The sequence below is a fragment of the Enterobacter cloacae complex sp. 2022EL-00981 genome, assembly GCF_028737495.1.
GTDB lineage: Bacteria > Pseudomonadota > Gammaproteobacteria > Enterobacterales > Enterobacteriaceae > Enterobacter > Enterobacter cloacae.
Genome location: NZ_JAQZRK010000024.1, coordinates 1 through 57,671 on the forward strand (window position 1 = coordinate 1; position 57,671 = coordinate 57,671).

51 protein-coding genes (1 of these 51 running past the window's edge) are annotated in these 57,671 nt (G+C 54.7%); 16 read left to right on the plus strand and 35 right to left on the minus strand.

Annotation, left to right across the window (positions count from 1 at the left end; all coding sequences use genetic code 11):
• Window positions 1-425 precede the first annotated feature (425 nt).
• Window positions 426-992 carry a D-glycero-beta-D-manno-heptose 1,7-bisphosphate 7-phosphatase gene (gmhB, locus tag PUZ33_RS18215; RefSeq protein ID WP_020688563.1) on the minus strand — a complete coding sequence of 189 codons (567 nt, stop codon included), beginning with the start codon at window positions 990-992 and terminating at the stop codon, window positions 426-428.
• A gap of 188 nt (window positions 993-1,180) precedes the next feature.
• Between gmhB and metN the strand changes: the two genes are divergently transcribed.
• The 6 genes from metN (at window position 1,181) to proS (ending at window position 6,761) form a co-directional block, all read left to right on the plus strand.
• Entirely contained in the window at window positions 1,181-2,212 is a 1,032-nt protein-coding gene (gene metN, locus PUZ33_RS18220) for a methionine ABC transporter ATP-binding protein MetN (RefSeq protein WP_023621751.1), read from the plus strand.
• Window positions 2,205-2,858: a methionine ABC transporter permease MetI gene (locus PUZ33_RS18225; RefSeq protein ID WP_003856130.1), complete on the plus strand. Its 654-nt coding sequence runs from the start codon at window positions 2,205-2,207 to the stop codon at window positions 2,856-2,858. Before metN ends, PUZ33_RS18225 begins: the two co-directional genes overlap by 8 nt.
• 41 nt (window positions 2,859-2,899) lie before the next feature.
• Window positions 2,900-3,715 carry a methionine ABC transporter substrate-binding lipoprotein MetQ gene (gene metQ / locus PUZ33_RS18230; RefSeq protein WP_013095678.1) on the plus strand — a complete coding sequence of 272 codons (816 nt, stop codon included), beginning with the start codon at window positions 2,900-2,902 and terminating at the stop codon, window positions 3,713-3,715.
• 106 nt (window positions 3,716-3,821) lie between these two features.
• Complete coding sequence (rcsF, locus tag PUZ33_RS18235; RefSeq protein ID WP_023621752.1) at window positions 3,822-4,226, plus strand: Rcs stress response system protein RcsF; 405 nt, start codon at window positions 3,822-3,824, stop codon at window positions 4,224-4,226.
• Window positions 4,223-4,930: a tRNA (N6-threonylcarbamoyladenosine(37)-N6)-methyltransferase TrmO gene (gene tsaA / locus PUZ33_RS18240; RefSeq protein ID WP_038418726.1), complete on the plus strand. Its 708-nt coding sequence runs from the start codon at window positions 4,223-4,225 to the stop codon at window positions 4,928-4,930. Before rcsF ends, tsaA begins: the two co-directional genes overlap by 4 nt.
• 112 nt (window positions 4,931-5,042) lie before the next feature.
• Window positions 5,043-6,761 (plus strand): proline--tRNA ligase, encoded by a 1,719-nt coding sequence (gene proS / locus PUZ33_RS18245; RefSeq protein ID WP_038418725.1) that lies wholly within the window; start codon window positions 5,043-5,045, stop codon window positions 6,759-6,761.
• 49 nt (window positions 6,762-6,810) lie between these two features.
• Here proS and nlpE read toward each other — a convergent pair whose 3' ends face one another.
• The 3 genes from nlpE to PUZ33_RS18260 are packed head-to-tail and all read right to left on the minus strand — an operon-like array spanning window position 6,811 to window position 8,507.
• The gene (gene nlpE, locus PUZ33_RS18250) at window positions 6,811-7,509 is read right to left on the minus strand and encodes an envelope stress response activation lipoprotein NlpE (protein ID WP_013095674.1); all 699 of its coding nucleotides are present in this window, start codon (window positions 7,507-7,509) and stop codon (window positions 6,811-6,813) included.
• Window positions 7,510-7,542: 33 nt separating this feature from the next.
• Window positions 7,543-7,965, minus strand: a complete 423-nt coding sequence (arfB, locus tag PUZ33_RS18255; protein WP_020688557.1) for an alternative ribosome rescue aminoacyl-tRNA hydrolase ArfB — start codon at window positions 7,963-7,965, stop codon at window positions 7,543-7,545.
• Complete coding sequence (locus tag PUZ33_RS18260; protein WP_058680738.1) at window positions 7,962-8,507, minus strand: YaeQ family protein; 546 nt, start codon at window positions 8,505-8,507, stop codon at window positions 7,962-7,964. The genes arfB and PUZ33_RS18260 overlap by 4 nt, the downstream gene beginning before the upstream one ends.
• 196 nt (window positions 8,508-8,703) lie before the next feature.
• Between PUZ33_RS18260 and PUZ33_RS18265 the strand changes: the two genes are divergently transcribed.
• Window positions 8,704-8,904 (plus strand): YaeP family protein, encoded by a 201-nt coding sequence (locus tag PUZ33_RS18265; protein ID WP_008501889.1) that lies wholly within the window; start codon window positions 8,704-8,706, stop codon window positions 8,902-8,904.
• The gene (gene rof, locus PUZ33_RS18270; protein ID WP_014830722.1) at window positions 8,891-9,151 is read left to right on the plus strand and encodes a Rho-binding antiterminator; all 261 of its coding nucleotides are present in this window, start codon (window positions 8,891-8,893) and stop codon (window positions 9,149-9,151) included. Before PUZ33_RS18265 ends, rof begins: the two co-directional genes overlap by 14 nt.
• Window positions 9,152-9,179: 28 nt before the next feature.
• Here rof and tilS read toward each other — a convergent pair whose 3' ends face one another.
• The 20 genes from tilS to rpsB all read right to left on the minus strand — a co-directional run bounded on the left by tilS (window position 9,180) and on the right by rpsB (window position 32,664).
• The gene (gene tilS, locus PUZ33_RS18275) at window positions 9,180-10,466 is read right to left on the minus strand and encodes a tRNA lysidine(34) synthetase TilS (RefSeq protein WP_058680737.1); all 1,287 of its coding nucleotides are present in this window, start codon (window positions 10,464-10,466) and stop codon (window positions 9,180-9,182) included.
• Between the two features lie 58 nt (window positions 10,467-10,524).
• Window positions 10,525-10,914 carry a VOC family protein gene (locus tag PUZ33_RS18280; RefSeq protein ID WP_013095668.1) on the minus strand — a complete coding sequence of 130 codons (390 nt, stop codon included), beginning with the start codon at window positions 10,912-10,914 and terminating at the stop codon, window positions 10,525-10,527.
• A gap of 65 nt (window positions 10,915-10,979) precedes the next feature.
• Entirely contained in the window at window positions 10,980-13,112 is a 2,133-nt protein-coding gene (locus PUZ33_RS18285) for a lysine decarboxylase LdcC (protein ID WP_062676727.1), read from the minus strand.
• Window positions 13,113-13,212: 100 nt separating this feature from the next.
• Window positions 13,213-14,172 (minus strand): acetyl-CoA carboxylase carboxyl transferase subunit alpha, encoded by a 960-nt coding sequence (accA, locus tag PUZ33_RS18290; RefSeq protein ID WP_013095666.1) that lies wholly within the window; start codon window positions 14,170-14,172, stop codon window positions 13,213-13,215.
• Window positions 14,173-14,184: 12 nt separating this feature from the next.
• Window positions 14,185-17,667, minus strand: coding sequence for a DNA polymerase III subunit alpha (dnaE, locus tag PUZ33_RS18295; RefSeq protein ID WP_013095665.1), 3,483 nt, complete (start codon window positions 17,665-17,667; stop codon window positions 14,185-14,187).
• Window positions 17,668-17,705: 38 nt separating this feature from the next.
• Entirely contained in the window at window positions 17,706-18,302 is a 597-nt protein-coding gene (gene rnhB, locus PUZ33_RS18300; protein ID WP_013095664.1) for a ribonuclease HII, read from the minus strand.
• Window positions 18,299-19,447, minus strand: a complete 1,149-nt coding sequence (lpxB, locus tag PUZ33_RS18305; RefSeq protein WP_013095663.1) for a lipid-A-disaccharide synthase — start codon at window positions 19,445-19,447, stop codon at window positions 18,299-18,301. Before lpxB ends, rnhB begins: the two co-directional genes overlap by 4 nt.
• Entirely contained in the window at window positions 19,447-20,235 is a 789-nt protein-coding gene (gene lpxA, locus PUZ33_RS18310; protein WP_013095662.1) for an acyl-ACP--UDP-N-acetylglucosamine O-acyltransferase, read from the minus strand. Before lpxA ends, lpxB begins: the two co-directional genes overlap by 1 nt.
• A gap of 3 nt (window positions 20,236-20,238) precedes the next feature.
• Window positions 20,239-20,694: a 3-hydroxyacyl-ACP dehydratase FabZ gene (gene fabZ, locus PUZ33_RS18315; protein ID WP_010426706.1), complete on the minus strand. Its 456-nt coding sequence runs from the start codon at window positions 20,692-20,694 to the stop codon at window positions 20,239-20,241.
• A gap of 104 nt (window positions 20,695-20,798) precedes the next feature.
• Complete coding sequence (lpxD, locus tag PUZ33_RS18320; RefSeq protein WP_013095661.1) at window positions 20,799-21,824, minus strand: UDP-3-O-(3-hydroxymyristoyl)glucosamine N-acyltransferase; 1,026 nt, start codon at window positions 21,822-21,824, stop codon at window positions 20,799-20,801.
• Window positions 21,825-21,827: 3 nt separating this feature from the next.
• On the minus strand, window positions 21,828-22,322 hold the full coding sequence (gene skp / locus PUZ33_RS18325) for a molecular chaperone Skp (RefSeq protein WP_013095660.1): 495 nt from the start codon (window positions 22,320-22,322) through the stop codon (window positions 21,828-21,830).
• Window positions 22,323-22,444: 122 nt separating this feature from the next.
• Window positions 22,445-24,862 (minus strand): outer membrane protein assembly factor BamA, encoded by a 2,418-nt coding sequence (gene bamA / locus PUZ33_RS18330; RefSeq protein WP_013095659.1) that lies wholly within the window; start codon window positions 24,860-24,862, stop codon window positions 22,445-22,447.
• Window positions 24,863-24,893: 31 nt separating this feature from the next.
• The gene (gene rseP / locus PUZ33_RS18335) at window positions 24,894-26,246 is read right to left on the minus strand and encodes a sigma E protease regulator RseP (RefSeq protein WP_014830712.1); all 1,353 of its coding nucleotides are present in this window, start codon (window positions 26,244-26,246) and stop codon (window positions 24,894-24,896) included.
• A gap of 11 nt (window positions 26,247-26,257) precedes the next feature.
• On the minus strand, window positions 26,258-27,115 hold the full coding sequence (gene cdsA / locus PUZ33_RS18340) for a phosphatidate cytidylyltransferase (RefSeq protein ID WP_013095657.1): 858 nt from the start codon (window positions 27,113-27,115) through the stop codon (window positions 26,258-26,260).
• A 12-nt stretch (window positions 27,116-27,127) separates the two neighbouring features.
• Window positions 27,128-27,886 carry a (2E,6E)-farnesyl-diphosphate-specific ditrans,polycis-undecaprenyl-diphosphate synthase gene (gene ispU, locus PUZ33_RS18345; RefSeq protein WP_028028110.1) on the minus strand — a complete coding sequence of 253 codons (759 nt, stop codon included), beginning with the start codon at window positions 27,884-27,886 and terminating at the stop codon, window positions 27,128-27,130.
• Window positions 27,887-28,072: 186 nt separating this feature from the next.
• Window positions 28,073-29,272: a 1-deoxy-D-xylulose-5-phosphate reductoisomerase gene (gene ispC / locus PUZ33_RS18350; RefSeq protein WP_058680735.1), complete on the minus strand. Its 1,200-nt coding sequence runs from the start codon at window positions 29,270-29,272 to the stop codon at window positions 28,073-28,075.
• 95 nt (window positions 29,273-29,367) lie between these two features.
• Window positions 29,368-29,925 carry a ribosome recycling factor gene (gene frr / locus PUZ33_RS18355; protein ID WP_008501909.1) on the minus strand — a complete coding sequence of 186 codons (558 nt, stop codon included), beginning with the start codon at window positions 29,923-29,925 and terminating at the stop codon, window positions 29,368-29,370.
• 167 nt (window positions 29,926-30,092) lie between these two features.
• Window positions 30,093-30,818, minus strand: a complete 726-nt coding sequence (gene pyrH / locus PUZ33_RS18360) for a UMP kinase (protein WP_003856194.1) — start codon at window positions 30,816-30,818, stop codon at window positions 30,093-30,095.
• Window positions 30,819-30,969: 151 nt separating this feature from the next.
• Window positions 30,970-31,821 (minus strand): translation elongation factor Ts, encoded by an 852-nt coding sequence (gene tsf, locus PUZ33_RS18365; RefSeq protein WP_014830708.1) that lies wholly within the window; start codon window positions 31,819-31,821, stop codon window positions 30,970-30,972.
• 117 nt (window positions 31,822-31,938) lie between these two features.
• Window positions 31,939-32,664 (minus strand): 30S ribosomal protein S2, encoded by a 726-nt coding sequence (rpsB, locus tag PUZ33_RS18370; RefSeq protein WP_013095653.1) that lies wholly within the window; start codon window positions 32,662-32,664, stop codon window positions 31,939-31,941.
• Window positions 32,665-32,985: 321 nt separating this feature from the next.
• Here rpsB and map point away from each other — a divergent pair, with 321 nt between their 5' ends.
• From map to PUZ33_RS18390, 4 genes are all read left to right on the plus strand, one after another.
• The gene (map, locus tag PUZ33_RS18375) at window positions 32,986-33,780 is read left to right on the plus strand and encodes a type I methionyl aminopeptidase (protein WP_013095652.1); all 795 of its coding nucleotides are present in this window, start codon (window positions 32,986-32,988) and stop codon (window positions 33,778-33,780) included.
• A gap of 63 nt (window positions 33,781-33,843) precedes the next feature.
• Complete coding sequence (glnD, locus tag PUZ33_RS18380) at window positions 33,844-36,519, plus strand: bifunctional uridylyltransferase/uridylyl-removing protein GlnD (protein ID WP_014830707.1); 2,676 nt, start codon at window positions 33,844-33,846, stop codon at window positions 36,517-36,519.
• A gap of 32 nt (window positions 36,520-36,551) precedes the next feature.
• The gene (gene dapD / locus PUZ33_RS18385) at window positions 36,552-37,376 is read left to right on the plus strand and encodes a 2,3,4,5-tetrahydropyridine-2,6-dicarboxylate N-succinyltransferase (protein WP_013095650.1); all 825 of its coding nucleotides are present in this window, start codon (window positions 36,552-36,554) and stop codon (window positions 37,374-37,376) included.
• A 111-nt stretch (window positions 37,377-37,487) separates the two neighbouring features.
• Window positions 37,488-37,877: a DUF3461 family protein gene (locus PUZ33_RS18390; protein ID WP_008501916.1), complete on the plus strand. Its 390-nt coding sequence runs from the start codon at window positions 37,488-37,490 to the stop codon at window positions 37,875-37,877.
• A 104-nt stretch (window positions 37,878-37,981) separates the two neighbouring features.
• On the opposite strand, the gene cdaR is transcribed toward PUZ33_RS18390, so the two are convergent.
• The 3 genes from cdaR to dgt form a co-directional block, all read right to left on the minus strand.
• A complete protein-coding gene (gene cdaR / locus PUZ33_RS18395; RefSeq protein WP_013095649.1) occupies window positions 37,982-39,139 on the minus strand; it encodes a DNA-binding transcriptional regulator CdaR in 1,158 nt (385 codons plus the stop codon).
• A gap of 153 nt (window positions 39,140-39,292) precedes the next feature.
• A complete protein-coding gene (gene degP, locus PUZ33_RS18400) occupies window positions 39,293-40,729 on the minus strand; it encodes a serine endoprotease DegP (RefSeq protein WP_013095648.1) in 1,437 nt (478 codons plus the stop codon).
• Window positions 40,730-40,860: 131 nt separating this feature from the next.
• Window positions 40,861-42,375 carry a dGTPase gene (gene dgt, locus PUZ33_RS18405; protein WP_058680733.1) on the minus strand — a complete coding sequence of 505 codons (1,515 nt, stop codon included), beginning with the start codon at window positions 42,373-42,375 and terminating at the stop codon, window positions 40,861-40,863.
• An 82-nt stretch (window positions 42,376-42,457) separates the two neighbouring features.
• Between dgt and mtnN the strand changes: the two genes are divergently transcribed.
• The 3 genes from mtnN to PUZ33_RS18420 are packed head-to-tail and all read left to right on the plus strand — an operon-like array spanning window position 42,458 to window position 44,600.
• Window positions 42,458-43,156 carry a 5'-methylthioadenosine/S-adenosylhomocysteine nucleosidase gene (mtnN, locus tag PUZ33_RS18410; protein ID WP_013095646.1) on the plus strand — a complete coding sequence of 233 codons (699 nt, stop codon included), beginning with the start codon at window positions 42,458-42,460 and terminating at the stop codon, window positions 43,154-43,156.
• A complete protein-coding gene (btuF, locus tag PUZ33_RS18415) occupies window positions 43,149-43,949 on the plus strand; it encodes a vitamin B12 ABC transporter substrate-binding protein BtuF (RefSeq protein ID WP_023620756.1) in 801 nt (266 codons plus the stop codon). The genes mtnN and btuF overlap by 8 nt, the downstream gene beginning before the upstream one ends.
• A 27-nt stretch (window positions 43,950-43,976) precedes the next feature.
• Window positions 43,977-44,600 carry a TRIC cation channel family protein gene (locus tag PUZ33_RS18420; RefSeq protein ID WP_013095644.1) on the plus strand — a complete coding sequence of 208 codons (624 nt, stop codon included), beginning with the start codon at window positions 43,977-43,979 and terminating at the stop codon, window positions 44,598-44,600.
• Window positions 44,601-44,906: 306 nt separating this feature from the next.
• On the opposite strand, the gene erpA is transcribed toward PUZ33_RS18420, so the two are convergent.
• Entirely contained in the window at window positions 44,907-45,251 is a 345-nt protein-coding gene (erpA, locus tag PUZ33_RS18425) for an iron-sulfur cluster insertion protein ErpA (RefSeq protein WP_013095643.1), read from the minus strand.
• Between the two features lie 85 nt (window positions 45,252-45,336).
• The gene (gene clcA, locus PUZ33_RS18430; RefSeq protein WP_038418710.1) at window positions 45,337-46,737 is read right to left on the minus strand and encodes a H(+)/Cl(-) exchange transporter ClcA; all 1,401 of its coding nucleotides are present in this window, start codon (window positions 46,735-46,737) and stop codon (window positions 45,337-45,339) included.
• Window positions 46,738-46,914: 177 nt separating this feature from the next.
• Between clcA and hemL the strand changes: the two genes are divergently transcribed.
• Complete coding sequence (gene hemL / locus PUZ33_RS18435; protein ID WP_058680732.1) at window positions 46,915-48,195, plus strand: glutamate-1-semialdehyde 2,1-aminomutase; 1,281 nt, start codon at window positions 46,915-46,917, stop codon at window positions 48,193-48,195.
• Window positions 48,196-48,289: 94 nt separating this feature from the next.
• Here the strand turns inward: hemL and fhuB are convergent, their stop codons facing one another.
• From fhuB to hrpB, 6 genes are all read right to left on the minus strand, one after another.
• A complete protein-coding gene (gene fhuB, locus PUZ33_RS18440; RefSeq protein WP_013095640.1) occupies window positions 48,290-50,272 on the minus strand; it encodes a Fe(3+)-hydroxamate ABC transporter permease FhuB in 1,983 nt (660 codons plus the stop codon).
• On the minus strand, window positions 50,269-51,159 hold the full coding sequence (gene fhuD / locus PUZ33_RS18445; RefSeq protein WP_058679361.1) for a Fe(3+)-hydroxamate ABC transporter substrate-binding protein FhuD: 891 nt from the start codon (window positions 51,157-51,159) through the stop codon (window positions 50,269-50,271). Before fhuD ends, fhuB begins: the two co-directional genes overlap by 4 nt.
• Window positions 51,159-51,956 carry a Fe3+-hydroxamate ABC transporter ATP-binding protein FhuC gene (gene fhuC, locus PUZ33_RS18450; RefSeq protein WP_023620747.1) on the minus strand — a complete coding sequence of 266 codons (798 nt, stop codon included), beginning with the start codon at window positions 51,954-51,956 and terminating at the stop codon, window positions 51,159-51,161. Before fhuC ends, fhuD begins: the two co-directional genes overlap by 1 nt.
• Before the next feature lie 50 nt (window positions 51,957-52,006).
• Entirely contained in the window at window positions 52,007-54,217 is a 2,211-nt protein-coding gene (gene fhuA, locus PUZ33_RS18455; RefSeq protein ID WP_252107847.1) for a ferrichrome porin FhuA, read from the minus strand.
• Between the two features lie 231 nt (window positions 54,218-54,448).
• Complete coding sequence (gene mrcB / locus PUZ33_RS18460) at window positions 54,449-56,977, minus strand: bifunctional glycosyl transferase/transpeptidase (RefSeq protein ID WP_274205356.1); 2,529 nt, start codon at window positions 56,975-56,977, stop codon at window positions 54,449-54,451.
• Window positions 56,978-57,121: 144 nt separating this feature from the next.
• On the minus strand, window positions 57,122-57,671 hold the 3' portion of the coding sequence (gene hrpB, locus PUZ33_RS18465; protein WP_058680730.1) for an ATP-dependent helicase HrpB. It continues 1,880 nt past the right edge of the window; only the last 550 of its 2,430 coding nucleotides appear in the window; its start codon lies off the right edge, out of view; it ends in the stop codon at window positions 57,122-57,124.

Consider the following 57,671-nt stretch of genomic DNA (forward strand, 5'->3'; position numbering starts at 1 on the left):
GTGTTAGGCCTGCCGCCAGCGTTCAATCTGAGCCATGATCAAACTCTTCAATTTAAAAGTTTGATGCTCAATGAATTAAACTTCGTAATGAATTACGTGTTCACTCGTTGAGACTTGGTATTCATTTTTCGTCCGAGGACGTTAAGAATCCATGTCACTTTGAGTGCCCACACAGATTGTCTGATAAATTGTTAAAGAGCAGTTGCGACGCGCTTCAGCGCTCTGTCGCGAGGTGGCGTATATTACGCTTTCCTCTTTCAGAGTCAACCCTGATTTTCAGGATTTTTTCTCTTCAACCGACCGGGCTGTTTGTGAAGTGATTCACATCCGCCGTGTCGATGGAGGCGCATTATAGGGGGCCTCCGGGGAATGACAAGCGGAAATATGCATTTTTATTTCAACCGCTCATCTTTTCGCCAAAAAGCCTATTTTTGGTGCTTTTTGATCGCTTCAGGCAGCTCGGCCAGGCTATTAATCACCCAATCCGCTGCAGTCTCAGCTTCTGGCGTCACGGGTTTGCCGGTGCGAACTAATACTTTGGTACCCACACCCGCCGCGGTTGCCGCCTGCATATCTTCCATTTTATCGCCCACCATATAAGAAGCGGCCATATCAATATGCAGAAATTCCTGCGCCGAGATAAACATCCCTGGGTGCGGCTTACGGCAATCACAGGTCTGGCGATACTCTTCTACCGTTCCCTGCGGGTGATGAGGACAATAATAGATGCCATCAAGATCAACACCGCGGTCGGCAAGAGACCAGTCCATCCATTCCGTCAGCGTTTCGAATTGCGCTTCGGTAAATTTGCCACGCGCGATACCAGACTGGTTGGTGACAACCACCAGCGCATAGCCCATCTCTTTTAGCTGGCGCATGGCATCGATAACGCCTTCGATAAATTCGAACTCGTCAATCTCGTGAACATAACCGTGATCCACATTAATAGTGCCATCACGATCGAGAAAAATTGCGGGTACTGATTTTGCCACCGGTTTGCTCCTGAAAAAGGCGTGTTCAGCTAGTATCTCATGAATCGCAGCGCAATAAAGTGCTCATCGCACAGAGTTGGATTGATTTAGACGTCTGGATGCCTTAACATCCGTTTTGTTTACGGGCATCACCCGTATCTGGCAGACGAAAATGCCACGGCTAACTTACATACGATAAAAATAATCTAATGATTAAACTTTCCAATATCACCAAAGTGTTCCAGCAGGGGAACCGAACCATTCAGGCGCTGAACAATGTCAGCCTGCATGTTCCTGCTGGTCAGATTTATGGCGTCATTGGCGCATCGGGTGCAGGTAAAAGTACACTGATCCGTTGTGTTAACCTGCTTGAGCGCCCAACCCAGGGCAGCGTAGAAGTTGGCGGACAAGAACTGACCGCGCTCTCAGAAAAAGAACTGACCAAAGCGCGTCGCCAGATTGGCATGATCTTCCAGCACTTTAACCTGCTGGCGTCACGCACGGTGTTCGGCAACGTCGCCTTACCGCTGGAGCTCGACAACACGCCTAAAGATGAGGTTAAGCGTCGCGTAACCGAGCTGCTGGATCTCGTGGGTCTGGGTGATAAACATGATAGCTACCCGGCCAATCTGTCTGGCGGACAAAAACAGCGTGTAGCCATTGCCCGTGCGCTGGCAAGCAATCCCAAAGTGCTGCTGTGCGATGAAGCCACCAGCGCATTAGACCCGGCCACCACCCGTTCTATTCTGGAACTGCTGAAAGACATTAACCGTCGTCTCGGCCTGACGATCCTCCTTATTACCCACGAGATGGATGTCGTAAAACGCATCTGTGACTGTGTTGCCGTGATCAGCAACGGTGAACTGATTGAGCAGGACACGGTAAGTGAAGTGTTTTCACATCCTAAGACCCCGCTGGCGCAGCAATTTATTCAGTCCACACTGCATCTGGATATTCCGGAAGATTATCTGGAGCGTTTGAAAACCGAACCCACGACGGACAGCGTCCCGATGCTGCGAATGGAGTTCACCGGTCAGTCCGTTGATGCCCCGCTGCTTTCCGAAACCGCGCGCCGCTTCAATGTGAACAACAATATCATCAGCGCGCAGATGGATTACGCCGGTGGCGTGAAGTTCGGCATCATGCTGACGGAAATGCACGGCACACAAGAAGAAACCCAGGCGGCAATTGCCTGGCTGCAAGAACATCACGTAAAAATAGAGGTACTGGGTTATGTCTGAGCCGATGATGTGGCTGCTGGTTCGCGGCGTTTGGGAAACGCTGGCAATGACCTTTGTATCCGGTTTCTTTGGTTTTGTGATTGGCCTGCCGGTCGGCGTACTGCTGTACGTGACGCGTCCGGGTCAAATCATTGAGAACGCGAAGTTGTACCGTACGCTCTCTGCGCTGGTGAATATCTTCCGTTCTATCCCGTTTATTATTCTGCTGGTATGGATGATTCCATTCACCCGCGTGATTGTCGGCACCTCTATTGGTCTGCAGGCGGCCATTGTTCCCCTGACGGTCGGCGCCGCGCCGTTTATCGCGCGTATGGTGGAAAACGCCCTGCTTGAAATTCCAACCGGGTTGATCGAAGCTTCCCGCGCAATGGGCGCCACACCGATGCAGATCGTGCGCAAGGTTCTGCTGCCGGAAGCACTGCCAGGCCTGGTGAATGCGGCAACCATTACGCTTATCACCTTGGTCGGTTATTCCGCGATGGGCGGTGCCGTTGGCGCTGGCGGTTTAGGCCAGATTGGTTACCAGTACGGCTATATTGGTTATAACGCTACCGTAATGAATACCGTTCTGGTATTGCTGGTTGTACTGGTTTATCTCATCCAGTTCTCTGGCGATCGCATCGTCCGGGCTGTTACGCACAAATAACGTTACACACAACACAAACTCGACGAGTTAAGGATAAAAACATGGCGTTTAAATTAAAGACCTTTGCTGCAGCAGGCGCGCTGATCGGCTCTCTGGCACTGGTGGGTTGTGGTCAGGACGAAAAAGATCCAAACCACATTAAAGTGGGCGTTATCGTGGGTGCAGAACAGCAGGTTGCTGAAACCGCTCAGAAAGTGGCAAAAGAGAAGTATGGCCTTGATGTTGAGCTCGTGACCTTCAACGATTACGTTCTGCCGAACGAAGCGCTGAGCAAAGGCGATATTGACGCCAACGCCTTCCAGCACAAACCGTATCTGGATCAGCAGATCAAGGATCGCGGCTACAAACTGGTTGCGGTGGGTAATACCTTCGTTTACCCAATCGCGGGCTACTCCAAGAAGATTAAATCGCTGGACGAACTGCAGCCAGGCTCTCAGGTTGCTGTGCCAAACGACCCAACTAACCTGGGCCGTTCCCTGCTGCTGCTGCAGAAAGTGGGCCTGATTAAACTGAAAGACGGCGTTGGCCTGCTGCCGACCGTTCTCGACGTGACCGAGAACCCGAAAAATCTGAAAATTGTTGAGCTGGAAGCGCCACAGCTGCCACGCTCTCTGGACGATGCGCAGATCGCCCTGGCTGTTATCAACACTACCTACGCCAGCCAGATTGGCCTGACCCCGGCAAAAGACGGCATCTTTGTGGAAGACAAAGATTCCCCGTACGTTAACCTGATCGTGACCCGTGAAGACAACAAAGACGCGGAAAACGTGAAGAAATTCGTTCAGGCTTATCAGTCTGAAGAAGTTTACCAGGAAGCCAACAAAGTGTTTAACGGCGGCGCGGTTAAAGGCTGGTAATCTGACCTCAGTGTAATATCATCAAGACGGGCTTCTGCCCGTCTTGTCATTTGTGCAGTCAACTGATTCAATATCTGACGTTTTGATTATCCACTGAGGAATTATTATGCGTGCTTTACCGATCTGTCTTTTAGCACTGATGCTGAGCGGCTGTTCTATGCTAAGCAGATCTCCAGTTGAACCCGTTCAAAGCACTGCAACCCCGCCAAAAGCAGAGCCCGTTAAACCTAAAGCGCCTCGCCCTGCGCCGGTACGTATCATTACCAAAGCCGACGACCTCGTGGGCAAGCCTTTCCGTGAGCTCGGTGAGGTGAGCGGTGAATCCTGTCAGGCTACCAATCAGGACTCCCCACCCAACATTCCGACAGCCCGTAAACGTATGCAGATCAACGCGGCCAAAATGAAAGCTAACGCGGTACTGTTGCACAGCTGTGAAGTCACCAGCGGGACACCAGGCTGCTATCGTCAGGCGGTGTGTATTGGTTCGGCGCTGACCATTTCGGCGAAATGAGTGCCTTTCATTTCGAACAGATAGGCGTTATCCGCTCTCCTTACAAAGAGAAGTTTGCCGTGCCACGCCAGCCGGGTCTGGTCACCAGCGGCAGCGGTGAACTTCACTTGATTGCGCCCTATAATCAGGCCGATGCGGTGCGCGGGCTTGAGGCGTTCAGCCATTTATGGGTTGTTTTTGTGTTTCACCAGACGATGGACGGTGGCTGGCGTCCTACGGTGCGCCCTCCTCGTCTGGGCGGAAATGCCCGGATGGGGGTATTCGCGACCCGCTCAACCTTTCGTCCAAACCCGATCGGCATGTCGCTGGTTGAACTGAAAGGAATACGCTGTCAGAAAGATCAGGTGATACTGGAGTTAGGCAGCCTTGACCTGGTTGATGGCACCCCGGTTATCGACATTAAACCCTATCTGCCTTTTGCCGAAGCGTTGCCAGATGCCCGGGCCAGCTACGCCCAGCAAGCACCGCAGGCGGATATGCCTGTTCACTTTACGCCAGAACTGCTTACGCAACTTAGCCAACTGGAAAAGCGCTATCCCCGTTTGCGGGACTTTATCGTAGACGTTCTGGCGCAGGATCCGCGTCCAGCCTACCGTAAAGAAGAGGAAGCCGGGAAAACCTACGCCGTCTGGCTGCTGGATTTTAATGTCCGCTGGCGCGTGACAGAGACCGGTTTTGAAGTGTTTGCCCTGGAACCCAGGTAATTTTCTTCTCCTCTCTTTTGGCATCTTTGCCACACTGGTAAACTAAACCACTTTTTTTGTGTCAGGCTGGCGTTTCAGCCTGTTCCAATCGTCGAAATGGAACCGTAACAACATGCGTACTAGCCAATATCTGCTCTCCACACTGAAGGAGACACCTGCCGACGCCGAAGTCATCAGCCACCAGCTGATGCTGCGCGCCGGGATGATCCGCAAGCTGGCCTCCGGGTTGTACACCTGGCTGCCGACCGGCGTGCGCGTCCTGAAAAAAGTCGAAAACATCGTGCGTGAAGAGATGAATAACGCCGGTGCTATCGAGGTGTCCATGCCCGTGGTTCAGCCCGCTGACCTGTGGCAGGAGAGCGGCCGTTGGGAGCAATATGGCCCTGAACTGCTGCGCTTCGTTGACCGTGGCGAGCGTCCGTTCGTCCTCGGCCCGACGCATGAAGAAGTGATCACCGATCTGATTCGCAATGAGCTGAGCTCTTACAAACAGCTGCCGCTGAACTTCTTCCAGATCCAGACCAAGTTCCGTGACGAAGTTCGCCCACGTTTCGGCGTTATGCGTTCTCGCGAATTCCTGATGAAAGATGCTTACTCTTTCCATACTTCTCAGGAATCTCTGCAAGAGACCTACGACAAAATGTACGAGGCTTACAGCAAAATCTTCTCCCGCATGGGTCTGGATTTCCGTGCTGTGCAGGCCGATACCGGCTCTATCGGTGGTAGCGCGTCCCATGAGTTCCAGGTTCTGGCGCAGAGCGGTGAAGACGATGTGATCTTCTCTGACTCCTCTGACTACGCGGCAAACATTGAATTTGCTGAAGCACTGGCACCAAAAGAACCACGCGGCGCGGCAACCCAGGAAATGACGCTGGTTGACACGCCAAATGCCAAAACCATTGCCGAGCTGGTTGAGCAGTTTGCGCTGCCGATCGAAAAAACCGTTAAAACGCTGCTGGTGAAATCCACTGAAGGCAGTGCATATCCGCTGGTTGCCCTGCTGGTACGTGGTGATCACGAGCTGAACGAAGTGAAAGCTGAGAAGCTGCCACAGGTTGCCAGCCCACTGACCTTCGCAACGGAAGCAGAAATCCGCGCCGTCGTAAACGCAGGCCCAGGCTCTCTGGGTCCGGTGAATATGACTGTGCCTGTTGTGATTGACCGCACGGTTGCGGCGATGAGCGACTTCGCTGCAGGCGCTAATATTGATGGTAAACACTACTTTGGCATCAACTGGGATCGCGATGTGGCAACGCCAGAAGTGGCGGATATCCGCAACGTTGTTGCAGGCGATCCAAGCCCGGATGGCCAGGGCACCCTGATGATTAAACGCGGCATCGAAGTGGGCCATATCTTCCAGCTGGGCGATAAATATTCCCGTGCGCTGAACGCTGCCGTTCAGGGTGAAGATGGCCGTAACCAGATCCTGACCATGGGTTGCTACGGTATCGGGGTCACGCGCGTGGTGGCTGCGGCGATTGAGCAGAACTACGACGAGCGTGGCATTGTCTGGCCGGATAACATCGCGCCGTTCCAGGTGGCGATCCTGCCAATGAACATGCACAAGTCTTACCGTGTGCAGGAGCTGGCTGAGAAACTGTACGCAGAGCTGCGCGCGCAGGGTATCGAAGTGCTGATGGACGACCGTAAAGAACGTCCGGGCGTGATGTTTGCTGATATGGAACTGATTGGTATTCCTCATACCATCGTTATCGGTGACCGTAACCTCGACAGCGACGAAATTGAATATAAATACCGTCGTAGCGGCGAAAAACAGATGATCAAGACCGGTGATATCCTTGATTACCTGGTAAAAGCCATCAAAGGTTAAATAAAAAAACCCCGCTCAGGCGGGGTTTTTTCATGGCGCAAAGCCAGCGTTATTTACTGTTACAGTCTTTGCCTGCCGCGAACTTCGCATCTTTATCTGCCACAAGGGTTTTCACCAACTCGCCGCTATCCGGGTTTGGCTCCAGCGTAAAGTGACCGTCGACCGTCAATAATACCGGCTTACTGTCATTTCCGCGTGCGACCGCATAATCCCGTTCCAGCTGGGCATTGTTCGCCACGCTCACTTTCTTACCCGTTGCGCAATCTGTAAAGATGGCCGCATCAGCCATATAGAAATACATGCCCCGCATCGGCATCGGCGTGGCCGGCAGCGCCGCTTTCACCGGAGCCAGCGTGTAGTTGAACTGGGATTCAATCGGGTTGCCTTCACGGTCGAGCATCTCCATCCCCTCACCTTTGGCGCGGAAATACGTTTTCTCACCGCTCGTATCGGTCAACACCAGCTTCTCGGCCGTGCGTGCCCATGTCCCGTAAGTCGCAAAAGAGGAGGGTTCTTTCGCGCCCTGATACCGCTGATTCATGACCCACGTACCGTCTTTTTGCAGGAACAGCGACGTCTCAATGCCTTCACAGTCGGCACAAGGCAGTACGCCGCGCCAGCTCTGCTGCATTGGCTTTAACTCTTCATTCTGCGTTGGCTGCAGGACCTGCGTTTCCGAACGGTTGTTACATCCGAAAAGCGCAAAGAGCGTACTCACTGCCAACGCTGACCATAATGCTTTTTTCACAATGAATTCCTTATGAAATAGTGTTCCTTTTCGTCAATCCAAAGGGCGACGAACTTTACCGCGTAGTGCTTTCACTGTGGATTTCTGAGCCTTTGACGACAACCGACGCTCTTTCGATGCGCGGGTTGGCCGCGTTGCCCGACGGCTTTTTTGCACCGCAGTTAATTCTTTTATCACCGCCACCAGTCTGGCAATTGCCGCTTCCCGGTTTAACTCCTGGCTACGGTACTCCTGCGCCTTGATCACAATGACACCGTCGCTGGTGATCAGATGATGGCTGGCAGCGAGCAGACTTTCCTTATAATACTCTGGCAGGCTTGAGGCCCGAATGTCAAAGCGCAAATGGATAGCGGTTGAAGCCTTGTTAACGTGCTGTCCCCCCGCCCCCTGCGCACGGATGGCGGTGATCTCCAGCTCATTGTCCGGGATGCTGACGTTTCGGGACAACACGATCATGAAGCAGGCTGCCACGCTGCCAGATGAATTTCCAGATTATTCTGAGAGTCAGAAAGCCAGATTGCGCCCTCCTGGATCGTCGCCTGCAGAGTCATCGTCCGGCTGGCGAATTCGCTCAGCTGCGCCAGTTGTTCATCATCCAGATACCAGACCGTGAGGTTTTTAAACTGACCGCACTTGCTCTTGTTTTGCTGCCACCAGATTTCCGCAGCGCGTTGGTTGTACGCGAATAGCGCCACTTCCGCAGACTGGGTACACGCCTTTTTGAGGCGGCGCTCATCCGGCAGACCAAGTTCAATCCATAAATCGATACCCAGATGATCGTTACGCAGCCAGGCTTCCGGCTCGTCTTCTGCGCTTAAGCCACGGGTAAACTGCAGACGCTCGTCGGCATATTTAATCCACGCCAGCAGGCGCAGCATCATGCGCTCCTGGGTTTCAGAGGGGTGACGCGCCAGCGTCAGTGACGCATCCAGAAACTGGTTGCGGTCAAGGTCAGCCACATTGACCACCGCTTTATAAATTGTCGCTTTCAGCGCCATGGGAGAACTCCTTTCGAATCAGGCGCACATTGTAGCGAAAACAGCAGCAAAAGGCTGTTACGCCGTGATGAATACGGCGCCATCAAGGCTCTGATATTGCTTAAATGAGTATGGTATAGTCACCTTGCTAAACCGAGTTTATCTTCGTAGGCTTAATGATATCTCACAGTAAGTCAGTGCGCTGGCGGGAGGGGATGTGAATAATTATTGTGAGCTAATTCGCAAACGGTATGCGGAAATCGCCAGCGGAGATCTGGGATATGTCCCGGATGCGTTGGGCTGTGTATTGAAAGTGCTTAATGAAGTGGCCTCTGATGAGAGCCTTTCAGAATCGGTCAGGGAAAAAGCAGCGTATGCTGCGGCGAATTTACTGGTGAGCGATTATGTCGATGAATGATACTTATCAACCCATCAATTGTGATGACTATGACAACCTCGAACTCGCCTGCCAGCATCATTTAATACTGACGCTGGAGTTAAAAGATGGCGAAGTGTTGAAGGCGAAAGCCAGCGACCTGGTTTCACGTAAGAATGTGGAATATCTGATAGTGGAAGACGCCGGTGCGACGCGTGAGCTACGCCTGGACAAAATTGCCAGCTTCAGCCACCCGCAAATCGGCACCGTCGTGGTGAGCGAATCCTGATGACACTAACGGGCAGCCTGGCTGCCCGTTACGCTTTCCACTCCAGACTCACGCCCGATTCTGCCCAGCCCTCTTCTGTAATGAATACCCCTGCCGCCGCAATCAGCGTTTCACCGTAAAAAAGTAACGGCGTGGTATCGCGCAACCAGGGCGGCACATTGCACTCCTGCCAGATTTTTTTGAGCTTCCTTCCACCGTTACGTCCGACAATGTGCAGCATACCGCTGGCCTTAAAGCGCACGGTGACCGGTTCATTGGCTTTCGGTAAACGCACATGGCCTGGCGTCTCCAGAGACAAGCTTCCCATATCCCAGGGCAACAGCAGCGGTTTCACAGGCGATGGCCAGCCGAGCACCACATCTGCAAGCGAGGGGATTGATTTCACCCGCCACAGCTGGCCTTTATAGCGCCTGACGTCAAAACCGTTCAGGTGCACGCACGGCGTTGCATCCTCCCGCGCCTGGGCGACTTCGTCCCAGATACGTCCCAGCATGGCACGCGATGGCATCGTGGCACGGTGAGAGGCCAGCCAACGGCGCAGCAGCGCGGCCCGACGAACCGGACTCATCGCCTCCAGCGGTGCGATCGCCAACGCCCCGTTTACCGAAATCAGTTCAGCCAGTTCTGCACTCAGCAGTTCATCCAGCAGGCTCTCCTGTTCGGCACACAACAGGGCGCTTCGTGCTGTTGCGTCTGCAAAGTGCGGCCAGCGTGCGGTCAGTAACGGCAAAACACGCAGACGCAGGAAATTACGATCGTAGCCATCGTCCTGATTGCTTTCATCTTCAATCCAGCTCAGCTGATATTGCTGCGCCCAGGCCTCCAGCGATGCGCGCGACTCGCCAAGCAGCGGACGCAATAATTGCGTCCCGGCAAAATCAGAGCGTTCAGGCATGGCGGAGAGCCCCGCCGGACCACTTCCCCGTTTTAACGCCAGCAAAAAGGTTTCGCACTGGTCGTCAAGGTGCTGTGCCGTGACCAGCGCTTCGCCGGGCTGTAATGCCGCGGTAAACGCGGCATAGCGCGCCTTGCGCGCGTGCGCTTCAATACCGAGCCCCTCATCTCTGAGCACTACCCGTTTAATCTCAAGCGGGATCGCCCAGGCCGAGCACACCGCTTCACAGTGCGCAACCCAGGCGTCGGCGTGAGGACTCAGCCCATGATGGATATGCATCGCCCGGAGCTGAACGTCAGGTTGCTGATCGCGCCAGAGCTTGAGGCGATGGAGCAACACCGTGGAATCCAGGCCACCGCTAAATCCCACCAGCAGCTGGCGGTACGGTGAAACGGCTTGCGCAATAGCGGGTAGGGTCATAGAGAATTACACATAAAAAATGCCCGAACAGAGCGGGCATTATCACACAGGATGGCGCTTACTGCTGGTAAAGCTCCAGCGGAAGACCGTCCGGATCGTTGAAAAAAGTAAAACGCTTGTCGGTAAACGGATCGACACGAATCGCTTCGCACTTCACGCCATGCTCTTCAAGATGTTTTACCGCACGGTCAAGATCATCCACGCTAAAAGCCAGATGGCGCAGGCCGCAGGCTTCCGGACGGGACGGACGCGCAGGTGGGAAAGGAAAAGAGAACAGTTCAATGACATACTGCCCGTTTAACGCCAGATCGCCTTTCCAGGAGTCGCGCTCCACACGATAGGCCTCGCTTAACAGCGTAAAGCCCAGAATGTCGCAATAAAAGGCCTTACTTTTGGCGTAATCGGTGGCAATGATCGCAATATGATGAACCTGTTTTAAACCCAGCATAGCTTCTCCTTTTTATGATGCCTGAACGTTACAACCGAAAACCCGCCCCTGGCAAGCAGCCACCTTTATTTTAGGACTCGCACCCAGTAAACCCCATTTTCATCACGTTTCGCACCGTGGATATCCGTCTCGAAGCCCGGATAGTGACGCCCCACAGAACAGAGCATCAGCAGAAAATCGAGCACCGCACGGCTCTCTTCGGTGATCATCTCTCCCGGCATCAGCAGCGGTACGCCCGGCGGATAAGGCAGGATCATATTGGCCGAGACGCGTCCCACCAGATTTTCCAGCTCAACGGTTTCTACCTCCCCTTTCACCTGTCGCTGCCAGGCTTTGTGCGGCGTCAGTTTCATCTCAGGCAAGACGTCAAACGCCTGCAGCATCAGGCGCGGCAGATCGTGCTGGCGGATCAGTTTGTGGATCCCCTGGGCCAGATCCTGTATACGCATATTGCGATAAAAATCAGGATCCTCCGCATAGAGATCCGGCAGCATGTTCTTCACGCGCAGGTTCAGATCGTACGCACGCTTAAACTCCATCAGCCCACGTAGCAGACCCATCGCGCGGGTTTTATCAATCCCAATGCTGAACAGGAACAACAGGTTATACGGTCCGGTTTTCTCCACCACCACGCCGCGCTCATCAAGGAATTTCGCCACCAGCGCGGCCGGAATACCTTCGTCGCTCATGTTACCCTGTTCATCCATGCCCGGCGTCAGGATGGTCACTTTTACCGGGTCGAGGAACATGTGGTCGGCATCGGCATCACGGAAGCCGTGCCACTCTTCACCCGGCGCGACCGGCCAGCACTCCGCCTCGTCAATCTCTTCCGGCTGCCAGATATCAAAGAACCAGCCCTCAGCCTCATCTTTTAACCGCTGAACCTCTTTGCGGAAATGCAGCGCGCGCTCCACAGAGCGATTGATAAGTCGTTTGCCCGGATTGCCGCGCAGCATCGCCGCAGCCGTTTCAATGGAGGCCACCAGCGGATAACTTGGTGAGGTGGTGGTGTGCATCATAAACGCTTCGTTAAACGTCTCTTCGTCGTACTCACCTTTGATATGGATAAGCGAGGCCTGGGAAAACGCAGCCAGCATTTTGTGCGTCGATTGCGTTTCGAAAAACACTTTGCCCGGCACACGTTCGCCACTCATTCCACTTTTACCCGTGTAGATGGGGTGAAAATTGGTATAAGGCACCCACGCGGAATCAAAGTGGATCGAGGGGACATCCAGCGTCTGTTTGATCCAGTTGGTGTTATACAGCAATCCGTCATAGGTGGAGTTGGTGATCACCGCGTGGATCGGCCAGCTTGCGCCGGGGATCGCCGCCACCTTATTTTCTATGGCTGAATGGGTGAATTCACGGCGCGGAATTCCCCCCAGGATCCCCAGCGCGTTACGCGTGGGTGACAGCCAGAGCGGCACGACATCGCTCATCATCAGCAGATGCGCCAGCGACTTATGGCAGTTACGGTCGATGAGTAACGTACTTCCGGCCGGGGCGGCATACATGCCGACGATTTTGTTTGACGTCGACGTACCGTTGGTCACCATATAGCTCTGCTCGGCCCCAAAGGTGCGGGCGATGTACTCTTCGGCTTCCAGATGGGGACCGGTGTGATCCAGCAATGAGCCAAGCTCGGTAACCGAAATCGACACATCCGCTTTCAGGGTGTTGCCGCCGAAGAAATCATAAAACAGACAGCCAACCGGGCTTTTTTGATAAGCCGTCCCCGCCATATGACCAGGCGTGCAAAAGGTGTACTTTCCTTCCTTCACATAGGTAAACAGCGCCCGGGTAAACGGCGGCGTGATGTTATCCAGATACTCGCCGGTATATTGCTGAATGCGGGCCGCAATATCTTCGGCCACGCCGAGTGAGTATTCGAAAAACCACAGCGCCATCCGCATATCCTGGGCACTGACGTCCATGGTCGAGTGGGTATTGATAAACGCATACAGCGGGAGATATTCATTCAGCTTGTTGATATCGCTGCACAGCTCCAGGTCGTACTCATCCCAGTCGAAGATCACGCCACAGATCCGCGGGTTGTGCTCAATGAACTTCAGCAGATCAGCGCTGTTGTGCGGCCAGATCAGCTGATAGCCACGTGACTGCAGGGCCTGCTCCAGCTCCTTGATGGGCTCATCTTTATAAAAGACGCCGTGTGGCCCCATAATGGCAATAATATTCACGGGCTTCCTCCTTAAAAAACATTAGCTAAGCATAGCCAGGGTAAACCGCAGGTATAAAAAAAGCCGCAACAGTGTGCGGCTTTTCAGATAATTGTGAAGCTTACGCGTAACCGTAGGTCATCAGACGCTGGTAACGACGATTGAGCAGGTCTTCTTTGCTCAGCACATCCAGGTCCGCCAGATCGGCCAGCAGCTGCGCTTTCAGGGAAGCGGCCATCACTTCCGGCTTACGATGCGCACCACCCAGAGGCTCAGGGATGACGGTATCGATCAGCTTCAGCTCTTTCAGGCGTGGGGCAATGATGCCCATCGCTTCTGCAGCCAGAGGCGCTTTATCGGCGCTCTTCCACAGGATGGAGGCACACCCTTCCGGAGAGATAACGGAATAGGTGCTGTACTGCAGCATATTCACTTTATCGCCCACGCCAATCGCCAGCGCACCACCGGAACCACCTTCACCGATGACGGTACAGATGACAGGCACCTTCAGGCGAGACATCTCACGCAGGTTACGTGCGATGGCTTCAGACTGACCGCGCTCTTCCGCGCCCACGCCTGGGTAAGCACCCGGGGTGTCGATAAAGGTGATGATGGGCATATTGAAACGCTCAGCCATCTCCATCAGACGCAGGGCTTTACGGTAGCCTTCTGGTGCCGGCATACCAAAGTTACGACGGATCTTCTCTTTGGTTTCACGGCCTTTCTGATGGCCAATGATCATCACCGGACGTCCATCCAGACGAGCGATACCACCGACGATAGCTTTATCGTCAGCGTAAGCGCGGTCGCCTGCCAGTTCGTCAAATTCGTCAAACGCCAGGCGGACATAATCCAGGGTGTACGGACGCTGTGGGTGACGCGCCAACTGGGCGATCTGCCATGCGCCGAGATCGGCAAAGATTTTGCGCGTCAGTTCTACGCTTTTTTCGCGCAGACGATGCACTTCTTCGTCGATGTTAATATCCAGTTTTTCATCCTGACGGCTTACCGCTGTCAGAGAATCGATTTTCGCTTCCAGCTCAGCAATCGGCTGTTCGAAATCAAGGAAATTCAGACTCATAGTATTCCTGTATTAGTCAAACTCCAGTTCCACCTGCTCCGAACCAATGAGGCCACGGAGATCGTTCAGTAAACGATCGCTCGGAGAGACACGCCACGTTGCACCAAAGCGCAACCGCGCACGTGCATCCGCCCTCTGATAGTAGAGATGTACTGGAATTGTCCCCGAGCGGTGGGGTTCCAGAGACTGACGGAGTCGGTTTAAAAGCTGGTCATCAATTTGCCTGTCCGTCAGCGAGATAGCAAGCCCGCGAGCATATTTTTCCCGGGCTTCGTCAATGTCCATCACTTCGCGGGCGGTCATTTTAAGCCCCCCGCTGAAGTCATCAAAGCTGACCTGTCCGCTGACGATAAGTATGCGGTCTTTTTCCAGCAATTGCTGGTATTTATCCAGCGCGTCGGTGAATAACATCACCTCCAGACGCCCGGAACGGTCATCCAGGGTACAGATGCCGATACGATTGCCGCGCTTGGTGACCATAACCCTTGCAGCAATCACGAGCCCCGCAGCCGTGGTGATTTTACCACGTTCTGTCGGATGCATGTCTTTCAGCCTGTAGCCTCCGACATAGCGCTCAATTTCTTTGATGTACTGATTGATCGGGTGCCCCGTCAGGTACAAGCCTAACGTTTCACGCTCACCATCCAGCACCACCTGTTCTGGCCACGGCAGACAGCTGGCGTAAGACTGCTCGATCTGCTCTGGCTCTTCCGCCAGCACGCCGAACATGTCCGCCTGGCCAATGGCTTCCGCTTTTGCGTGCTGATCCGCGGCTTTCAGCGCATCGCCAAGCGAGTTCATCAGCGCGGCGCGGTGCGGCCCCAGCCTGTCGAACGCACCGGACATGATCAGTTTTTCCAGCACGCGGCGGTTCAGTTTTTTGGTATCGGTGCGGGCGCACAGATCAAACAGCTCGCGGAAATAACCACCGTTATTACGCGCTTCGATGATTGCCTCGATCGGCCCTTCCCCTACGCCTTTGATCGCGCCGATCCCGTACACGATCTCCCCGTCGTCGTTAACGTGGAAATGGTAAAGACCCGAGTTAATGTCCGGCGGCAGGATCTTCAGTCCCATGCGCCAGCACTCATCCACCAGCCCAACCACCTTCTCGGTGTTATCCATATCGGCGGTCATTACCGCCGCCATAAATTCAGCGGGATAGTGCGCCTTCAGCCACAGGGTTTGATACGACACCAAAGCATAGGCGGCAGAGTGCGATTTGTTAAATCCGTACCCGGCGAATTTCTCCACCAGGTCGAAGATTTTCATTGCCAGTTCGCCGTCAATGCCGTTTTTCTTCGCGCCGTCTTCAAAAATAGAGCGCTGCTTGGCCATCTCTTCCGGCTTTTTCTTACCCATTGCACGACGCAGCATATCCGCGCCGCCGAGCGTATAGCCGGAAAGCACCTGGGCAATCTGCATAACCTGTTCCTGGTACAGGATGATGCCGTAGGTTGGCTCAAGTACCGGCTTCAGGCTTTCGTGCTGCCACTGAACGTCCGGGTAGGAAATCTCTTCCCGACCATGCTTACGGTCGATAAAGTTATCTACCATCCCCGACTGCAGCGGTCCCGGACGGAACAGCGCCACCAGTGCGATCATATCTTCGAAGCAGTCTGGCTGCAGACGCTTGATCAGATCTTTCATGCCGCGGGATTCAAGCTGGAAGACCGCGGTGGTCTCCGAGCGCTGCAGCATGTCGAAACTTTTCTTGTCATCCAGCGGGATAGCCGCGATATCCAGCGGCGGCTCGCCGTTCTTCTCGCGGCGGGCGTTGATCATCTCCAGCGCCCAGTTGATGATGGTAAGCGTACGCAGACCGAGGAAGTCGAACTTCACCAGCCCGGCGTATTCAACGTCGTTCTTATCAAACTGGGTAACCGGGTGCTGCCCCGCTTCGTCACAATAGAGCGGCGCAAAGTCGGTAATTTTGGTCGGGGCGATAACCACACCACCCGCGTGTTTACCGGCGTTACGCGTGACGCCTTCCAGCTTACGCGCCATGTCAATCAGCGCTTTGACTTCTTCGTCAGCTTCGTAGATTTCCGGCAGCTGCGGCTCGGCTTCAAACGCTTTTGCCAGCGTCATCCCCGGATCGGGCGGCACCAGCTTAGAGATGCGATCGACGAAGCCGTACGGATGCCCCAGCACGCGGCCCACGTCGCGGATAACCGCTTTCGCCGCCATCGTACCGAAGGTAATGATCTGCGATACCGCGTCACGGCCATACATATCCGCCACGTGCTCAATAACCTGGTCACGTTTTTCCATACAGAAGTCGACGTCGAAGTCGGGCATGGAGACACGTTCCGGGTTAAGGAAACGTTCGAACAGCAGGTCAAATTCCAGCGGGTCGAGGTCAGTGATCTTAAGCGCATAGGCCACCAGTGACCCGGCACCGGAACCACGTCCTGGACCAACCGGCACGCCGTTATCCTTCGACCACTGGATAAACTCCATTACGATCAAGAAGTAGCCCGGGAAGCCCATCTGGTTGATAACCTGAAGTTCAATATCCAGGCGCTCGTCATACTCCGGACGGCGTTTTTTACGCTCTTCTTCATCCGGGAAAAGGAATTCAAGACGTTCTTCCAGACCTTCTTTGGATTTCATGACCAGGAAGTCTTCCGTGGTCATTTCCCCGGTCGGGAACTGCGGCAGGAAATACTCACCCAAACGCACGGTAACGTTACAGCGCTTGGCGATTTCAACGCTGTTTTCCAGCGCTTCCGGGATGTCAGAGAAGAGTTCACACATCTCCTCTTCGCTGCGCATGTACTGCTGAGCAGAATAATTACGCGGGCGCTTCGGATCGTCGAGGGTGAAGCCATCATGGATCGCCACGCGAATCTCGTGAGCGTCGAAATCCCCGGCCTCAAGGAAGCGTACATCGTTGGTTGCCACCACGGGCAGCCCGCGCGCTTCCGCAAGCGCCACAGCGGCATGGAGATAACTCTCTTCATCCGGGCGACCGGTGCGGATCAGCTCCAGATAATAACGATCCGGGAAGTACTCTTCATAGAATGATACGCACTGATCCACCAGCGCACTATTGCCGCGCAGCAGGCATTTGCCCACATCACCCATGCGGCCGCCGGAGATCAGCAATAACCCTTCGTTCAGCTCCGCCAGCCAGTCCCGGTCAATCCATGGCCCCAGGGCGCCGTAGCCTCGCTGGTAGGCTTTGGAGATTAGCAGGGTGAGATTCTGATAACCCGTGTTGTTCATCGCTAACACGGAAATTTGCGTCATTTCGTCGCCGAGCAGTTCGCTCTGCACATGAAAATCAGCTCCGACGATGGGTTTCATCCCCGCGCCATGCGCCGTTCCGTAGAACTTCACCAGACCACACAGGTTGGTAAAATCGGTGATCGCCAGCGCAGGCATACCCAGTGAGGCCGCCTTTTTTACCAGCGGCCCGGTTTTCGCCAGCCCATCGATCATGGAGTAGTCGCTATGCACCCGCAGGTGTACGAAACGTGGTTCAGCCATCTTCAGATTCCGCGTTACTTAATTGCTTGCGTATTGATTCAGGACACCAGTCCCAGCGCGCGTTTCACTGGGCCAAAACTGCGCCGGTGATGCTCGGTTGCGCCATGTTCAGCCAGCTTTTCCAGGTGGAAGGCTGTAGGATACCCTTTATGCTGAGCGAAGCCATACTGAGGGTAAGTGAGATCCAGCGCGGCCATTTCAGCATCGCGAGTCACTTTGGCAATAATAGAAGCCGCACTGATTTCCGCGACCCGGCTATCCCCTTTTACTACCGCCATGGAAGGCACTGGTAATGCAGGGCAACGGTTGCCGTCAATAAGAACATACTCCGGGGCAATTTTCAGCCCCGCCACCGCACGCTGCATCGCCAGCATTGTGGCATGCAGGATGTTCAGCTCGTCAATTTCATGCGGCTCGGCACGCCCAAGGCTCCAGGCTAATGCTTTTTCCTGAATCTCATCAAATAACGCCAGTCGGCGCTTTTCTGAAAGCTTTTTGGAGTCATTCAACCCGATAATCGGACGGGCAGGATCGAGGATCACCGCCGCGGTCACGACAGCGCCCACTAACGGGCCACGGCCCACTTCGTCCACACCCGCAACAAGGTGGGTGTGAGGATAAATAAATTCCATCATCTTGCTAACTCCAGCACCGCATCAGCCGCTTGCTCATCGGCATTACAGCGGATCTGCTGATGCAGTTCGCGGAACGTATCATGCATCTGGTGGCTGGTCTTGCCGTTGGCAAGCAGCGGTAGCAGCGCATCGGCCAGCGCCTGAGGCTGACACTCGTCCTGCAGAAGCTCTTTCACCAGTTCACGCCCGGCGAGCAGGTTTGGCAGCGAAACGTACTCCGTCTTCACCAGGCGTTTAGCCAGCCAGAAGGTGAACGGCTTCATGCGATAGCCTACCACCATCGGACATTTCGCCAGCATGCACTCCAGGGCTGCCGTACCGGAGGCCAGCAGCGCGGCATCGCTCGCGACCATCGCCTCACGGCCTTTTCCATCCAGCAGATGGATGTGAAGATCCGGTGCAACCTCGGCTTTGATACGCTCAAACTGCTCCCGGCGCTTGGCGTTCACCAGCGGCACAACCACTTCGAGATCGGGATAGGTATCGCGCAGAATTTGCGCGGTTTTCAGGAAGTCCGCGCTAAGCATCTCTACTTCTGCGCCACGGCTACCCGGCAGAAGAGCCAGACAGTGCGCATCGTGAGGGATCCCCAGCACGTCACGCGCTGCGTTTTTATCCGGATCCAGCGGCATCGCATCCGCCATGGTATGCCCGATAAAACGGCACGGAACGTTAAATTTGTCGTAAAACGCTTTTTCGAAAGGCAGGAAAGCCAGCACCAGATTGGTTGACCGTCCGATTTTGAAAACGCGTTTCTGTCGCCACGCCCAGACGGACGGACTGACGTAGTGAATGGTTTTAATGCCCTGCTTTTTCAGATTCCCTTCGAGGGTAATGTTGAAGTCAGGCGCATCAATACCGACAAAGACATCGGGTTTGAGCTCGGTGAAGCGGCGGGTAAGATCGGCGCGGATATGCAGCAGACGACGCAGTCGCCCCAGCACTTCAACAATGCCCATCACGGCCAGCTCTTCCATTTCGTACCAGGCTTCGCAGCCTTCAGCCTGCATTAGCGGGCCTGCAACGCCAACAAAGCGAGCATCAGGTACGCGAGCCTTAAGCGCGCGGATAAGACCGGCACCAAGAATATCGCCGGAGGTTTCTCCGGCGACCAGGGCTATCGTAAGCGGACGACTGTCGACCATTAACGAATCAGACCCCTTGTGGAACGGTCAAAGAATTCCATGAACGCGTTCACTTCAGGGTGCTTTTCCGCCAGTTCGGCAATTTCCGGCTTCGCCTCTTCCAGCGTTTTGCCGCTACGGTACAGTAACTTATACGCGTTGCGGATAGCCGTAATCGCTTCGCGACTAAAGCCACGACGCTTGAGGCCTTCGATGTTCACGCCGAATGGCGTGGCATGGTTGCCCTGCGCAATTACATACGGTGGGACGTCCTGCGCCACACCGGAGCATCCGCCGACCATCACGTGTGCACCAATGATGCAGAACTGATGGACTGCGGTCATACCGCCAATAATTGCGAAATCATCAACCGATACGTGTCCTGCCAGCGTTGCGTTGTTGGCAAGAATACAGCGGTCACCTACGGTACAGTCGTGCGCGATGTGCGCATTAACCATAAACAGGTTATCGCTGCCCACCTTCGTCAACCCACCACCCTGTACTGTTCCACGATGAATGGTGACGCTTTCGCGGATACGGTTACGATCGCCAATTTCCAGACGGGTCGACTCACCAGCATATTTTAAATCCTGGTTAACTTCGCCGATGGAGGCGAACTGATAGATCTCATTGTTGCTGCCAATGGTCGTATGACCATTCACGACAACGTGAGATTTCAGTACTGTACCCTCACCAATTTCGACATGGGGACCAACAATACAGAACGGGCCAATGTGGACATTAGCACCAATAATGGCGCCGGTTTCCACAATGGCGGTAGGATGAATAAAGGCAGATTTATCAATCACGTATCAGGACTCCCGGCTACGAGCACACATCATCGTCGCTTCGCAAACAACTTTGCCGTCAACCAGCGCTACGCCTTTAAAGCGAGTCAGGCCACGACGCGTTTTTTCAAAAGTGACTTCCATGATCATCTGATCACCAGGCACGACAGGACGCTTGAAGCGCGCTTCATCGATACCCGCGAAGTAGTACAGTTCACCCGGCTCCAGTTTGCCTACGCTTTTAAACGCAAGAATACCGGTAGCTTGTGCCATCGCTTCCAGGATCAACACACCCGGGAAGATGGGTTTACCAGGGAAGTGCCCCTGGAAGAATGGCTCGTTAACGGAGACATTTTTCACTGCGCGCAGAAAACGACCTTCTTCAAAATCCAGCACACGGTCTACCAGCAAAAACGGGTAGCGGTGCGGCAGAAGTTCTAAAATCTCTTCAATATGCAGAGTATGAGTGTCGGTAGTCAAAATACTCTTCCTGTCAAAATGTACTGATTAGCAATAATAACACGGCCTGCCGGTTTAAAAGAAAGCCGACAGGCCGGGAAATTAAGCGTTAAAAAGATGAACGCTTAGTCTTGTTGATCGATCTTACGCTCAAGGGACTTGAGTCGCTTGCTCATATCATCAATATTCATCACCAGAGCTGCTGTTTTACGCCATACCTTGTTAGGTTGCAGCGGGATGCCTGAGGAATAGACGCCTGGCTCAGTGATAGGACGCATTACCATGCCCATTCCCGTCACGGTGACCTTGTCGCATATTTCCATATGACCATTGATCACGCTGGCACCGCCAATCATGCAGTAACGGCCAATTTTCAGACTGCCTGCCATGATAACGCCACCTGCAACCGCGGTATTGTCGCCAATCACAACGTTATGCGCAATCTGGCACTGATTATCGATAATAACACCGTTGCCGATAATGGTATCGTCAAGCGCACCACGGTCAATGGTGGTACAGGCTCCGATCTCAACGCGATCGCCAATGATAACGCGACCAAGTTGCGGGATCTTAACCCAATTACCACGATCGTTAGCGTAGCCAAAACCGTCAGAACCAATCACTGTGCTGGACTGAACGAGGCAATTTTCGCCGATTTCAACTTCGTGGTAGACGGACACATTGGCCCACAAACGTGTCCCGGCGCCGATTTTTGTGTTTTTCCCAACGAAGCAGCCCGGGCCGATGACGACGTTATCGCCCAGTACGACGCCAGACTCGATCACGGCATTTGCGCCGACTGCTACGTTGTTACCCAGCTGAGCCGTCGGATCGATTGCTGCACTGGCAGCAATGTTTTGCGCCGGCTGCGGCGTGGTATCAAGAATTTGTGCCATGCGAGCATACGTCAGGTAGGGATTTTTCACTACCAGTGCCGCACCAGTGGCAAACGGAAGATCGTCCTGCGTCAGAACAACAGCCGACGCCTGGCATTGAGCCAGATGTTCACGGTACTTAGGGCTTACCATGAAGGTAATATTGCCAGCTTTAGCAGATTGCATGGACGCAACAGCGGTGATGACGATATCGCCATCACCGTGTAATTCTGCATCCAACTGCTGAGCTAAATCAGCCAGTCGAATTGAAGGCATTACTTATTTAACCTGTTTCAGAACATCAGCGGTGATGTCTTTAACATCGCTGCTGTTGAAAGCAACGGCGTTCGCATCAACAACCAGATCGATGTTCTGATCGGCAGCAACTGCTTTAACAGCAGTCTGAATGCGAGTCACCAGCTTGCCACGCTCTTCGTTAGAACGACGCTGACGATCCTGCTCGAAAGCCTGCGCTTTCTGGGAGAACGTCTGGCGCTGAGCCATTACGTCTTTTTCCAGTTTGCTGCGCTCGCTTGATTTCATGGTAGAACCATCACGCTGCAGACGCTGCATTTTGGACTGAAGATCGTTTTCCATACCCTGCAGTTCGCTTGCACGGCCTTTGAATTCGTTTTCCAGAGTCGCAGAAACGCCAGTTTTCTGTGCAACCTGCTGGAACAAATTACCCATGTTGACGATTGCAATTTTGTCTGCTGCCTGAGCAGAAGTTGCCATCGCTAAACCGAGACCTGCAGCTAATAACCACTTTTTCACAATTAACTCCTTACCATCCCATTGGCACCAGAAGGTACCGTTCTTTGCGTGGCAAGGCGATCGTTTTACCGATCGCCGGTTGTCAGCGCTACACTGCCAACGCATTCCTTTGCCGCGGAGAATTACCAGGTTTTACCAATGTTAAACTGGAATTGCTCCGACTTATCTCCATCATATTTCTTAAACGGCTGGGCGTAAGAGAAGACCAACGGCCCCAGCGGTGACATCCATTGTAATGCGATACCTGCAGACATGCGAATATTGCCCGGATCGCTGTAGTCTGGAACACCTGCCGCACGCATCTGGGCAGTGTTCTCCCAGTTGGTATCCCACACGGTACCGGCATCCCAGAAGAAGGACGTACGGACTGAGTTGGCGTATTTATCACTGATAAATGGCGTTGGCGTGATGAACTCAAGGCTCGCCACGGCCATGGCGTTACCGCCTACCGCATCATCAGAGCTACAAACCTGTTTTGGATCCCGGCTTGCGCAGTTATCTTCGTCATTACCGCCGTAATAAACCGCTTTCGGACCAATGTTGTTGGACTGGAAGCCACGAACGGTACTGGAACCACCGGCGTAGAAGTTCTCATAGAACGGCATCTCTTTGCCGCCTAAACCATCGCCATAGCCCCAACGGGTACGACCCAGAACCACCCACTTATGATCGTCATCGATCGGGAAGTACGAGGCAGTATCAAGCGTTAACTTGTAGAACTCGTTATCAGACCCTGGAATAGTCACTTTACCATTCAGGTTGACACGAGAACCTTCCGTAGGGAAGTAACCACGGTCAAGGCGGTTATACGTCCAGCCGTAGTTGAAGGTGAAGTCATCCGCAGCAAAACCGTTGTTATCGCTGGAGGTGCTCGCCGACTGGCCGATAGAGTCCAGATAACGCCACATTGCCACCTGCGGTTGCATATTGGACAGGTCGTTATGCACGTAACCTAAGCCCGCACGCAGGGTGTTGTATTCGTTAACCGGGAATCCAAGCGTACCATCTACACCGTAGCTCTTGTTGGTGTAGGAAGACAGATCCGCGTCGTCTGCTTTAAAGTCGTTATAGAAGATACGACCACCCAGGCTCACACCATCGACGGTGAAGTATGGGTTAGTAACAGAGAACTCAGAGTAGGTCTGGTAGTCGTTTTTGGTTCCGTTGATGCCAACTGAGTAACCGGTACCCAGCCAGTTATCCTGCTGAACGCCCACCTGGAAGCTCACGCCGCTTTCAGTACCGTAGCCCACACCGAAGTTAAAGCTACCGGTATTACGCTCTTTCACCTTGTAAACGACGTCAACCTGGTCCGGGCTGCCCGGCACACGCTGGGTATCAGTATCAACAGTTTCAAAATAGCCCAGACGGTTCAGACGCTCTTTACCCTGGTCAACGAGGTCGCTACCTAACCATGCACCTTCCATCTGGCGCATTTCGCGACGCAGAACAGAATCTTTGGAGGTGTCGTTACCTTCGAAGCGGATCTTACGCACGTAGAAACGGTTGCCCGCATCAACGTTGACGTGAAGCTTAACGGTTTTATCCGCATCGTTGATTTCTGGCTGAGTTTGAACACGCGGATAGGCATAACCATAGCGGCCGAGCAGCTTCTTAATGCCGTCTTCCATTTTGGTTACTTTAGAACCGCTGTACAGATCGCCTGGCTGAATTTTGGTCAGCGATTCGATCTCGGCAGAATGCCCCGCCAGGTTGCCACTTACTTCAACACCCGAAAGCTTGTACTGATCGCCTTCTGTGATGTTAATCGTAATGTAGATCCCTTTCTTGTCCGGGGTCAGACTCACCTGAGTCGAGTCGATGTTGAAACGGGCATAACCGCGATCCAGATAGTAGCTGCGCAGGGTTTCGAGGTCGCCCGCCAGTTTCTGTTTCTGGTATTTGCGATCGCCCACCACGTTCCACCACGGCACTTCGTCACGCAGCTGGAAGGTGGAGATCAGTTCGTCGGTAGTGAACGCGTGGTTCCCGACGATGTTGATCTGTTGGATCTTCGCCGAGACGCCTTCCTGGAAGACCAGCTTCAGGTCAACACGGTTACGCGGCAGCGGAGTCACCACCGCTTTCACGCTGGCGCTGTACTTACCGACGCTGTAATAGAAGTCTTCCAGACCTTTTTCAATGTCTGAAAGGGTGGTGCGGTCCAGAGATTCCCCCACACGAACACCGGATGCTTCAAGGTTCTGCTTGAGCATGTCATCTTTCACCGACTTGTTACCGGAGAAAGTGATACTGGCGATCGTTGGACGTTCTTTTACCTGAACCAGCAGCGTATCACCATCGCGCAGGACGCGGACATCCTCAAAGTTGCCGGTGGCAAACAGAGCACGGATGGTGTTACTGATGTCATCATCATTAACCGTATCGCCGGGGCGCACAGGCATACTGAGGAGGGCCGCACCAACGGCGACACGCTGAAGGCCTTCGAAATGAATGTCTTTCACTACGAACCCGTCAGCACCGTATACGGTGGCGCTGCTAAACAGCAGCGACGCTATGAGCAACTTTTTCATCGCCATCGTTATTATGCGTTCTTCCTAACTAACTCTCTTACAACCGAGAGAAATCATTGAAAAGTGCAAGCCCCATTAACAGCACCAGCAAAATCGAGCCAATGCGATAACTAAAGTCTTGAACTCGCTCGGATACCGGCCCGCCTTTTAGCTTTTCAATCGCTAAAAACAGCAGATGACCCCCGTCTAAAACGGGAAGCGGGAACAGGTTGATGATCCCAAGGTTCACGCTAATGAGCGCGAGAAACATGAGATAGTAAATCACCCCGAACTCCGCTGACATCCCAGCCCCCTGAGCTATCGAAATTGGCCCACTGAGGTTGTTCAGTTTCACATCACCGGTTATCAATTTCCCCAACATGTTTACCGTCAGCTTCATCAGTTGCCATGTTTTATCCGTGGCTTCAAGGATGGCGCTAAACGGCCCATACTGGCGTATTGTCTTGTACTCATCAGGCAGCGGGATCACTTTAGGCACAACGCCTGCAAACCCTTCTGCCTTTTTGCCGACCGATTTGCTATCCGGGATCAGCGTCAGCGAGAGTGGACTACCCTGCCTTTCAACTTCCAGCGCGAGCGACGTACCCGGATTATCGCGCACCAGAGTAACAAAGGTCATCCACTGTGTTAATGGCTGACCATCGACTTTAACGATCCTGTCGCCAGCTTGCAAACCCGCTTTGCTCGCCGCCGAATTTGCCTGAACTTCGGCTAATATCGGTTCGATCTGCGCACCACGTGGGCGAATCCCCAGCGCAGAGACGGGATCTTCTTTGTCTGGCTCGAAACTCCAGTGACGCAAATCCAGCACTTTATTCTGTCGCTGGTCAGAGCCAAACGGCGACACGCTGACCGTGGTCTGCTCATCACCGATTTTGGCTACCAGTTGCAGTCGCACGGCATCCCAATCAGGGGTTTCGATACCATCAATCGCTTTAAGTTCCATCCCCGGCGTAATTTGCGCACTCGCCGCGATGGAATTGGGGGCGATTTCACCGACAACCGGACGCACGCCCGGAACGCCGATGATAAACACCAGCCAGTAAGCGAAGATAGCAAAGATGAAATTGGCTACCGGTCCGGCAGCAATGATGGCGGCACGTTGTCCAACGGTTTTGTTGTTAAACGCGCTGTGTCGAAGCTCAGGGGCCACAGGCTCAACACGTTCGTCGAGCATTTTGACGTAGCCACCGAGCGGGATAAGGGCGATGACAAATTCCGTGCCGTGACGGTCGGTACGCGTCCAGAGCGATTTGCCAAAACCGATGGAGAACCGCTCCACGCGCACACCGCAACGGCGAGCAACCCAGAAATGGCCAAATTCATGCACGGTAATCAGTACACCCAGTGCAACAATGAACGCCGCCAGATTCCAGAGAATGCTCAGCATAAAACCTTCCGTTAAATCGTCCCGAATACCAGTAAAAGCAGACAAGCAAACACGGGAACAGCCGCTGTCAGGCTGTCAATGCGATCCAGTATCCCGCCATGCCCTGGAATCAGGTGTCCGCTGTCCTTAATCCCTGCTTCTCGCTTGAACATACTTTCGGTTAAATCACCGAGTACCGAGGCCAGCGCGGCAAAAATCGAACACACCAGCAGTATTGACGGTGCAATGTCCAGATTCGCCCAGACGCCATAGCCCCAGGAGATAATCGCTGCCGTAAACAGGCCGCCGATGAATCCTTGCCAGGTTTTACCAGGCGACACCTTCGGAGCCAGTTTATGTTTGCCGAACAGTTTACCAAACATATAGGCCCCAGAGTCAGCCCCCCAGACCAGAATCATCACATAAAGCAGCCAAATCGCACCGCTGTAGTGGTTTTCGTCGTAGTGCCAGGCGCGCAGGGCAACCATGCCCCAGAAAAAAGGCACGATGGTAAGAAGACCAAATATAAGGCGCAGCACTTTTGAATTGCGCCACAACGCCGCGGAGCCTGGATAAAAAAGCACCAAAACAAGGGCGGCGATCCACCAGGCCAACGATACCCACAGGGACCCGGCAACCAGTGGTTGGTGAATATCATGGTGATATTCAGGCAAGGTAAACAGCATCAGGGCCAGGATCAAGCCACAGAGTACCGCCAGCCATACCCGCTGACTGCGCGACGTAAAGCCGCTAAACTGTCCCCATTCCCACGCGGCCAGCATACACACCACCAGCGTGACAATAGCAAATCCCACCGGGGGCAGTAAAAACAGCGCCGCAATGACAATGGGTATTAATACAAAAGCGGAAATCAGGCGATACTTCAGCAAAAGCTACCCCCATCAGGCTTTGTCGCCACCAGGCTCGGTGCCGCCGAAACGACGCTCTCGATTGGCAAAGGCATGCAGCGCACCTTCAAAGTCTTGTTCATCAAAATCGGGCCAAAGCACATCCGTAAAGTAAAGTTCGGCATAGGCAATTTGCCACAGCAAAAAGTTACTTATGCGATGTTCTCCCCCTGTCCTAATTACCAAATCCACAGGTGCCAGTTCATTCATGCAGATTTGCTTGCTCAGCGCGTCTTCATCAATTTGGTCGGGTCTCAACAACCCTTCCTGAACCTGTTCGGCCAGGTGCCGAACCCCCTGGATAATATCCCAGCGTCCACCGTAATTCGCCGCGATATTCAGCGTCAGACCCGTGTTATTTTCAGTCAGCGCTTCTGCTTTACGAATCCGTTCCTGCAAACGTGAGTTAAAACGACTGGTTTCGCCAATGACACGCAGGCGCACGTTGTGGCGGTGCAGGCTTTTTACTTCGCTGTCGAGCGCCCACACAAACAGTTCCATCAACGCAGTCACTTCCTGCGCAGGTCGATTCCAGTTTTCACTGCTAAAAGCATAGAGCGTTAACGCATCAATGCCGTTATTGGCGGCAAAAGAGACGGCGCGGCGAACAGATTTCGCCCCAGCTTTATGCCCAAAGGCTCGTATCTTCCCTTGTCTTTTCGCCCAGCGGCCATTGCCATCCATGATGATTGCTACATGACGGCAGCCATGAGCTGGCAAGTTTTCGCTTATTGGTTGATTCGCAGACAACATAACGCGTTTTTAGTCCCTGAAAAGGATTTAACGGTACTCAGGAATACTGAAGCCTATACGTAAAAAAGCCGTGTCAAACCACGGCTTACCTGACCACTTAAAGTCAAATACCTGCGATCAGGTGGCGCAGACTATATCACCGAAGCCCAACGCTAACAAATAGCACGACGACTAGTGCTTGCTTTATCACCAGCTTGCGAGACGTGTCACCTGTTTGCGCGCAATAATACGAGCCTGCTCATCCACCGCCAGCACCTCTTCCACGCTTTGTGGTTCGCGCAGATCCATCAACTCCAGTACCGACAAATTCAGCATAGCGATATCGGTGAAACGGATCTGCTGATTCAGAAATGCTTCAACGGTAATTTCATTGGCTGCATTGAGTGCCGTCGTCGCCGCCTGCCCCTGGTCAAAGGCATTCATTGCAAGCTTAAGACACGGATAACGATCGTAGTCAGGTTCACTGAACGTCAGGGAACTCAGCTTGCAAAAATCGAGTGGCTTCACGCCAGATTTCACGCGTTCAGGCCATGCCATTGCATGTGCAATTGGCGTACGCATATCCGGCTCTCCCAGTTGCGCCAGCACGCTGCCGTCCTGATAGCGCACCATCGAGTGAATCACCGATTGCGGGTGGATCAGCACTTCCATCTGTTTCGCCGACGCGTTAAACAGCCAGCGAGCTTCAATGTATTCCAGACCTTTGTTCATCATAGTGGCAGAGTCAACGGAGATCTTACGCCCCATTGACCAGTTCGGATGACGGCACGCCTGATCCGGCGTCATTGCGCTCAGTTCAGTCAGTGGCGTTTCACGAAACGGGCCACCAGACCCGGTAAGCAAAATCGATACAACCCCATTCTGCTCCAGGTCAGCGTACCCCAGGTTCTGCTGAAAAGGTTGCGGTAAACTCTGAAAAATGGCGTTGTGCTCGCTGTCGACCGGCAAAAGTCGTGCTCCGCGCTGCTTAACCGCCTCCATAAACAGGCGTCCGCAGGTCACCAGCGACTCTTTATTCGCCAGCAGAACATCTTTACCGGCATCGATGGCGGCCAGCGTCGGCAGCAACCCGGCCGCGCCAACAATGGCGGCCATCACCTGATCGACCTCATCCAGCGCAGCCATCTCACAGGCAGCCTGTTGCCCGCTCAGGACCTCGGTACGACAGCCCTTCTCTTGCAGAACGGCTTTCAGCTGGCGGGCGCTCTCTTCGTCATCCATTACCGCATAGCGGGGCGTAAACTCCAGACACTGCTCGACCATTCGCTGCACATTCTTCCCGGCCACCAGTGCTGTCACGGTGTAAAGCGCGGGGTTGTGGCGTACAACGTCGAGAGTGCTGCAACCGATAGATCCGGTTGAGCCAAGGAGAGTTAAATGCTTCATGAGATGCCCGAAAAAAGTTAGACCAGATAAAAGCAAAACGCCGCCAGCAAGACCCGAAGTCCCTCTGAACGGCGTTTATCAGTGTACGACAGAAATCAGAACTGCATCAGTTCCGCTTCTTTATCTGCCAGCGCCGCATCAATTTTCTTGATGGCCGCGTCAGTCATTTTCTGAATGTCGTCCTGGGAACGACGATCGTCATCTTCACTGATCTCTTTTTCTTTCAGCAGCGCTTTCACTTTATCGTTCGCGTCGCGACGGACGTTACGCACGGAAACACGACCCTGCTCAGCTTCACCACGCACCACTTTGATCAGGTCTTTACGACGCTCTTCCGTCAGCGGAGGCAGCGGAACACGGATATCAGCACCCGCAGAGCTTGGGTTCAGACCAAGGTCAGACGCCATGATCGCTTTCTCAACCGCCGGGCCCATAGAACGATCGAACACGTTGATTTTCAGCGTACGGGTATCTTCTACGGTAACGCTCGCCAGCTGACGCAGCGGGGTTGGCGTACCGTAGTACTCTACGATGATGCCATCCAGCAGGCTTGGGGAAGCACGGCCAGTACGGATCTTGCTGATTTGGGTTTTGAACGCTTCTACGCATTTTTCCATGCGTACTTCAGCATCTTTTCTGATGTCGTTAATCACGTTACGAATCCTTGAAAACTTGTCTCAGGCAGACTATCCGCCAGCACAGCGCTACAGGTGTGCTAAGTATAGTCGCGTTTAATTCATGACAACGCCAAAGGCGCGCCCGGGTAAGATACCACTACAAAATAAAGCGGAATCTTACCTGTATTTATCGCCGACGGAAATTATTCCGTGATCAATGTGCCTTCTTTTTCACCCATGACCACGCGACGCAGCGCGCCAGGCTTGTTCATGTTGAAGACACGGATCGGCAGTTTGTGGTCGCGAGCCAGCGTGAAGGCGGCAAGATCCATCACTTTCAGCTCTTTTTCCAGTACTTCGCTGTAGGACAGCTGATCGTACATGGTAGCAGAGGGATCTTTTGCCGGGTCGGCGGTAAACACGCCATCCACTTTGGTGGCTTTCAGCACCACATCGGCTTCGATTTCGATACCGCGCAGGCAGGCAGCGGAATCGGTCGTAAAGAACGGGTTACCCGTACCGGCGGAGAGGATCACCACGCGGTTGTTGCGCAGCAGGCTGATGGCTTCTGCCCAGCTGTAGTTATCGCACACGCCATTCAAAGGAATAGCGGACATCAGGCGGGCATTCACATAGGCACGATGGAGCGCATCACGCATTGCCAGACCGTTCATCACGGTTGCCAGCATACCCATATGGTCGCCCACAACGCGGTTCATCCCCGCTTTCGCCAGACCAGCACCACGGAAAAGGTTGCCACCGCCAATGACTACGCCGACCTGAATACCCAGTTCGACAAGTTCTTTGATCTCCTGTGCCATGCGGTCGAGAATGCTTGCGTCAATACCGAAGCCTTCCGATCCCTGCAGCGCTTCGCCACTCAGCTTAAGCAGAATGCGTTTGTACACGGGTTTTGCATTGGTAGCCATGTTTCTTTCCTGAGACTGTCAACGATTAAGATGGGGGTAAATTCTGGCGACATAGTATGTCGCATACCAGCACAGCGATACGGGATCCTGTCTGATTTTCGTCTGACGGGTGACAAAAAGAAGCCGCCCTCAGGCGGCTCCTTTTTCATCATTAAGACTGCTTGGACATTGCAGCAACTTCTGCTGCGAAGTCAGTCTCAACTTTCTCAATGCCTTCGCCCACTTCGAAGCGGATGAAGCCAGTGACGTCAGCGTTGTGCTCTTTCAGCAGCTGAGCAACGGACTTGCTTGGATCCATAACGAAAGGCTGGCCAGTCAGAGAAACTTCGCCGGTGAATTTCTTCATGCGGCCTTCAACCATTTTCTCTGCGATTTCTTTTGGCTTACCAGACTGCATCGCGATGTCCAGCTGAACCTGGTACTCTTTCTCTACCACTTCAGCAGACACGTCTTCTGGCTTAACGAATTCTGGTTTGCTTGCAGCGATGTGCATTGCCAGCTGTTTAACCAGCTCTTCGTCAGCGCCTTTAGCCGCAACCAGAACACCGATACGCGCACCGTGCTGGTAAGAACCCAGAACGTCGCCTTCCAGGGAAGCCACGCGACGGATGTTGATGTTCTCACCGATTTTAGCAACCAGCGCAACACGTTCTTCTTCGAACTGTGCTTTCAGAACTTCAACGTCAGTGATTTTGCCAGCAACAGCTGCGTCCAGAACTTTGTTAGCAAATGCCTGGAAACCACCATCTTTAGCAACGAAGTCAGTCTGGCAGTTAACTTCCAGAATGATGCCGTAGGTGCCGTCGATTTTAGTGATGATCACGCCGTCAGCAGCAACGTTGCCTGCTTTTTTAGCTGCTTTGATCGCACCGGATTTACGCATGTTTTCGATTGCCAGCTCGATGTCGCCGTTCGCTTCAGTCAGCGCTTTTTTGCAATCCATCATGCCTGCGCCAGTACGCTCGCGCAGCTCTTTTACCAGGGATGCGGTAATTTCAGCCATTCTTAAATCCTCGGGAGATGTGAACTGCCCGGCCTGCGGCCAAACAGTATAAATTGAAAAAAGGGGCCGATAATGGGCCCCTATTCATACACGGTACTAATAAGGGGTGAAACCTTATTATTCAGCTTCTACGAAGCTTTCTTCCGCCTGAGAAGCCAGATCCTGGGAACGGCCTTCACGAACGGTAGCAGCTACAGCGCTCAGGTACAGGCTAACAGCACGGATTGCGTCGTCGTTACCCGGGATAACGAAGTCAACACCGTCCGGATCGGAGTTGGTATCAACGATAGCGAATACCGGGATACCCAGGTTGTTAGCTTCTTTGATTGCGATGTGCTCGTGGTCTGCATCGATTACGAACAGCGCGTCTGGCAGGCCGCCCATATCTTTGATACCGCCCAGGCTGTTTTCCAGCTTGTCCAGCTCACGAGTGCGCATCAGCGCTTCTTTCTTAGTCAGCTTGTCGAAAGTACCGTCCTGAGACTGGGTTTCCAGATCTTTCAGGCGCTTGATGGACTGACGAACAGTTTTCCAGTTGGTCAGCATGCCGCCCAACCAGCGATGGTTCACGAAGAACTGGTCGCAGCTGTTAGCAGCATCTTTCACAGCTTCGCTTGCAGCGCGCTTAGTACCAACGAACAGAATCTTACCTTTACGGGAAGCGATCTTGTTCAGCTCAGCCAGGGCTTCGTTGAACATTGGTACCGTTTTCTCAAGGTTGATGATGTGAACTTTGTTACGTGCGCCGAAGATGAAAGGCTTCATTTTCGGGTTCCAGTAACGGGTCTGGTGACCAAAGTGAACACCAGCCTTGAGCATGTCGCGCATGGAAACAGTTGCCATGTTTAAAACCTCTATATTGAAAGTTGGGGTTATGCCTCCACGTATCCCATATTACCGACCCCGAAGGGCACCCCGGAATATGTGCCGATACGTGTGTGTTGTTACACAAAGTGAGATTTGTCGCTTCCGTCCAGCCTGTGTATCTGAGATGGATCGGAAGTCCGGCGCGCTTTATACCACAAAACACGGCCAGAAACCAATAGTTGTTGGCTGAGTGTGCTGTTAATGATTCTCAGTTTGGCACGGGGTGCGCCTGACTGGTACCATTGACGGCACTTAGACTAGTATTGTCGAAAAAATCGACACCGATGGACAGATTACATGGCTATCTCTATTAAGACCCCTGAAGAAATTGAAAAGATGCGCGTCGCCGGTCGTCTGGCCGCGGAAGTGCTGGAAATGATCGAGCCGTTCGTGAAACCGGGCGTCAGCACCGGCGAACTGGACCGCATCTGTAACGACTATATTGTTAACGAGCAGCACGCGGTCTCCGCCTGCCTCGGCTACCACGGTTTCCCGAAATCCGTCTGCATTTCTATAAATGAAGTGGTGTGCCACGGTATTCCGGACGACGAAAAACTGCTGAAAGATGGCGACATCGTCAACATCGACGTCACCGTCATTAAAGATGATTACCACGGTGACACCTCGAAGATGTTTATCGTGGGCAAGCCAACCATCCTGGGCGAGCGCCTGTGTAAAGTGACGCAGGAGAGCCTCTACCTGGCACTGAAGATGGTAAAACCGGGCATTCGCCTGCGCACCATTGGTGCCGCTATCCAGAAGTTTGTGGAAGCGGAAGGTTTCTCCGTGGTTCGCGAATATTGTGGTCACGGCATTGGCCGCGTCTTCCACGAAGAGCCGCAGGTTCTGCACTATGATGCGGATGACGGCGGCGTAGTGCTGCAAAAAGGCATGACCTTCACCATCGAGCCAATGGTCAACGCGGGTGACTACCGTATCCGCACCATGAAAGATGGCTGGACGGTGAAAACCAAAGACAGAAGCTTGTCTGCGCAGTACGAGCATACTATTGTGGTAACAGACAACGGCTGCGAAATTATGACGTTGCGCAAGGATGACACCATCCCGGCAATACTGACGCACGATGAATGATAAAAAAGCCGGCAAATGCCGGCTTTTTTAATGGCTATAGCTTTTTCTTATGGGTGGCGCACGATGAGTAATCTATTACCCGAACAGTATGCTAACACAGCACTTCCCACCCTCCCCGACCAGCCCGATAACCCGGGCGTCTGGCCGCAGCACGAGCTGAGCTGTGCCGGCATCAAAGCCCATATGGATGTCTTCCAGCGCTGGCTGGGAAGCGCGTTTGACGCGGGCATTTCCGCTGAACAGCTGATCGAAGCGCGCACCGAATTTATCGACCAGCTCCTGCAACGCCTGTGGATTGAGAACGGGTTCGGGCAGGTCAGCGACGTGGCGCTGGTTGCCGTCGGGGGCTATGGCCGCGGTGAGCTGCATCCGCTCTCCGATATCGACTTACTGATCTTAAGCCGCAAAAAGCTGCCGGACGAACAGGCGCAAAAGATTGGCGAACTGCTGACGCTGCTCTGGGATATCAAGCTGGAAGTTGGCCACAGCGTGCGCACCCTGGAAGAGTGTTTGCTGGAAGGGTTATCGGATCTGACCGTTGCCACTAACCTGATCGAAACCCGCCTGCTGATCGGCGACGTCGCGTTGTTCCTGGAACTGCAAAAACACATTTTCAGTGACGGCTTCTGGCCGTCAGAAAAGTTCTTCGCCGCAAAGGTCGAGGAACAAAATCAGCGCCACCAGCGCTATCACGGCACAAGCTATAACCTTGAACCGGATATTAAAAGCAGCCCCGGCGGCCTGCGCGACATCCACACATTACAGTGGGTGGCCCGTCGCCACTTCGGCGCCACCTCGCTGGATGAGATGGTGGGCTTTGGCTTTTTGACCGAAGCCGAGCGAAACGAGCTGAACGAGTGTCTGCATCTACTGTGGCGCATTCGGTTTGCCCTCCATCTTGAACTTAATCGCTACGATAACCGTCTGTTGTTCGACCGCCAGCTCAGCGTGGCCCAGCGCCTCAACTACAGCGGCGAGGGTAACGAACCGGTTGAGCATATGATGAAGGATTTCTTCCGCGTGACTCGCCGCGTCACCGAGCTCAACCAGATGCTGCTACAGCTGTTCGACGAAGCCATTCTTGCGCTGACGGCGGACGAAAAACCGCGCCCCATCGATGACGAGTTCCAGCTGCGCGGCACGCTTATCGATCTGCGTGACGAAACCCTGTTTATGCGCGAGCCGGAGGCGATCCTGCGGATGTTCTATACGATGGTCCGCAACAGTACGATCACCGGGATCTACTCCACAACCCTGCGCCATTTGCGCCATGCGCGCCGCCATCTGACGCAGCCGCTGTGCTATATCCCGGAAGCGCGTTCGCTGTTCCTGAGCATGCTCCGACATCCGGGCGCCGTCAGTCGCGGGCTGCTGCCAATGCACCGTCACAGCGTACTGTGGGCCTATATGCCGCAATGGTCGCACATTGTCGGGCAGATGCAGTTCGATCTGTTCCATGCCTATACCGTGGATGAACACACGATCCGCGTCATGCTCAAGCTGGAGAGCTTTGCGAAAGAAGAGACGCGCTCCCGTCACCCGCTTTGTGTTGAGCTGTGGCCACGTCTGACCCACCCGGAGCTGATCCTGATTGCCGCCCTGTTCCACGATATTGCCAAAGGTCGCGGCGGTGACCACTCGGTGCTCGGCGCGCAGGACGTGCTGAAATTTGCCGAACTGCACGGTCTGAACTCGCGCGAAACGCAGCTGGTTGCCTGGCTGGTCCGCCATCACCTGCTGATGTCGGTTACCGCTCAGCGCCGTGACATTCAGGATCCTGAAGTGATCAAGCAGTTCGCAGAAGAGGTACAAACAGAAAACCGTCTGCGCTATCTGGTCTGCCTGACGGTGGCCGATATCTGCGCCACCAACGAAACGCTGTGGAACAGCTGGAAGCAGAGCCTGCTGCGTGAACTGTACTTTGCGACCGAAAAACAGCTGCGCCGCGGCATGCAAAATACCCCGGACATGCGAGAGCGTGTTCGCCATCATCAGCTGCAGGCTCTGGCCCTGCTGCGGATGGACAACATTGATGAAGAGGCATTGCATCAGATTTGGGCCCGCTGTCGCGCCAACTACTTTGTCCGCCACAGCCCAAACCAGCTGGCCTGGCATGCACGGCATCTGCTACAGCATGATTTGTCGCAACCGATGATCCTGCTCAGCCCGCAGGCGACACGCGGTGGTACCGAGATCTTTATCTGGAGCCCGGACCGTCCTTATCTGTTTGCTGCGGTATGCGCTGAACTGGACAGACGAAACCTGAGCGTGCACGACGCGCAGATTTTTACCACCCGCGACGGCATGGCGATGGACACCTTTATTGTGCTGGAGCCGGACGGCAGCCCGCTGTCGTCGGATCGTCATGAAGGGATACGTTTTGGTCTGGAACAGGCCATCACCCAGCGCAGCTGGCAGCCACCACAGCCGCGTCGTCAGCCGGCAAAATTGCGCCACTTTACCGTCGATACCGAGGTCAATTTCCTGCCGACCCACACCGATCGTAAATCGTTCCTGGAGCTGATTGCCCTGGATCAGCCAGGACTGCTCGCCCGCGTCGGCCAGGTCTTTGCCGATCTGGGAATTTCGCTCCACGGAGCCCGAATTACAACCATTGGCGAGCGAGTAGAAGATTTATTTATAATCGCAACAGCGGACCGGCGTGCCCTTAATAATGACCTGCAACTTGAAGTGCAACAACGGTTGACAGCAGCCCTCAATCCAAACGATAAAGGGTGACGTGTTTTTTAGTGAAATGGAAAGAGTAAACAATGCAGCAGTTACAGAACGTTATTGAGTCCGCTTTTGAGCGTCGCGCCGAGATTACCCCGGCAAATGTGGATACCGTTACCCGCGAAGCGGTTAATCAGGTGATTTCTCTGCTGGATTCCGGCGCGCTGCGTGTAGCAGAAAAAATCGACGGTCAGTGGGTCACTCATCAATGGCTGAAGAAAGCCGTGCTGCTCTCTTTCCGTATCAACGATAACCAGGTTATCGACGGAGCTGAAAGCCGCTACTTCGATAAAGTGCCAATGAAATTCGCTGATTACGACGAAGCGCGTTTCCAGAAAGAAGGCTTCCGCGTAGTGCCACCTGCTGCGGTGCGTCAGGGCGCGTTCATCGCCCGTAACACCGTACTGATGCCGTCCTACGTAAACATCGGTGCCTATGTAGACGAAGGCACCATGGTGGACACCTGGGCAACCGTGGGCTCCTGCGCGCAGATCGGTAAAAACGTTCACCTGTCCGGCGGCGTCGGCATTGGTGGCGTACTGGAACCCCTGCAGGCTAACCCAACCATCATCGAAGACAACTGCTTCATCGGCGCGCGCTCTGAAGTGGTAGAAGGCGTGATCGTTGAAGAAGGTTCAGTAATCTCTATGGGCGTTTACATCGGTCAGAGCACCCGTATTTACGACCGTGAAACCGGCGAAATCCATTACGGCCGCGTTCCGGCGGGCTCCGTGGTGGTTTCCGGCAACCTGCCGTCTAAAGATGGTAAGTACAGCCTGTACTGTGCGGTTATCGTGAAGAAAGTGGACGCGAAAACCCGCGGTAAAGTGGGCATCAACGAATTGCTGCGCACCATCGATTAATCGGATATAACAAAAAGCGGGGGCAACCCCGCTTTTTTCATATCTGAGGGTGGCGAAAATAGATTTTTTCGTTAATTATTCAAAGGTTATGTTGAGATCAAGGGTACCGCTATGTACGATAATCTGAAAAGTCTGGGCATTACCAATCCTGATGAAATTGATCGTTACAGCCTTCGCCAGGAAGCCAACAACGATATTTTAAAAATCTATTTTCACAAGGACAAAGGAGAGTTTTTCGCCAAGAGCGTGAAGTTCAAATACCCACGCCAGCGTAAGACCGTCGTCGCAGACGGTGTAGGACAGGGATATAAAGAGGTTCAGGAAATCAGCCCTAACCTGCGCTATGTGATCGATGAACTCGATCAGATCTGCCAGCGCGACCGTACCGAAGTCGATCTCAAGCGTAAGATCCTTGACGATCTGCGTCACCTTGAAAGCGTTGTGACTAATAAGATCAGCGAGATTGAAGCGGATCTTGAGAAATTAACGCGTAACAAATAAGTTGGGTGCGGCCTGATGCCCTCACCCCGGCCCTCTCCCACAGGGAGAGGGAGAAAACCATCATGTAGGCCGGGTAAGGCGAAGCCGCCACCCGGCAAACAGCATCATCGCTGTTCATCCAGCTGCAACGCCACATACAGCAGCAGTCTGTCGTCAAAACTTCCCAGATCCAGCCCTGTCAGCTCCGAAATCCGGTTGAGCCGATACTCCAGCGTGTTGCGGTGAATGAACAGCGCTTTCGACGTCGCCAGCGGCTGCACGTTATGCCGGAACCACGCCTGTAGCGTCCGGCGCAGCAGACCATTGTTGTCCATCGCTTTCAGACGCGCGAGCGGACGCGCCAGCTCATTGGCCTGCCAGCCACCGCGCAGGCTGTCGAGCAGTACCGGCAGCATCAGATCCTGATAAAAATAGCTGCGGCTTTCCGGCATTCGCTGTTTACCCACCATCATCGTGGTACGCGCCGTACGCCATGAGCGGGCGATACTGCCAGGCCCGGTAAAGTAATTCCCCAGGGCGACGCGAAAACGCAGCTGACCATTCTCTTTCATACGGGAAATTAACTGCTCCACACGACGACGGTGATCTTCCGCATCCCAGCGACCGAACGCGTTAAGCGCCGGCTTGAGCACCACCATTTCCGTCAGGGATACAATCGCCACCAGGTTGTCGCGCTCCGGCGTTGCCAGCGCGTTTTGTAGCTGCTGCAATTCAGCCATCGCGCTATCGACCCCCAGCTGGCCGCTATCCACCTCAATCACCGCCACGACGCGTGGTTGGTTCAGGTCAATACCCAGACGCTGCGCCCACTCGCTCAGCGCAGGCGTATGCTCCTCTGCCTGAATCAGGTTCATCACCAGCTCTTCGCGCAGACGGCTGTCCTGGGCCAGCAGGTGCATCAGGCGCGACTGCTCCAGCATCATCTCCGCCGTCATGCAGACCAGCTCGCCATATTTACGCAGTGATTCGGGTTCACCGGTCAGGCCTATTACGCCAACAATTTCCCCTTCAAGGCGCAGCGGTAAATTGATGCCCTGACGGACGCCGTGCAGGTGTTTCGCCACGGCATCATCGATATCCACGACCCGCCCCTGGGAAAGCACCAGCAGTGCACCTTCGTGCAATTCCCCAATACGCTCGCGATCGCCGCTGCCAATAATGCGCCCGCGGGCATCCATTACGTTGATATTGGTATCGATGATGCGCATGGTGCGCGCCACGATATCCTGCGCCATTTTGGTATCAAGATGCCAGCCAGCCATGTAACCCTCCTGTGAGCAGAGCTCAAGCATAGGGGAGTTCGGCTACGGTCGCATTGTGCGAATGCACAAAATCAGGCAGTGAAGTATGGACTTGTGGGAAGGGTCACAGAAACAAAAAAGCCCCTGCTTACATCACGCAGGGGCTTACGAGAATTATTGCATCAGAAGGTAGATAGAAGTATCACCACGCTGAATATTCAGCGCCAGCACGGATGGTTTGCTGTCGAGAATTTTACGCAGTTCAGCGATGTTTTTCACTGGCTGCTGGTTAGCACCCATGATCACATCACCTTTTTTCAGGCCGATACGGGCTGCCGGGGAATTCGCTTTCACGTTATTCACCACCACGCCTTTATCTGCACCTTTGTTGCTCATCTCCGCCCCTTCAATACCGCTGAAGATGGTGCTGGAATCAACCTGATTCTGACTGCTCTGCTGCAGCTCCAGACTCACGTTAACCGCCTTACCGTCACGCAGCAGGCCAAGGGTGACTTTGCTGCCAATTGGCATTGAGCCCACTTCGGCACGCAGGGCGGCAAAGCTGCTGATCGGTTTACCGTTCAGGGAGGTGATCACATCCCCGGCTTTAATCCCCGCTTTTGCTGCGGAGGAGTTCGGCATAACCTGGCTCACGAACGCGCCGCGCTGGGCGTCAACTTTCATCGCTTTCGCCAGCTCAGAGTTCAGCTCGGTACCCATGATACCCAGCTCACCGCGTTTCACCTGGCCGTACTGCACCATCTGCGCGGTCAGGTTTTTCACCATGTTACTTGGGATAGCAAAACCGATACCGATGTTGCCGCCGTCCGGTGCCAGGATGGCAGTGTTAATACCAATCAGCTCACCGTTCAGGTTCACCAGCGCACCGCCGGAGTTACCGCGGTTGATCGCCGCATCCGTCTGGATGAAGTTTTCATAGTTCTCCGCGTTCAGGCCGCTACGGCCCAGCGCCGAAACAATCCCCGAGGTCACGGTTTCGCCCAGACCGAACGGGTTACCGATGGCCACGGTGTAGTCACCGACACGCAGCGCGTCGGAGTCGGCAATTTTAATCGCCGTCAGGTTTTTAGGATCCTGAATCTGGATCAGTGCGATATCAGAGCGTGGGTCCTTGCCCACCACTTTAGCGTCAAATTTACGCCCGTCGCTCAGCTGAACCTTAATGCTGTTGGCGTTATCCACCACGTGGTTGTTGGTAACGACATACCCTTTCGCGGCATCAATAATAACCCCCGAGCCAAGCGCCATGAATTTCTGCTGCTGGCCGCCGCCCTGGCCGTCATCCCCTGCGCCACCGCCCTGACAGAACGGAGAACTCTGGAATGGCGAACCGTCCTGGCAGAACGGCGAGTTATCGCCGAAGAACTGCTGGAAGTTACGCGGCATACGCGGCGTATTGACGGTCGTGCTGCCCTCAACGTTAATACTCACCACCGATGGCATCACTTTTTCGAGCATCGGTGCCAGGCTTGGCATCTGCTGCGCGGTTGCTGCCGATGACGCGGTCTCGGCTGCAGTAGCAGTCAGAGGAGACAGCGCTAAACCTAAACTCAGAGCCAGTGCACTCATTGCTAATGTGGTTTTTTTCATGTTTCTCAATCTCGATTTACAGATAACGCAAAATTGCTGTGTAACTCAGATTCGTTTTATACCGCTTAGTTCCGGCGATAAGTTTATGGAAAAAGTAAAAATTTATTGGTCGTCTTTACAAAACTCCGGGATTATTCCACCGCCATCAGCTTGCGGTACTCATCCCAGGCATACAAATCGGTCATTCCGCTGATATAGTCCTGGATGAGACGACAGCGATAATAATATTCGAGCACCGGCCACTGCGGTGAGTGGCGATCCAGTTTGCCGATGGCTTCAACGTAAGCCAGACGATGACGGATAGAAAGTTTCTGATAAAGCCGGGACTCAATCGGTATTCGTCGCACGCGCTCTTGTTCCACCAGCTCGCTGAATTCATCGACCGACAATTGCAGCAGAGGGCGATATATTTCCAGTAAGCCGCTGATTACCCGGTATCCCTGCAGCTCTAACTGTTCAACATCCGGGTGGCTGAATACATGACGCATCGCGACATGTTTATATAACTCAAGCAACTGGCTGAAGCTGCTGTCATCCTCCAGCAAGGCATGATTGAACTCGCCGCTAAAAATCATCGGCAAATTATCAATAAAGCGCGAGGCGGCGTAAGGCACCAGTTTATTTAATGTATTGACCCGCAAATACATAAAGAACTGATCTTCGGTGCTCCGGCTTAATGTATTTGCACGCGATTTTTCCCAGGCATTTTCGACCACCTGGGCAAACAGCGAACCTTTTTCATGTTTCCCCCATGCATCATAAAGATGCTGATAAAGCTCCTCGACGCTAAATATTCTTTTTTCAACCGCGTCTTCCAGGTCAGCAACGCAATAGGAGATGTCATCGGCGGCTTCCATAATCCACGTCAACGGGAAGCGGCCATTTGCAGTCAATGAAAGTTCTTTACGTAACCGCTCAATATAGGCCTCTTCGGAGAGGTAATAGCCCGGCTTTTTCATCAGATAGCTGTGCGAAGCGGGCGTTTCGCCCATCCACCAGGCGGGACGGGTATATTTGAGGATGCATCCCACCTGTGCCCAGGTCAGATTCATGCGCATCAGGGAGTGCACCAGCCGTATCCCCTGCGCATTGCCTTCAAAATGACAGAGATCCTGACGCACTTTACGACGCAGATCGTTTAGCCCGTCTTCGCCTTCACGCAGACGTAAATCCCGCACCACGCAGCGGTCATCACTGAGCGGCTGGCTGACGGCATCCGACGGGAAGAGTCGCTGCCTGAACCAGTCGTTGATCGCCGCCTCGCCAAAGTGACCAAACGGGGGATTGCCGATGTCGTGCATCAGGCAGGCCATCTCAACAATACTCTCAAAGGGCCCGGTCAACTCATCCAGACCGTAGGTTTCCAGCAAGCGCTGCTCTTTGAGACGGCTTAAAATCTCTTTGGCAATGTAGCGCCCCACCTGCTGAACTTCCATTGAGTGGGTAAGGCGTGTGCGTACGGCAGCGTTACGCTCAAGCGGAAACACCTGGGTCTTTTGCTGCAGACGACGAATGGCAGGCGAGTTAATGATCCGCCCGCGATCGCTTTCGAAGATACGCAGGATCTCATGTTCGCTCTTTTCACCCTGCGGCGAACGGAAACGTCGGTGCCAGTTAATTTTGGTGCGAAAATCGATCTGTGACATGTGCTCCCCCGCGTGAGAATGCGTTTCCCCTTAAGCGCATGATAGACTATGCATCTTAACAAGGCACATCGCGAGTAAATCTATGAAAATCGGCATTATTGGTGCAATGGAAGAAGAAGTTACGCTGCTGCGTGACAAAATTGAGAACCGTCAGACTCTCTCTCTGGGGGGTTGTGAGATCTATACCGGTCAACTGAACGGTGTTGACGTGGCTCTGCTGAAATCAGGCATCGGTAAGGTTGCTGCTGCGCTGGGCGCAACGCTGTTGCTTGAGCGCTGCAAGCCAGACGTGATCGTTAACACCGGCTCTGCAGGCGGTCTGGCACCGACCCTGAAAGTGGGTGATATCGTCGTCTCCGATGAAGCGCGTTACCACGATGCAGACGTTACCGCATTCGGCTACGAATACGGTCAGCTTCCAGGTTGCCCGGCCGGCTTTAAGGCCGACGATAAGCTGGTTGCGGCGGCAGAAGAGTGCATTGCTGAACTGAACCTCAACGCCGTACGCGGCCTGATTGTGAGCGGTGATGCCTTCATCAATGGCTCCGTCGGCCTGGCAAAAATCCGTCACAACTTCCCGCAGGCTATCGCCGTTGAGATGGAAGCGACCGCGATTGCCCACGTTTGCCATAATTTCAACGTCCCGTTCGTGGTGGTCCGCGCCATATCTGACGTGGCCGATCAGCAGTCTCATATCAGCTTCGACGAATTCCTGGTTGTCGCGGCAAAACAGTCCACCGTGATGGTGGAGAGCCTTGTGCAGAAACTGGCTCGTGGCTAAACATGCCATCAGGGCGCTGGTCGCCCTGCTTCTGCTCGCACCGGCCTGGCTCTGCGCCGCGCCGCGTGTGATTACCCTCTCCCCCGCTAACACCGAACTGGCGTTTGCCGCCGGTATCACCCCCGTTGGTGTAAGCAGCTTTTCCAATTACCCACCGCAGGCCGCGCATATTGAACAGGTCGCAACCTGGCAAGGGATGAACCTTGAGCGCATCGTGGCGCTTAAGCCCGATCTCGTGCTCGCCTGGCGTGGCGGCAATGCAGAGCGGCAGGTTAATCAACTGACGTCGCTTGGGATAAAAGTCATGTGGGTGGATGCCGTGAGCATTGAGCAGGTCGCTCAGGCGTTACGCGCTCTGGCGCCCTACAGCCCAACCCCGGCTAAAGCCGAGGATGCGGCAAAACAACTGCTCAGCGACTATGCGGCACTCAAAGCAAAATACGATACCCCCGTTAAAAAGCGCATCTTTTTGCAGTTTGGCAGCCAGCCGCTGTTCACCACCGGGAAAGGCTCCATTCAGAATCAGGTCCTGGAAGTGTGCGGCGGAGAAAATATCTTTGCGGCCAGCCGGATACCGTGGCCTCAGGTCAGCCGGGAACAGGTTCTTGCTCGCCGACCACAGGCGATCGTTGTGGTCGGAAATGCGAGCGAGATTCCTAAAATTGAACAATTCTGGCAAAGCCAGCTAAAAATTCCGGTGATCCCTCTCACCAGCGACTGGTTTGAACGCGCCAGCCCGCGTATTATCCTCGCCGCAAAACAACTCTGTGCCGCTCTGGCCGAGAGTCATTAACATAAGACCCCCTTCGAGGATTTAACGATGCTCGTTTATTGGCTGGATATTCTTGGCACAGCCGTTTTTGCTATCTCCGGCGTCCTGCTCGCCGGAAAGCTGCGCATGGATCCGTTTGGCGTGCTGGTGCTTGGCGTGGTGACCGCCGTAGGCGGTGGAACGATCCGAGATATGGCGCTGGATAATGGCCCGGTATTTTGGGTGAAAGATCCCACCGATCTGGTGGTGGCGATGGTCACCTGCCTGTTAACCATCGTGCTGGTTCGCCAGCCCCGCCGCTTACCAAAATGGATCCTCCCGGTGCTGGATGCCGTCGGGCTGGCTGTGTTTGTCGGCATTGGGGTGAATAAAGCCTTTAATGCGGGTACAGGGCCCATGGTTGCCATCTGCATGGGCGTGCTGACTGGCGTAGGCGGCGGGATTATTCGCGATATTCTGGCACGAGAAGTGCCGATGATCCTGCGTACCGAAATCTATGCTACGGCCTGCATTATTGGCGGGATTGTACACGCCACGGCGTACTATACCTTTGCGATACCGCTGGAAAATTCAGCCATGCTGGGAATGGTGGTGACGCTGGCGATACGTCTGGCGGCGATACGCTGGCACCTTAAATTGCCGACGTTCGCGCTGGATGAGAATGGAAGATAAACGCAAAACGGTAACCGCAAGGTTACCGTTTTTAATCTTTTCTCCCTCTCCCTGTGGGCTGAGGAATCCCCACTAATTTTTTATTAGTGGTTTCAGAGGATTAGAATGAATATTTTGCGAGCAGTTAGATTCACTCAGCTCGTAGACAGACAGAAAACGCTCATAAATGTGCATCTTCTGTCGAGTTATCGGTTGTTTTTAGCTCCATTTTTGAACAATAAACAACCATTTATCCATATCTAATTTTCTGGGGATTCCTCAGCCCTGTGGGAGAGGGCCGGGGTGAGGGCATCAGCCCGCCCCCGCTTAAATACTGAACGAAGACCCACACCCGCAGGTGCTGGTGGCATTTGGGTTCGTCACCACAAAGCGTGAACCTTCCAGACCTTCTGTGTAATCTACCGAACCGCCCACCAGATATTGCAGGCTCATCGGGTCAACCACCAGCGCGACGCCCTGTTTCTCGATAGTCATATCGCCGTCGTTAACCTGGTCGTCAAAGGTAAAACCATACTGGAAGCCGCTGCAGCCGCCACCGGTAATATAGACACGCAGTTTCAGATCCGGATTGTCTTCGTCGGCAATCAGGGTTTTCACTTTGTTGGCTGCTGCTTCGGTAAACTCCAGCGGCAACGCTACGTCATCACTCATCTTATGCTCCCATGAATACTGCTACTGCAATTGGGTAAAATTCACCCAATTCTTTTTGTCATTATCTAATACCCTGGTAATTCATTCAAGTATTCTGCATTGCGGCCCGTTCTGCCTCCTGCTTCGCCAGGGTGCGTGCAAGAATGGTGGAGTATAGCGGTTTTCCACCCAGGAATTGGGCTAATAGTGTCGCGCCGAGACAGGTAATGATCATTGGCAAAATGAGCTGGTAATTATCCGTCATCTCCAGCACCAGCACGATGCCGGTGAGCGGCGCGCGCAGGGAGGCCGCCAGCAGCGCTCCCATCCCGGCAACGGCAAAGGTACCCGCATCCAGATGGTATGCCGGAAAACCGACCTCAGCGGCCATGCCAAAGGCAGTACCAAGCAGCGTTCCCAGCGCCAGCATCGGAGCAAAGATACCGCCGGGCGCACCGGAGGAAAAACAGAGCACCGTCGTGATGACGCGAGAAATAAACATAAACAGAAGCAGACCCACGCTGAAGTTGCCCGCAGCTGCAATCGGGATCAGCCCGAACCCGCCCCCCGCCGCGTTCGGTTCAATGAACCCCAGCACGCCGCACAGGCCGCCCAGCAGACCGCCCATCAACACCCACTTCGTGGTATTCCCGCCGTGGATGCGCTGGAACATATCCTGCATACGCAGAATAAAAGTGTTAAACAGCGGGCCGACAATGCCGAATATCATGCCGAGGATCAGGTACAGCCACAGCGTGTTGACCGGCGCATTGGTCAGTTTGCCCACTTCGATCACCGGGCTTTCGCCATTGAAAATGCGAAACACAATGCTCGACATGATCACACCGGTAAAGACCGCTTTGATCGAGATAAGGTTGTAACGGAACTGGGCGCGCATCTCTTCGATGATAAACAGGATCCCCGCCAGCGGCGCGTTAAACGCCGCCGAAAGCCCCGCTGCGGCACCTGTCGCCAGCAGCGTATGGCGCGCTTCCGCGCTGCGCATCCGGAACAGATCCCCCACCATGCGCCCGACGTTCCCGCCCAACTGCACGGTTGGCCCCTCTCGGCCCAGTACCATACCCGCACCAAGCGTTCCCATGCCGCCGATAAACTTCACCGGGATGACGCGCCACCAGCGCACCGGGCGCAGCTCTTCCAGCGCGCCTTCAATTTCAGGGATCCCGGAACCGCCCGCTTCCGGCGCAAATTTACGCACCAGAAAGTAGCCCACCATGGCAAATAGCGCGGACAACCCGAACGCCCAGACCCAGACCAGCCATCCTTTGTCGGCGAAACCGGCCACAGTACCAATACGCCAGTTCAGCACCGCATTGACTGCCTTTTCAAAGGCGACCCCCGCCAGCCCGGCGAGCGTACCGACTACAGCGGCGGCCAGTAAAATTGCCAGCGGTGTCTTATCGCGGTTAAGCAAGCGCCGGATACTGATCCGGTGTTGCGCGCGCCGGAACTGTTGTTCTTCAAAAGAGGGAGAGTCTGCTTTCATTACCATGTCTTTTCGTCATACAAATCGCCGCAGGGATTTTACCAGAGTGCGTCAGGTCGTCCCGTGAAAAATACTTAAAAATTGTTTAGCAATGAAAGGGGGCAAAAATTTCATTACCTTCCGCGGATCACTTAGAATAGTGTGCTTAATCATTTTATACGAACCAGGAACGACGCCATGAGCAAGTCTGAAAACCTCTACAGTGCAGCCCGCGAGCTTATCCCGGGCGGCGTGAACTCGCCTGTTCGCGCCTTTACCGGCGTAGGCGGAACGCCGCTGTTTATTGAACGTGCTGATGGCGCGTACCTGTTTGATGTCGACGGCAAGGCCTATATCGATTACGTCGGCTCCTGGGGCCCGATGGTGCTGGGTCACAACCACCCTGCCATCCGCAATGCGGTGATTGAAGCGGCCCAGCGCGGCCTGAGCTTCGGCGCGCCTACCGAGATGGAAGTCAAAATGGCGGAGCTGGTGACCGAGCTGGTGCCAACCATGGACATGGTGCGTATGGTGAACTCCGGTACCGAAGCCACCATGAGCGCTATTCGTCTGGCGCGCGGCTTTACCGGTCGCGACAAAATCATCAAGTTTGAAGGCTGCTACCACGGCCATGCGGACTGCCTGCTGGTGAAAGCGGGTTCCGGCGCACTGACCCTTGGTCAGCCAAACTCCCCGGGCGTACCGGCTGATTTCGCGAAACACACCCTCACCTGCACCTATAACGATCTGAACACCGTTCGTGCGGCATTCGAGCAGTATCCACAGGAGATCGCCTGCATCATCGTTGAACCGGTTGCAGGCAACATGAACTGCATTCCACCGCAGCCCGATTTCCTGCCTGGCCTGCGCGCCCTGTGCGATGAGTTTGGCGCGCTGCTGATTATCGACGAAGTGATGACCGGTTTCCGCGTCGCGCTCGCGGGTGCCCAGTCTTATTACGGCGTAGAGCCGGATCTGACCTGTCTCGGCAAAATCATCGGCGGCGGTATGCCGGTGGGCGCATTCGGGGGGCGCAAGGATGTGATGGAAGCCCTGGCACCAACGGGGCCGGTTTACCAGGCGGGTACGCTCTCCGGTAACCCGATTGCCATGGCGGCGGGCTTCGCCTGCCTGACAGAAGTCTCCCAGCCGGGCATTCACGAAACCCTGACTGAGCGTACGACGCAGCTGGCAAATGGTCTGCTGGAAGCGGCTGAAGAGGCGGGTATTCCGCTGGTGGTAAACCACATGGGCGGGATGTTCGGGATCTTCTTCACGGAAGCCCAAGCCGTGACAAGCTATCAGGACGTGGTGAAGTGCGACGTTGAACGCTTCAAGCGTTTTTTCCACCTGATGCTGGAAGAAGGCGTCTACCTGGCACCGTCTGCTTTTGAAGCTGGCTTTATGTCCGTGGCGCACAGCGAAGAGGATATCAATAACACCATCGACGCGGCGCGTAAGGTGTTTGCGAAGTTGTAAGCACGTGCGGCGTGGTGCCCTCACCCCGTCCCTCTCCCACCGGGAGAGGGAGCAAACCCTAAAACGTCAATCTTAGGATTGACGTTTACTTTTATTACCGACTCTGCTTTCTCAACAGATAAATAAAATACGGCGCGCCGATAAAGGTCGACAGCAAACCCGCCGGGATCTGATACGGGAACAGCACCATTCTTCCGCACCAGTCCGCCACCACCAGCATCACCCCGCCCGTCAGGGCAGACATCACGATATGCGGCATCGTCCGACGGAATCCCATCATTCTGGCGATATGCGGCGCCATCAACCCAACAAAACTCAGTGGACCAATGGTCATGGTGGCCGTGGCCGTCAGGCACGCCGCCAGCAGTAACAGCGCGACGCGCGTTGGCGTTAACGCCATGCCGACCGCACGTGCGGTTTCACCCCCCAGCGGCAGGATCGTCATCCAGCGGCGGCACAGGGGCACAATCGCCAGCAGCACGATCATTACGATCCCGGAATGCACCACCTGACTGCCGGTGGCGTTGTACGTTGAGCCGGAGATCCAGGTCAGGATCTTCGCCATCCGCGGATCGCCGCTCGCCTGCAGCATCATCAGCAGCATGGTAAAGGCGGTGCTGAGCGCCATCCCGGCCAGCAGCATCCGGTGAGGCGAAAACCCGCCGCGGCCTGACGCAATCAGAATGATCATCAGCGTCACCGCCGCCCCGATGCTTCCGGCAGGCATCAGCCAGCCAAAGGCATTTCCCGGCACAAGGAACAGCATCAGCACCACGCCAAACGCGGCTCCCGAACTGATACCCAGCACTTCCGGGCTGGCCATCGGATTGCCGGTCAGGCGCTGGATAATACAGCCCGCGACCGCCAGCATCACCCCGGCAATCAACGCCGAGAGGATCCGCGGCCAGCGCCACTGCAGCAGTTCCTGGAGCAAATCGCCCGTTGCCCAGTGCCAACCCGTCGCATCGCGCCCGAAAGCAAGCGCCACAAACGAGACGATGATCAGCACCGCCAGCCCGGCGAGGCTGAACCACAGCACCGACTGACGCTCGGCATAAACTTTATCCCCCGCGTCCATCGCGGGAGCGCTCATGCTGCGCAGACGTGGCAACAGCCACAGCAACAGCGGCGCGCCAACCAGTGCCGTTACCGACCCGGTAGAGACTTCCATCCAGACGCGCGCCAGCCAGAGAATGATTTGATCGGAAAGCCAGAGGATCAGCGCTCCAATTAGCGGGGCCAGCAGCAGTCGCGCCAGCAGGCGACGCGCACCGAGCATTTTTGCCAGCAGCGGGGCAAACAGCCCGATAAAGCCGATAATCCCAACCGCATTAACCAGCAATGCGCTGAGGACAATCGCCAGCGTCAGCGCCGCCAGACGTGCCAGGGAGAGCGCCAGCCCCAGATTGCGGGCTACGCCGTCATCCAGCCCCATCAGCGTCAGCGGACGTAACAACAGCAGCGTCAACATGGCGCCGCCAACAAGCTGCGGCCACAGGCGCTGCACAATACTCCAGTCGGTCTGGGTCAGCGTGCCGGTACTCCACAGGAACATGCTTTGCAGCTGATCGTGATGAAACAGCACCAGCAGCTGGTTGATTGCCCCACAGTAGAGGCTCACCACCAACCCTGCGAGGATCAGCGTCACTGGCGAGAGGCGTTTCCCCCACGCCACGCCGAAGACCAGCGCGCCTACCACGCACGCGCCTGCAAGCGCGGCAAACTGCGAGGTTAACGCGCCAGGCAGTGCCCACAGCGTGGTCACCGTGATTCCAAGCTGGGCACCGGTCGCGACGCCAAGCGTTGTAGGCTCGGCCAGCGGGTTACGCAAAACCTGCTGGAACAGGACGCCCACCAGCCCTAACCCGGCCCCGACCAGCAGCGAAATCGCCAGACGCGGCAGCAGGCTGTAGTGGAACAGCATTTGCTGAATATTATCGATATCCGGCGCAGCCAGGGCCGCGCCCCACTGCCCGCGCGGTAAGGCGGTCGAGAGGTTAAACCAGGTCAAAGCCAGCGCGGTCAGGAAAATCAGAGCCAGCAACAGCGCCGGGAAACGGGCAATACGCGTACTCATGCTTTTCCCCCCAGCGCGTTATCCAGCACCCGGGCGAAGTGCATGGCCGACAGCGTCGCGCCGTAGAACCAGACCGCCGGTGCACGCGTAAAGCGTTGCTCACGCACGAACGGCATCGCCTGCCACAGTGGTGTCGCCATCAGCGCCTGCATTTCACGCTCGTTGCCGTGATCGAAGCACAGCACGTCCACATCGCGGAACGCCGCCAGACGGTCGATACCGACGGCGGTGCTGCCCCAGAAGGTCATCTCCCCTTCCCAGGCATTAGGAATGCCAAAGCTATCGAGCACTTCCTGGAACAGACAGTTTTTGCCGAAGACCAGCATATGGCGCGCATCCAGCAGCGTCACCATCAGCAGCGGGCGGTCTCCGCGATGGGCAAAACGCGGCTTCAGGGCGTCAATCAGAGCATCAAACTCTGCGAAATGTTGTTTGGCTTCCGCCTCACGGTTGAGGAAATGCGCCATCTCGTTGATGGATTTTTTCGCCATCGTCAGCGGTTTTTTACCGTCACTGAAGGAGAACCCCCGCCCAGGCGCAATACGCGCCATTGTCTCTTCTGACGGGCCATAACCCGCGGACCAGAACAGAAATGACGGCTTCATCTGCGTCAGCAGCTCAAGATTAGGCTCCGTACGCAGACCAATATCAATGACCGAATCGGGTAGCGCCGGCTCGTTCACCCACAGCCGATAGTTGGGAATATCGGCCACGCCATACGGCGTGACGCCCAGCGCCATCATCAGTTCAACAGGCAGCCACTCCAGCGCCACAATACGGTGTGGATCGACGGCAGCAGCCCGCGCGAGGTTCATCTTTAACAGCAGCGGTGAAAGTGCCATGGCCGTCAGCAGGCGACGGCGGCTCAACAAGGTAGAATTCAGCATCAGTAAACAAAGCTCACCGGAGCAGCCCCGCCAGGATGAGGCAGGATCCCCATAGGAATACCGTAGATGTGTTCCAGCGTTTCGCTCCGCATCAGTTCAGACGGCGAACCCTCGGCAATCATCTCCCCGCCGCGAAGGGCGACAAGATAATCGCAGTAGCGCGCCGCCATGTTGATATCGTGCAGCACCGCAATAACCGTCAGGCCACGCTGCTGGCTCAGGCGATGAACCAGCGCGAGAACATCAACCTGGTGAGCAATATCCAGTGCGGAAGTGGGTTCGTCGAGCAGCAGGCAGCGGCTGTCCTGCGCGACCAGCATCGCAATCCACGCGCGCTGACGTTCGCCCCCGGAAAGGCTGTCGACCAGACGGTGCGCCAGCGGCTTTAATCCCACCAGCGCAATCGCCTCTTCCACTTTCTCTCTGTCGGCGACACCGAAGCGCCCGAGTGCGCCATGCCACGGATAACGCCCGATCGCCACCAGCTCACGCACCGTCATCCCTTCTGCCTGAGGCAATTGCTGCGGCAGATAGGCGACTTTGCGCGCAAAGGCTTTACTGCTCCAGCTCTCCAGAGGCTGTTCGTCCAGCAAAATATCCCCTTCAGAAGGCGGCTGATGACGGCCCAGCATTTTAAGTAACGTCGATTTACCGGAACCATTGTGACCAATCAAGCCGGTAACTTTACCTGCGGGGAACGTCAACGAGAGCGGATGCAGCAAGGTGCGCCCGGGAACACGAAAGGAGAGTTGATTGAGCGTAAAGGTGGTATCGGATTGCGTTTTATTATCCTGCATATCAGCCAACTTAAATAAAAAGGGCACGGCGAACCGTGCCCGAAGAGAGATTAGAAGCGGAAGGTCGCGGTAGCCACAACCTGACGTCCGGCTCCCCAGTAGCATGCGTATTCGCTATAGCAGCTGGAAACGTACTCGCGGTCAAAGATATTGTTCACGTTAACGCCAACTGAAGAGCCTGGCAGCCCAAAACGCGCCAGATCGTATTTCACCGTCGCGTCCGCCAGCGCGTAACCCGCGACGTTAAACGATTCGTAGGCTTTCGGAGACGTTGAGGAGTAGTAGGAAACGGTGTTGCCGATATAGCGCGCACCCGCCCCCAGCGTCAGACCGCTCAGTGCCGTCTCGTGGAAGGTGTAATCCGCCCACAGAGAGGCCATGTTACGTGGCACTTCCGCCGGGCGGCGGCCTTCAAACCAGGTATCGTGAGTGTATTTCGCATCGGTGAAGCTGTACGAGGCAGTCACATTCACATTGGCTGATACGGCCGCTTTCGCTTCCAGCTCAACACCACGGGAACGAATTTCGCCCCCTTGTACGCTGAAGCCGCTGGTCGGGTTGGCCGGATCGGCCGTCAGATTATTGTTTTTGGTCAGCTGATACACCGCTGCCGTGACCACAACAGGCTGATCTTTCGGTACGTATTTCACACCGGCTTCATACTGCTTGCCGCGTGCCGGATCGAACGGTTTTCCGCCCTGAGTGGTACCCGAAATCGGTTCGAATGATTCGCTATAGCTGAAGTACGGCGTGATACCGTTGTCGAACAGGTAGTTAATCCCGCCACGCCAGGTGAATGCCTGATCGTTAATTTCCGCGGTAGTACCGGTAGTACGGGTCAGCGCAGAGGTTTTCGCAAAATCATAGCGGCCACCCATTGTCAGTACCCACTTATCCCACTCAGCCTGATCCTGAGCGTACAGACCAGTTTGTTCCTGACGATTAAGCACTTTGTACAGGTAGTAAACATCGACGTTCGGATTGCCGTACGCAGGCTTTGTCATGCTGATCGGATCGGCAGTACCGTAGTCTGCGTTGATGTCATTACGCATACGAAGGTAATCGACCCCGATTAAGAGGGTATGATCCACAGCGCCGGTCGCGAATTTTGACTGGAGCTGAGTATCCACGGTGAACGAGTTGAGATCTTCGTCTGAACGTACATACGCGCGGCTGATTTGCGCCGGGGCAATATAGCCGTTGCCGTAGACGGAACGATACAGCGTGTTGATTTTGGTGTAGCGCAGGTTTTGACGCAGGGTAAAGGTGTTATCAAACGCATGCGAGAAGCTGTATCCCACCATTTTCTGGCGACGGGCGATCTTGTTGTCCTCTTCCCCTTCGTTAAAATTGGTCGGCAGCTTGTGCGCTTTACCGTTGGCATCATAGTAAGGCACAACGGTACCTTCCCGCGGCAGCCAGCCGTAATAGCCCGCATCCGGATCGCTCTGGAAGTTACTCAGGAAAGTGAAATCGGTTTTATCGTCAGGACGCCAGCTGAAAGCCGGTGCAATGGCATAGCGGGTGGATTTGGCCATCTCCTGCTGCGCATTTTCACTACGTCCCAGACCGGTCAGGCGGTATGACCACACGCCGTCATCATCAATTGCATCGCTGAAATCAAACCCGGTCTGCCACAGGTTATCGGTGCCCATCTTGAACTGAATTTCTTTCAGCGGCTCAGTGGTCGGTCGCTTGCTGACCATGCTCACAACACCGCCCGGATGGCTTTTGCCGTACAGTACAGATGTTGGGCCACGCAGCAGCTCCACGCGCTCAAGGAAGTACGGATCCATGGACGCTTCAGAATAGTTATCGCCCTGCAGCTTCATCCCATCGAGATACTGGTTGGTATTCACGGTGCTGGAAGTGGTGAAACCACGAATCGACACCACATCATATGTCGTTGAGGCGCCGCGGGTGGCAAAAACGCTCGGCGTATAAGCCAGCGCTTGCTTCACCGTTCCCGGCTGCTTCATGTCAATTTCTTCACGCGTGACGACGGAAATCGACTGCGGCGTCTTTTCTATAGGTGTATCGGTCTTGGTTGCCGTTGCGGTACGTTTCGCCGCAATCGTTGGTGCAGGCCCCCAGGCACTTTCCTGTGCAGCCGGAGCGGCAGTGACAGTGATGGTTTCTTCTTTTTTCGGGGTTTCGGCAGCATGGGTATAAGCAGACATGCCTGCAACCGCTGTGGCTACGACAACTGCGATTTTACGCAGCGACGTGTTAATTGGCTGAGCAGTATTGGAAAGCGCCATGGTGTATCTCTGATAGAAAAGTGAATGATAACGTAAACGAGAATTATTATTATGACCGCAGCATAATAGGCGAAACGTTGGCTGCATAGCAAGCAGGAAGCGGCCCTACGAGAATTAAGGGTTTAAGAAATAACCAGGAGAAAACGAAGGGTTAATCAGAATTAAAACGAGGGTTAATGAAATGGGGAAAACGGGTAAAAAAATCCCCCCTTTCGGGGGGACCTTGAACGGTTAGTTACCGCCGAACATATCTCTAATCCAGCCCGCGACACCGTCGCTGTCTTTCTTCTCGTTCTGCTGCTGCGGCTGTTGTTGCTGCTGCGGCTGCTGAGGCTGAGAAGACTGGTCGAACGGGTTGCCCGTCGGCTGCTCTGGCTGGCTCTGCTGGCACAGGGAATCCGGGTTCGTTGTCCAGACAGGCAAGGTACGCATACCACCGCCACAGACAAAGTTTCCGGAACTGTCCACGCCCATATCCACGATATCCTCCGGCGCAACCAGGTTTAGCGGCACCGGAGACTGATTCGCCAGATAACGCTGATAAATCGACATCGCCCCGCTCGCACCATACAGTTTGGTTGGCTGGTTGTTGTCGCGGCCCACCCAGGTGATCACCACTTCACGACCATCGATACCGGCAAACCAGGTATCAACGTTGTTGTTGGTCGTCCCGGTTTTGCCCGCCAGATGCAGGCCCGGATACTTCGCCCCCAGCTGACGGCCGGTACCACGCTGCACAACCTGCTGCATCGTCCACAGCGTCATGTAGGCTGCTTGCGCCGGAACGGCGCGTTCCGCCTGCGGGAAGCTCTGATACAGCACGGAGCCATCTTCGGCAATCACCGAGCGCAGGGCTGACAGCGGTGCACGGTTACCACCGCTGGCAATGGTCTGGAACGCCTGTGCCACTTCGATTGGCGTCAGGTTTAACGCCCCCAGGATCATGGCTGGCACAGGGTGCAGCTGATCTTTAGCGACGCCCAGCTTCTGCCAGGTATCAACTATCGCAGGCAGACCCAGTGCCATCCCAAGGTTTACCGTCGGCACGTTCATGGAGCGGGTCAACGCATCCACCAGCATTACCTGGCCGCTGAACTCTTTATCATCGTTCTGCGGTGACCAGACCTGGCCGTTAGGCTGACGCAGGGAGATCGGCGCGTCGGCAATCCAGGTATTCAGGCGATAAAGATTTGGCTGGCTCAGGGCAGTGAGATAGGTTGCTGGTTTCGCCAGTGAACCGATCGAACGACGCGCCTGCATAGCACGGTTGTAACCTGCAAACTGCGGCTCAGCCCCGCCCACCATCGCACGGACTTCACCCGTGTTACGGTCAACCACCACCATCGCGGTTTCCAGATCGCTCAGCTTACGCTGTTTCTTCAGCGCCGGAATGCCCTCAACGGCCGCTTTTTCTGCCGCATCCTGCGCCACGGAGTCAAAGGTGGTAAAGATCTTCACGCCGGAGAGATCTTTCACTTTATCACCGAGCTTGCTCTGCAGCTCCTGACGCACCAGCTGCATAAACGCAGGCTGAGGCGAAATCACACCGCCGCGCGGCTGCACGCCAAGCGGACGTGCGCTCAGCATGTCGTACAGCTCCTGGTCAATCACCTGCTGTTGTTGCAGCAGGCGCAACACGAGGTTACGACGCTCCAGCGCCAGTTTCGGGTTACGCCACGGGTTATAGATGGACGCCCCTTTCACCATACCCACCAGCAGGGCCTGCTGGTCCAGGCTCAGCTCTTCCACCGGACGGCCAAAGTAGTACAGGCTCGCCAGCGGGAAACCGCGGATTTCGTTATCACCGCTCTGACCGAGATAGACCTCGTTCATATACAGCTCAAGGATACGATCCTTGCTGTAACGCGCATCCATCAGCACGGCCATGTACGCTTCGTTGGCTTTACGCCAGTAAGAGCGCTCGCTGGAGAGGAAAAGGTTCTTCACCAGCTGCTGGGTAAGCGTACTTGCCCCCTGTACCGTACGGCCCGCCGTCAGGTTGGCCAGCACCGCACGACCAATGGAGTAGAGGCTGATACCATCGTGCTCATAGAAGTGACGGTCTTCGGTTGCCAGCAGCGTATCCACCAGCAGGTCCGGGAAACCGTTACGGGCGACGAACAGACGCTGTTCACCATTCGCCGAAGAGAGCATGGTGATAAGACGCGGATCGAGACGGAAGAAACCGAACTGGCGGTTGTTATCCATGTTCTCGATGGTTTCCAGACGATCGCCGTCAAAGGTCAGACGCGCACGCACCTGCCCCTCTTTGCTGTCCGGGAAATCGAACGGACGACGGATCATCTCAATGCTTTTCGCCTGCACGGTAAATTCGCCAGGACGCGTCATTTTCGACACCTGACGATACTGGGTGGCCTCCAGCAGTTTCACCATCTCGTTCTTACTGATCGACATGTCAGGCTCAAGGTTTACCATGCGGCCATACACTGCCGCAGGCAATTGCCAGACTTTTCCGTCGATACGGCTGCGGATCTTCTGATCCAGATAAACGCCGTAGATCGCCATCAGTACAACAAAAACAATGAACAGCTTCAGCAGCAGCCAGAACCAGCCGCGTTTACCCCGAGGCTTACGCCCTTTGCCTTTTCCTTTACGCGGCATCGGTTCTTCATCCTCATAATCGTCTTCATAGTCATCGTCATAGTCCTCATCTCTGAGGCGACGACGGCTCACCTTTTCTTTGGCCGGACGCGTTGGTTTTCCCTTACGCCCAATTGGCTCGCGGTCATTCCCCGCCATGCTTTTTCTCCGCAACGTTCAGGCGCAAAGGCCCGATTCTCATTTCTTCCACTGACCTGTGAAAGAAGAAATCTCTCAAAATTGCTTTTCTCCCTCTCCCTGTGGGAGAGGGTCGGGGTGAGGGCATCAGGCCGCACTCCCCTTTTACGAATATTTCTTCGTCCGCCGTGTCGGTGCCGTATTCGCCGGATCGTCCGGCCAGACATGTTTGGGATAACGCCCTTTCATCTCTTTTTGCACTTCACGGTAGCTCCCCGCCCAGAATGCGCCCAGATCGCGGGTAATCTGCAGCGGGCGATGCGCAGGTGACAATAACTCAAGCACCACGGCCACGCGCCCTTCGGCAATGGATGGCGTGGTCGCCTCGCCAAACATCTCCTGCATCCGTACCGCCAGCGCCGGTGGATTATCCTCGTGATAACGAATGGCAATCCGGCTGCCGGTCGGCACAGTGTAATGCCCTGGCAGTTCACTATCCAGACGTTGACGTAACGACCAGTCGAGTAAATTCTGTAACGCGACCTTAACATCAAGCGCTTTCAGCGCCCGCAGCGAGTGTACACCGCTCATTTGCGGCAGGAGCCAGGTTTCCAGCGACGCAAGTAACGAGTCATCATCCACCGCCGGCCAGACATACTCCGGCAACCAGCGCGCGGCACAGTGCAGACGAATACGGTACTGTTCGGCCTCCGGG

Coding starts and splice junctions, on each gene's coding strand:
- metN (WP_023621751.1), top strand. CDS start 1,181: ATGATTAAACTTTCCAATATCACCAAAGTGTTCCAGCAGGGGAACCGA.
- PUZ33_RS18225 (WP_003856130.1), top strand. CDS start 2,205: ATGTCTGAGCCGATGATGTGGCTGCTGGTTCGCGGCGTTTGGGAAACG.
- metQ (WP_013095678.1), top strand. CDS start 2,900: ATGGCGTTTAAATTAAAGACCTTTGCTGCAGCAGGCGCGCTGATCGGC.
- rcsF (WP_023621752.1), top strand. CDS start 3,822: ATGCGTGCTTTACCGATCTGTCTTTTAGCACTGATGCTGAGCGGCTGT.
- tsaA (WP_038418726.1), top strand. CDS start 4,223: ATGAGTGCCTTTCATTTCGAACAGATAGGCGTTATCCGCTCTCCTTAC.
- proS (WP_038418725.1), top strand. CDS start 5,043: ATGCGTACTAGCCAATATCTGCTCTCCACACTGAAGGAGACACCTGCC.
- arfB (WP_020688557.1), bottom strand. CDS start 7,965: ATGATCGTGTTGTCCCGAAACGTCAGCATCCCGGACAATGAGCTGGAG.
- PUZ33_RS18260 (WP_058680738.1), bottom strand. CDS start 8,507: ATGGCGCTGAAAGCGACAATTTATAAAGCGGTGGTCAATGTGGCTGAC.
- rof (WP_014830722.1), top strand. CDS start 8,891: ATGTCGATGAATGATACTTATCAACCCATCAATTGTGATGACTATGAC.
- tilS (WP_058680737.1), bottom strand. CDS start 10,466: ATGACCCTACCCGCTATTGCGCAAGCCGTTTCACCGTACCGCCAGCTG.
- PUZ33_RS18280 (WP_013095668.1), bottom strand. CDS start 10,914: ATGCTGGGTTTAAAACAGGTTCATCATATTGCGATCATTGCCACCGAT.
- accA (WP_013095666.1), bottom strand. CDS start 14,172: ATGAGTCTGAATTTCCTTGATTTCGAACAGCCGATTGCTGAGCTGGAA.
- dnaE (WP_013095665.1), bottom strand. CDS start 17,667: ATGGCTGAACCACGTTTCGTACACCTGCGGGTGCATAGCGACTACTCC.
- rnhB (WP_013095664.1), bottom strand. CDS start 18,302: ATGATGGAATTTATTTATCCTCACACCCACCTTGTTGCGGGTGTGGAC.
- lpxB (WP_013095663.1), bottom strand. CDS start 19,447: ATGGTCGACAGTCGTCCGCTTACGATAGCCCTGGTCGCCGGAGAAACC.
- lpxD (WP_013095661.1), bottom strand. CDS start 21,824: ATGCCTTCAATTCGACTGGCTGATTTAGCTCAGCAGTTGGATGCAGAA.
- bamA (WP_013095659.1), bottom strand. CDS start 24,862: ATGGCGATGAAAAAGTTGCTCATAGCGTCGCTGCTGTTTAGCAGCGCC.
- rseP (WP_014830712.1), bottom strand. CDS start 26,246: ATGCTGAGCATTCTCTGGAATCTGGCGGCGTTCATTGTTGCACTGGGT.
- ispU (WP_028028110.1), bottom strand. CDS start 27,886: ATGTTGTCTGCGAATCAACCAATAAGCGAAAACTTGCCAGCTCATGGC.
- ispC (WP_058680735.1), bottom strand. CDS start 29,272: ATGAAGCATTTAACTCTCCTTGGCTCAACCGGATCTATCGGTTGCAGC.
- pyrH (WP_003856194.1), bottom strand. CDS start 30,818: ATGGCTACCAATGCAAAACCCGTGTACAAACGCATTCTGCTTAAGCTG.
- tsf (WP_014830708.1), bottom strand. CDS start 31,821: ATGGCTGAAATTACCGCATCCCTGGTAAAAGAGCTGCGCGAGCGTACT.
- rpsB (WP_013095653.1), bottom strand. CDS start 32,664: ATGGCAACTGTTTCCATGCGCGACATGCTCAAGGCTGGTGTTCACTTT.
- map (WP_013095652.1), top strand. CDS start 32,986: ATGGCTATCTCTATTAAGACCCCTGAAGAAATTGAAAAGATGCGCGTC.
- glnD (WP_014830707.1), top strand. CDS start 33,844: ATGAGTAATCTATTACCCGAACAGTATGCTAACACAGCACTTCCCACC.
- dapD (WP_013095650.1), top strand. CDS start 36,552: ATGCAGCAGTTACAGAACGTTATTGAGTCCGCTTTTGAGCGTCGCGCC.
- PUZ33_RS18390 (WP_008501916.1), top strand. CDS start 37,488: ATGTACGATAATCTGAAAAGTCTGGGCATTACCAATCCTGATGAAATT.
- cdaR (WP_013095649.1), bottom strand. CDS start 39,139: ATGGCTGGCTGGCATCTTGATACCAAAATGGCGCAGGATATCGTGGCG.
- degP (WP_013095648.1), bottom strand. CDS start 40,729: ATGAAAAAAACCACATTAGCAATGAGTGCACTGGCTCTGAGTTTAGGT.
- dgt (WP_058680733.1), bottom strand. CDS start 42,375: ATGTCACAGATCGATTTTCGCACCAAAATTAACTGGCACCGACGTTTC.
- mtnN (WP_013095646.1), top strand. CDS start 42,458: ATGAAAATCGGCATTATTGGTGCAATGGAAGAAGAAGTTACGCTGCTG.
- PUZ33_RS18420 (WP_013095644.1), top strand. CDS start 43,977: ATGCTCGTTTATTGGCTGGATATTCTTGGCACAGCCGTTTTTGCTATC.
- erpA (WP_013095643.1), bottom strand. CDS start 45,251: ATGAGTGATGACGTAGCGTTGCCGCTGGAGTTTACCGAAGCAGCAGCC.
- clcA (WP_038418710.1), bottom strand. CDS start 46,737: ATGAAAGCAGACTCTCCCTCTTTTGAAGAACAACAGTTCCGGCGCGCG.
- hemL (WP_058680732.1), top strand. CDS start 46,915: ATGAGCAAGTCTGAAAACCTCTACAGTGCAGCCCGCGAGCTTATCCCG.
- fhuB (WP_013095640.1), bottom strand. CDS start 50,272: ATGAGTACGCGTATTGCCCGTTTCCCGGCGCTGTTGCTGGCTCTGATT.
- fhuD (WP_058679361.1), bottom strand. CDS start 51,159: ATGCTGAATTCTACCTTGTTGAGCCGCCGTCGCCTGCTGACGGCCATG.
- fhuC (WP_023620747.1), bottom strand. CDS start 51,956: ATGCAGGATAATAAAACGCAATCCGATACCACCTTTACGCTCAATCAA.
- fhuA (WP_252107847.1), bottom strand. CDS start 54,217: ATGGCGCTTTCCAATACTGCTCAGCCAATTAACACGTCGCTGCGTAAA.
- mrcB (WP_274205356.1), bottom strand. CDS start 56,977: ATGGCGGGGAATGACCGCGAGCCAATTGGGCGTAAGGGAAAACCAACG.